Raw genomic sequence first — 57,671 nt, forward strand, 5'->3', positions numbered from 1 at the left:
TCATCAATTTTTCTTTGACACATCTTCTCAAATCCCCTTGACAACTGCCATACAAGCTTAACTTGTTACCAATGATCGCACCTGTTGGGAAAACGGTGGCAAATACCGAGATCCCACCTGTAAATCTTCCTTCAGGTACACCTGTAGAAAACCCCGACCCCACGCGCGATTGCCCGAGTCCGGCTATGTCTCGGTTGCGCCGCCACACTGCGGCCCAGGGCGAAACAATAGAAAGCATCGCGCGACAGTACAATGTGATTCCTGCGGCGCTGATCGGGATAAATCCGATGTTGCGGGGAGGTCGAGTGTCTGCCGGAAGTGCGATCGTCATTCCTCCGTACAGTGCCATCGAGGTAGAAGTACCTGCGGGCTGGAATTGGCAAAAACTGGCAGAAGCTTACAAAGTGCGCGCAGATTTGTTATTTGAGGCGAATGGGTGCAGACCTTTGGGACAAACCGTGTTTGTGCCTGCGGTGAATAGGTCGATCTGGTCTTCTGCAAATCCCGATGCAACGCCATCGGTGCAAGGATTTCCCCTACCCACCGCAGCGGTTGAAGCTTTGCGTTACGGGCGGCAATTGCATCCGGTGCGCCGCGAATTTTTTTTCCACAGCGGCGTAGATTTTTTGGCGTCGGAAGGTACGCAGGTTTTGGCGGCGGGCGAGGGGACTGTCGCCTTTGCCGGGCCGCAGGGAGATTACGGGAATTTGGTGGTGGTAAACCATCAAGCGGGGAAGCAAACGCGCTACGCTCATTTGAAAGATATTGCCGTAAAAGTCGGTCAAAAAGTGCAGTCTGGAGAAGTTTTGGGAACAGTCGGGATGACGGGAAAACGGGACATTCCGCCATCTCATTTGCATTTTGAAGTTCGCTACAATTCGGGTTTGGGTTGGGTTGCTGAAGACCCGCTGCTTTATTTGCAAGCGACTGTTAAAAAATAGGATGGGCGGTTGAAGAAGCTATTCAACCGCCAATATCTTTTTGTATGGCATAATTTAGCAAAAGCCCGTGACGAGATTTGAACTCGTGACTTCCTCCTTACCAAGGAGGTACTCTACCACTGAGTTACACGGGCATAAAAAATTAATAATGTTAAATAAAAGTTTTCAACTTTTTATTTTTAACTTTTTATTTTTATTTAAATTGTGGTGGGCCGGGCTGGATTTGAACCAGCGTAGGCGTAGCCAGCGGATTTACAGTCCGCCCCCATTAACCGCTCGGGCACCGACCCATTTGTACCCACAGTTAAACATCCTAGCAGATTCTTCTTTTTTTGCAACAATACATCAGAAACTCTAATCCAAAGTAGTGAATATATAAGTTAAAACTGGGTCGGGCATCGGGAATAGGGCATCGGGAATTGGTAATTGGTAATTGGTAACTCATGACAACAGTCAACAGTCAACAGTCAACAGACAACTGACTAATTCACTAATTCCCCGGTTTCTTGCAGGGAGTGCAGGCGACGGTAAATGCCTTGTTGACTCAAGAGTTCGTCGTGACTGCCAACTTCGACGATTCTACCGCCGTCGAGCACGACGATCGCATCGGCTTCGCGAATTGTACTCAGTCTGTGGGCAATAATTATGGTGGTGCGCGTACCGAGAATATTCTGCATGGCTACCTGGATCGATCGCTCGCTTTCATAATCCAAACTAGAAGTAGCTTCGTCAAAGATTAACACATCCGGCTCCACCAGCAAGGCCCTGGCAATACCCAACCGCTGCCGCTGACCGCCGGACAAACGCATTCCTCGCTCCCCCACAACGGTATAGTAACCTTGGGGCAACATCCGCACAAAATCGTCTACTTTGGCGATGCGACAAGCATCCTCAACTTGCTCGAAAGTTGCATTTCTATTTCCGTAAGTCAAATTTTCCAGCAGAGTACCGTTAAAAACGTCTACTTCTTGGTGGACAATCGCTAAACGCTGCCGGTAGCGAGTCACGTCTAAGCTGCGAATGTCTTCGCCGTCGATCAGAATCCGGCCTCCGTTGGGTTCAAAGTAGCGAAACAGGAGTTTAACTAAAGTCGATTTCCCGGAACCCGATCGCCCGACTAATGCTATGGTTTGACGGGGATGAATCAATAAATTCACATCCTGCAAAACTGGTTTTTGACTGTCGTACCCGAAGGTCAAACCGCTGAGTTCAACTTTGCCGGTAAATTTATAAGCTGGCTGTGCCGATCGAGCATTTTCTGCTAAATTAACCGCATCAACACCGTCGGGCGTTTGCATAAACTCGTGGAACCGGATCATTGAAGAATAACGGCGCGCCAATAATTCGGCGATCGTGCTAATTGGACGCAGTTGGGAATATGCCATGCTTGCCAACGTGTAGACGGTAACAAAATATCCGAGGGAAATTTTGCCTGCAACCGTGGCTGCTAGGCTAAAACCGAGAACTGAAAACAAACACAACTGGACGATCGTCTGCTGGTATGTCCCCATAGTGACGTATCCTTTGTGAATGCGCTGCATCACGACTTTTAATTCGCGATCGAGTCTGGTTGTTTGCCTTTTGAGTTCATCGCTTTCTGTCGCAAAAGCTTTGACTGTTTTGATGTTGGTGATAATTTCCGAGTTGCGGCTTTCGGTATCTTCGATGTATTCATCGAGAATTTCTTCCCGCGCAGTCAACCGTTGCAGACTTTTGAGGGTGAAACTGAGGATAAATAGGAATGAAACCAAAATTAATAAGCCAATCCGCCACTCAATTAAGCAGATAACGGCAAAAATGCCGATTAAGCGGACGACTTCGGGGATGAATTCGCCGGCAATTTCTGGGTAAGTCCAAGTATGATTGGCGATGCCTTTGGCGATACGGCTGGCAATCCGTCCGGCGTTGTTTTCTTCGTAAAATTCTAGGGGTAAGGTGAGGATTTTGCCGATCGCGCCTCTCATTCGATCGCGCCTTGCCCTCAATGGTATCGCCCAGTGGAACCAATTGGCTACCCAAGGCTGTACCGGTGCTTTGGCGACTGTCACCAGAAAAATTATGCCCAGCAAGACGGATAGCGATAATATTTTGTTGGGTGACTGCTGGGTAACAGAGGCGATCTCTGTTATCAGTTTTTGCGTTACTGGATCTGTAGGTTGACCCGACAATACGTTTAATATTTGACCGATCGCGTAAGGAACAAGCAAATCGGCTAGTGCCAAAACGCTAGATGCACCTATGCTGTAAACTGAGATTTTCCAGTAGCGGCTGTAGTATTTGAAGATGTCCTGAAAGCTTGCCATAAATTTTGGTTGAGATACAACCCTTGCAAACACTTGCATTTAAAACTGCGCTCTCGGCGCGCCTTGTTTACAAGTGTACTACAAAAGTAGTTGTTCGGGGAGTCATCTAGGATCATGCTAGCGACTCGCCCGATCGGGTGATTTATGGCAATCCTTTGATGGTCATCCTTTAACCGTCAGGCATCTATCCGCATTCCTGGGCAAAAAGCTCACGACTAAGGGCAAAAAATGCAAAAGACAGAATTTTTCTTAAATTCTGCCTTCTGAGCAATGCCTTATAAGTTTTACGTTTGAGTAGTCTGTTAGCTGAAAGTGTAGGCTGATTGGAGCGCCCACCAGATCAAGAAGCCGATTCCGCCCGTAATGACGATCGCCGAAATGGCGATCGCAATTGGGCTGTCAGCTCCCTTGAACTTCATGATTCCGCGATTTAAGTCTGACATGACAGTGTTCTCCCACAATTCCAGCTTGATTGTAGCTTTACCGTCGGCGGATGGCGGTCACTCTTCACGGCAATTACTGATTTGGTTAAGAATCTGGCTGCTGAAATTTCAGGTGGGGATAGGCTTTGGGGGTTTTTACTGGGTTTCTGAAAAAAATTTACTAAAAAGACTTGACAAATTCCGAGAATTGAGACAGTATTGTTAATACCGCAGGAAATGCGGGTGTAGCTCAGTGGTAGAGCGTCACCTTGCCAAGGTGAATGTCGCGCGTTCGAATCGCGTCACCCGCTTTAAAAAATAAAAAAATAAAAAGCCGGAAAGTAGAGCAAGAAAGTCTTGGGTATAGTCCTAATGATGGTTGAAAATACCTAAGTTAGTGGTAGAGTGGAGGAGAAAGCTTGCAAGTCACAATTGCCACTGGGGCGATATCTGGGAACAGGCAGTTGAAAGCCTCGCTAGGGCAGAATTGACAAGTTTGATTAAGTGAATATGTTAACGATTATTTTTGCAAAAACGCTTTTTTTATCCGATCGCTCGTGCCATCTCAAAAAGCTCCAAAGATTGACTTAAACGATGAGTACCCCTGCCCTTGCAGGCGCCGGGGTCGTCTTGTGTCCATAACGCTGACAGAAGCCTTTGGCTGCAATCGCTGTCAACAAATATTTGTATTGGACGAAAGTGGAGACGTCATCGAGCAACTATCAACGAACTATCCTTACAAGCAGGCTTGGCGGTGGACGGGTCACCAGTGGAACAGAGCGCATCCGGGTTTGAAGGCGCATTACTTGCCACTGGCTTTGGGTATGATATTGGTGCCGCTAGTGATTTGGTTGCCCTTGGCGCTGCACTCCCCGGGCCCGAATATTATTCTGTGGGCAATGGTCGCCGTGCTGCTAGCAATGCTGCCGGCGCTGATGGTATGGCTGGCTTACAGGCGTTAGCTAGATGATAATAGAGGATTTTACCCATTCATCAGATGGAGCAAATGTCGCCCGCCGGGCTTATCAAGCTTCTTTGGAGTTGGCTGCGGCAAAGAGTACGGCTCGCGCTGCCGCTTTGCAGGCGATGGCGCGCTCGCTCAAAGGTCGGCAAAATGAAATTTTAGAAGCAAATACTCTGGATCTAGAAGCGAGTCGGGACATGGCGATTCCCGACTTGATTGTGGATTGGCTGAAGCTGACGCCAGAACGGATCAAGACAACTGTGCAAATTCTGGAACGGTTGGGGGAAATGCCAGATCCGATCGGCAGGGTGATCAATGCTTCTTATCAGGTCGATCGGTGTCAGGTTTACTGTCAGTCGCTGCCACTGGGGGCGATCGCTCTAATTTACGAGGCGTTTCCCGAGTTGGGGGCGATCGCAGCCGGTTTGTGTCTCAAAAGCGCTAACAGTTTGATTCTCAAAGGCGGTAGCGAAAGCTGGCAAACTAATGCTGTAATTGGAGAAGCTTTGATGTCGGCGATTGATGAGGTCGGTTTGCCGTCAGGATGTTTGCAGGTACTGCCGCCGGATCGGGGGGCTTCGATCCGAGAATTGGTCACTCAAGACCAATATCTCAATTTAATTATTCCCTACGGCAGGCCGAGTTTGGTGCAGCAGGTGGTAAGGTTGTGCACGGCACCCGTTTTGAGGTCGGCAATGGGCAATTGTTACCTTTATTGGTCGCCGACTGGCAGTTTGGAGATGGCAAGGTGGATGATTTTGGACAGCCATCAAAGCGTGCCCGATCCTGTTAACGCGATCGAGAAAGTGCTGATCGATCGCAACCAAAAGCCTTCTTCCTTAGTCAGGCTGTGGAACACTTTAAAAGAAAAAGGCTTTCAAATTAGCGCCGATTCGGATCTCGTCGCAGATTTCCCCGACTTAAAGCTGGCGGAACCATACGAGTGGACTCAACCTTATTTAAACAAAACCATAGCGTTTAAAGTTGTCGATAGTTTAGAAATTGCGATCGGCTGGATCAACCGCTACAGCAGCGGCCACGCTGACTGCATCGCCACTGAATCTTACTTAGAAAGTCGCCAATTTGCTCTGGATGTTAACAGTGCCTCAACTTTTATTAATGCCTCACCTCGGTTTTGGCGTTATCAAAATCGGGGAGATGCGATATTTTTGGGAATGTCCAACCAAAAAGGTTATCGTCGGGGATTGATCGGGTTAGATACGCTGACGACAATTAAAGAAATAGTTCAGGGTAACGGACAATTTTAAGGTGAGTTGGCACTTGGCACTTGGCACTTATCTGAGATTGCTTGGCAACGCTAGCAATGACAGAATATATATAGCCTTTCTCAGGTAGATGAGGTATGAGTATTAATTGGTAATGGAAGTTGATGGCGGTGCTTACCTCACTTAACTACATAAGCACAATTAAGAGGGCTAAAGCCCAACTACGTACCTCACTTACTTGAGAACCGCTATAGTAAGCCTTAATACTTTTTACAAAAAGTATTTTTTGGTATATAATTAAATATTTGTACAACAATGTTTATACTTTTTCATGAAAATTGCCAACAGAAAACAGCCAACTGACAACTCACCTTAAGACGCATTCAGCGAAAATATGAACTCAGCAAAAAGCATCAATACTGTAGACGAGACTGCAAGCGAACAAACGCTAATTCACCACTCGGTCTACGTTAAGAAATTGCGTCCGCTTCTGCCGTCAGATGCCTTTGAACCAGATCCTAACAAGTTAGCAATACTATTCATCAACGCTGCTATTTTATTGCTGGGATGGGGAATTGCGGCTAATCTAGATCGCTGGCCTGTCTATCTTTTATGGCTTTACTTACCTCTAGCCGTCATCATGGGCAATAGTATCATAGTTTTGCTATTTAGCTCCCACGATTTGATGCACGGTAGCGTTCAGAAAAAGTCGCGCCTGACTTATCCGATCGCCTTTTTGGGACTAAGTATGCTGTTCATGCCGCCTACTCAGTGGAAAAATCTGCACAACCTCGTACATCACAATAACACGAATTCTTTTGCAGATCCCGATCGCAATTACCTTTACCAGCAGCCGGATACTTGGGGAAAATGGATTCAAAATCTGTTTGTACCGTCGGTGGAAGTCAATCCGCTGTGGTTAATGGTAGGGATGGCCGGTTCGTGGTTAGTGCATAATTTCCGCAATCTCACCTCGGTACTATTCTTTAACGATAAATCTGTCGATTACGTACCGGCTGCCTTTACAGTTAGTCCTAAAGATAGATTGACGATCGCCTTTGAATGTGTGGGAATCTTAGGAATTCATGCGAGTATTTTGTTCTACCTAAATTTTCATCCGCTCAAAATAGCCCTCGCCTACTTTTTGCCGATCGCAATTGGTCATGCAGGCGCAATGTTTTACATCTATACCAACCACATGGGTTGCCGGATGACCGACATTAATGACCCGCTGATTAACAGTATGTCAGTGCGGGTTCCTAAAATATTTGACTTGCTGCACTTAAATTTTTCTTACCACACAGAGCATCATATTTTCCCCAGCATCAACTCAGACTATTATCCGATGGTGCAAGAGTTGTTGCAAATTCACTATCCCGGTCGCCTAAATTTAATCGATGCCGGTCAAGCTTGGCGGTTGCTGATGTCAACACCGCGGCATTATCAAGATAAACTCACCTTCACGGATTCCTCTGGAACAATGTCTGTAAATTGCTCGATTGTTGAAGAATACAAAAGCTGAGAATGTGCATTGGACTCATATCAAATCCGGTAGCATCGGAATTAATATTAACCACAGCGAGGACACGGCAGTGCCGTGTCCCTACCCGGATTAATTGTAGGGACACGGCACTGCCGTGTCCTCGCTTATCATTCCGATGCTACCGGAAACGATATCACATCTTGCACCATGCAGAAGAACAGGCTTTTCGGCCTGTTCCACAAAGAATGAATTTTATTGTGGGGTGGGCGTCTCGCCCGCCCCAAAAATACACTCCTACATACTGATGCTATTTAGCACCAACGAAGGTTTGAGAGAAAAGTAAGGGATTACTCGTTTTTGATTGTTGGCATCAATCTTCTGTTCAGCCATATTCAAATTTTGTTGGAACTGGCTGGCTAAAAATTCGATCGGCGTTCCCGCAAAAACTTCGTTGAAACTCATCCGGTAGAGTTCTCGGAAAGATTTATCGTAATAACCCAAACGGTCATATCGATAAGCTGACAAAATAAACAGAATTTGCAGTTGGTCAGCCGCGCGTTTGTACGGAGGAAGCAACCGTAAAATGTCCTTTTCCGTAATCACTTCTAGATTACCAGAAGCAGTAATTCTAGGAATGTCCCGGTAGGCTGCTAAGGGCATATTGGCAGCAAAACTCATGTATTCATACTGGGGAAAATTGACGGCTGAATGCTGCGGGCCGCAGGTGAAAATTATAGTTGTGACAATTTTAATTAATTGTTCAACTGTGTTGATTTTGCTTGGCATTCCTTTGACTTTACCGCCCTTAGCCGAAGCTAATTCTTTGGCCCAGGTTTGCAATTCCACATCTTGGGCGATCGCCGCCGGAGTCGGGTAAAAGAAGTTGAGATAGCCCGATACAAAGGTTTCAATTGCATTCCACAGCAGCAATCCATCATCTCGGTAAGGATAGTGAGGCAGTTGATTGGGGTCATCCATTCCCCGATTTTTCAGTTCTGCGGGTAAGGCAAATTCATCAAGACTCCACGTACTGCACGCCTCTCTACTTATTTCTATTGTCTCTGCCAAGGTGCCGCCTAGCAATTCATCGACGGGCCCGCCGGGAGCGATCAAGTGAGAACGCGCCAGATCGTTGTTGGTCAACATAAAGCGAAAGTGCGGTTTCAGCAGCAGGCTCAGCGGGTGATTTTGGGCTAACTGTCGGGCGGTGACGATCGCGATTGGTTCCATCACCAAATGAGTTCGACCTAAATGCGAGCTCATTTCGTGGTGATTGGCATCTGCTACTTGCACGCAGAGTTTCGCAAACAGCCAATCGACAGGAGGATCGAATGGGGTATAGACATGGCTATCTGGCGTCGGATCTAGTTGAATGGCAATAGGTGTCATTTCACCGCGATCGCGGATTCCCGTCCACCGCCAAGCGAAAAAAGCCCGCGGTTTCGGCAAGTATTTTCTGCCTTTTTCATAGGTTCCGCCTCCTATTTTCGCAGGCGCGCGATAGTGTTCGTCAGTACCTGTGTAATCGGCAATGTAAATGTTTTTTTGCTGCAACTCTTGACCCAGATCGAATAATGGGTGCAAACTGGAAAGACCCGCCAGTGTTTGTGCCCGAGGATCGCTCGCATCTAAGAGGCGAAGCACCATCGGATTTGCTCCAGACAGGCGCTGTTCTGCAAAAGAGCGATCGGTTTGGTAGATTTTGGCAACAGCAGGTAGCGGCAGCAGAGTAAAGAAATCTTCATAGTCTTGGAGCTCGTCGAGAGGATCGAGAAAAGTTCTCGCATCGGCTGCCAGCATATTTGCTGGAAGTTCCGATGTTGCTAATATCCGTTCTGCAATATACTTGCTCGAAAAATTCTCGACTGGTGGCACATCTTTCAATAATGCCAAAGGTGATAAACTCTCATAGTCAAACTGATAAGCTTGTTGCTGACGATTCAAGGAATCTTTGCGCTGTTCTTGGTTCGGGTCGTCTTGAGGAAGAGAAGGTTTCATATTGTCTACCATTGTATAAATCAACCCTTTTTCTGTAGTAAAAAGCCGGATAGCATCACTACCGATCGGGGATGGAATTTAAAAAGTATTGTGCAGGCTCACGCTTGATATAGGTCTTATTCACCGAGCAATAATCTTATTCCGGATTTTTTTAAACTCAGAAAAATTCCTCAAAAGAAGTCAACACTTCTCGATCGCCCTAAATCTAGGTTGAAAGGTTTCATTCTCCCGATAAGTAGCTCGCACTCAAGAACCCCGACTTCTTTGAGATGTCGGGGCTCGTGGTGTTAGGTTTTTTGAGCTTGGCCTACTGATTAGCGGTTAGGCACGAACCATTAAATATTGGCCGTTCCCGTTGTATTCGCCGTCGCAACTCGCGAAATTAGCCACAAACCAAATCAAGTAAAACCGCCAGATGCGGCGAAATTTGGCATAGTCGATGCCGTAGTCCAAATCTTTGACTATTGCCTGAGAATCGTCAAAGTTTTTCAGCCAGTTAGCAAAGGTTGTGGAGTAATTGTATCCGTTGAGATACCATCTTTGAATGGTCTTGAGGTCTTTATTGTGGCTGGGAACGGCATCGTATTTCCAGTAACGGCCGTGGGGGAAAATGTATTTGTGGGTGAAAACGCTGGATATATTGTTGGGAGTGCGAACTGTGATGATATGAATGAAAACTTTGCCGTTATCCTTCAGGAAAGAGGCGAGCTTTTGGAAAGCCTTCGTTAAATTACCTACATGACAAAAAACTCCGATGGAGAGAATTTTGTCAAATTTTGTCTCGAAGTTGGCGTCGTTTAAATCGCCTTCATATAGGGTAAATCGACCGGAACTGAGGTAGCTTTCGGGGTCTTGCATCTTCTGACGCATATAGTCGCATTGGTGGTGGCTGAGGTTAATGCCAGTAAAGGTGACATTGGGGAATTTGGAAAGAATGTAATTGGGAACGCAACCCCAACCGCAGCCAAAGTCTAAAATATTGTCGCCATCTTGAATCTCTAGCTTCTCAATCACATCATCAATCATCTGCATTTGCGATTGTTCAAGGTTGGCGGCTCCTTTTTCCCACAATCCCATGCTGTATTTAGGATAAATGAGTTTTCCGTCGCCTAACATCGGATTCAGCATGGCTTGAGGCAAGTCGTACTGAATCTTCATTAAATCCCGCGGCCCTTCGGCTGTATGGTCTGTTTCTGTTAGTACCCATTCGTAGGGTGCAAGCAGGGACGGGAAATGCTTAAAAAAGACCGGCATACAGGTATCAAAAAGCGATCGCAATACTGAATCTGGGACTTCTAATCCGTTGATGTAAGACTCTGCTACTGCCATTTGGACCGTGTTAACTGCACTGACTGCAAGGCGGGTTGCTCCGTAGGCGATCGGACTTTTGGTATGGATATTTCCCACGAGGGGAATGTGGTTTTCGATGTTTTGTAGGGCTGTTGATGAAGTCATAGTTATACTGCTTTTAAAGATGCTGCTATTCTATCTCACGAAAATTGGCTGGTTGTTAGAGAGCAAAAAAGCTGAAACCATTACCAAGTAAGGTTTGCACAGACAAACTCCCCAAAATCCTAAAAATATATGGCGGTTGAAGGGGATTTGATAACGGATTTATAGGGCTTTGGGCGATCTTAATTTTATTAAGAATTATGTCAGTCCATTTTAGATTTTAGATTTTAGATTTTAGATTAACTCCACAGCTTGAATAGGGGTATTTTCACGGTGAGATGAAAATTTTAGTGTTCAGTTATACCATTTTAGATTTTAGAATTGAGAATGAATGATGAGCTAAGAGTTGGACTATTGCCTAGAGTTGCATTCTTTTTTTGAACTGGTGTCAGTTGGGCGGTTGAGCTGACGAAACTAGAAGCAAATGCCGATCGCGCTTTATAGTTAAGGAATCAGGGGATACAGAAAAAATGCCTAGAAACCGGGTTTGCATACAGGTTCGCTGCAATAACAGATGTCCGCGAGATTCCTCGCTAATTAGCTAGACGCGCCACATATGCCACAGATTCACTATCTGCCGGACGATCGCACGATCGAGGTAGACGACGACAATATAATTCTCGAAGCTTCCCTGCGTGCGGGCATTCCGCACACCCACATCTGCGGCGGTAGCGGCCGGTGTTCGACTTGCCGGGTATTGATTGTCGAAGGTTTGGAATTTTGCTCTCCGCGCACTTCGCCGGAAGAGGAACTTGCCAAAAAATTGCGTTTAGAACCGGAAATTAGGCTGGCTTGTCAGACGCACATTGCTGGCGGCAAGGTGATTTTGCGCCGATTGGCGATCGATTCTGAAGACTTGGAATCATTTACCGACCAAATGGCAGGAAAGTCAATTTTTCCTCCTGTGGGGCAAGAGAAAAAAATTGCGATTTTGTTTGCGGATATTCGAGGATTTACGCCGTTTGCAGAATCGCTGCTGCCTTACGACGTAATCTATGTTTTAAATCGCTATTTCCAAAAAATGGGTTTTGCGATCAATCGGAATGGCGGGATGATTAATAATTATATGGGTGACGGTTTAATGGCGCTGTTTGGGTTGGAAAATCCCGACAAAGCTGCGGAACAAGCAGTGAGGGCTGGGGTGGAGATGCTAGAGGAACTAGAGAAACTCAATCCCTATTTTGAAAATTTGTACCGTCACCGATTGCGGATTGGGATTGGCATTCACTGCGGCTGGGTGGTTGTGGGGAATTTGGGAGCGTCTAAAAATCAGACAGTGACGGCGATCGGAGATGCGGTGAATTTGGCCAGCCGGATCGAAGCTGCTAATAAGCAAGTGGGAACAAGTTTACTGATTTCCGAGGAGACTTATCAGGAAGTTAAGGAATTGGCGATCGTCGATCGGTGCATATTAGTTGAAATTCCGGGAAAAAGCGGCGAATATCCGCTCTATGAAGTAGTCGGGATGCCGCCGCTGCCCCTGGAAATCGAGGAGATTTCCGAGGTCAAAGAAAAATCTATTTGGAAAAGTTTTGTCAATAATTTGCTGGCTTTGTATGCTGCGGTGTACAATTGGATTAAGAAAATTTGGATTCAAATTAGAAAAATCTAGAGCAACTTTTTTGAGTTTTGTTATTGCCTCGATAAGATGGATATTCCTCAGTCAATAGTTCGCATTTTTCTCATGCTCCCCAACGGTCAGATAGGGGCACAACTGCGAGATAATATTCCAGGTATTGCTAGTCAAGGAATGCTTTCAACTTTTGGTGGTGGCGTGGACATTGGAGAAATGCCACAGCAAGCAGCAGTGCGTGAATTGGAGGAAGAAACTAGCCTCACAATCAATGATTACACAATGGAATTTATCGCAACTTTTACTCACCAAAAGACACAAAACGATATAAAAGTTTTACAAAATAACCACCTTTTTTTGGCGATAGTTAGCGATTGTGATAAAATAGAAATCAAAGAAGGTGTCGGTTTGGTAGTTTTGAGAAAAGATGTAGACTTTGAAAAAGTCAACGCAGGTGAGGGTACTCAAATGGCTTGGAAATTGTTGCAGGAATATTTAAAATCAAAAACCACACACGACCTTTTCGCCGCCAGGGGACTGAAAGTTTAATAGAGAACTTCTGTACTATGTTGTCAAATACGAATTCAGAGTACGAATTATTACTACAACGAGCGATCGCGATCGCAGCCAAAGCTCATGAGGGGCAGGTTGATAAGGCAGGCAATCCCTATCTCGATCATCCGCTATTTGTGATGGAAAATGTAAATTCTCTAGAGCAAAAAATCGTAGCGGTTCTACACGATGCGGTCGAAGATTCTGAACTTACACTCGAGCAACTTAGAAGCGAAGGTTTTCCAGAAGTTCTAGTCTCGGCGATCGCGGCGATTACCAAAATAGAAGGAGAAGCGTATGCAACTTATTTAGAACGTGTGATTGCCAACCCGATCGCATTGCCAGTCAAAATCGCTGATGTTACTCATAACCTCGATATTCGTCGCATTGCCCATCCGACAGAGGCCGATTTTCAACGCATTGCCAAATACAAAAAAGTCCTCAGTCAGTTGCGTGCCGCCCTACAATAATTATTAACCGCAGATATCCGCGTTAATCCGCGTGCATCTGCGGTCAAAAAAATCTCCAAATCCTAAGCCATCACCATCCCCCCATCCACATTAAAAACCTGCCCCGTAATATAAGCCGCCGCCGCATCCGCCGCCAAAAACTTCACCATCCCCGCAACTTCCTCAACTTCCCCATATCTCCCCAAGGGAATATACTTCAAAATCTCATCAGACTTGACATCCTTAGTCATATCTGTAGTGATAAAACCCGGTGCAACTGCATTCACAGTAATCCCGCGACTCGCCAACTCTTTCGCCACAGTTTTAGTAAACCCAATTACCCCAGCTTTCGCCGCACTGTAATTAGCTTGTCCGGGATTGCCCATTTGCCCAGCAACCGAAGCAATATTAATAATTCGGCCGCTTCGCTGCTTCAGCATGATTTTACTCGCAGCTTTCGCACACAAAAACACGCCAGTTAAATTCAAATCAATTACCGCTTGCCAATCTTCCAACTTCATCCGCAATAGCAAAGTATCGCGAGTAATGCCTGCATTGTTCACCAAAATGTCAATCCGTCCCCATTTTTCCATGACTTTACTGGTGAGTAAATCTACTTGCTCAGTTTTCGAGACATCTGCTGCAAGCGCCACAGCTTCTCCTCCAGCAGCGACTATTTCTGCTACCACCTCATCAGCAGCAGCACTCGAACTCGCATAGTTGACGGCGACTTTAGCGCCCTCTGCGGCTAATGTTAAAGCAACGGCGCGGCCGATTCCCCGCGACGCACCGGTCACGACAGCAACTTGACCCCGCAATCTCTGAAAAGTCTCTGGCAATAATTCCATAATTGTATCCTCGCAATCTACCAGAGAATTTTGCACTAAAATCGAGCCAGAACCCAAAAAATTATTTTGTCTTATGGCAGTTCAAAAACAGTTCAGCAGTTTTGAGGAGTTACTATCGGGCTCTGACTTGCCGGTGTTGGTAGATTTTTACGCTACTTGGTGCGGGCCTTGTCAGATGATGGCACCGATTTTGGAGCAAGTGAGCGGTCAGATGAAAGACAAGCTGATGGTTGTCAAAATTGACACGGATAAGTACGAACAGTTGGCGTCGCAGCATCACATTTATGCTTTGCCGACTTTGGTGTTGTTCAAAAATGGCGCTGAGGTCGATCGAATTGAGGGAGTGATGCAAGCGGCGCAGTTGATCGATCGAGTGCAACCTTTCTTGTAGCACGAGCCCATTATCTCACACGTAGGGTGCGTCAGCCAATATCTGATTAATTATGAATAAGATAATCCTAGTTGACGCACCCTACTGATGAAGACTCCCAGCCACGCTATTATCAATCTCGCAATTCTCGGCAAACCGCAACTGCCGCAAGCTAATCTAATTATTGCGATCGGCGGAATTTTGCCGGATATTCCGATATTTTTATTTTACTTTTGGGCGAAATACATTGCTCGCTTACCCGCAGCTACAATTTGGTCAAAAGCATATTATGAGCCTTTTGTGCAAAATATTGTGGCTCTGTCTCATTCAATTCCCCTTGCGGTTATTGGTTTGCTAATTGCTTATTACTTGGGCTGGCAAAGTGTGCAAATTCTGTTTATCAGCATGATACTACACTCTCTGGGAGATTTGCCTGTCCACAATGACGACGCTCACCGACACTTTTTTCCGTTCAGCAATTACCGTTTTATCAGTCCGTTTTCTTATTGGGATAGGAAGCACTACGGGTCAATTGTTTCTATGGTTGAAATGTTGTTAGTGCTGCTGTCAACTTACCGCGTTTTTGGTTTTGTTAATTCTTATGCTGGTAAAGTATTGTTGATTTTGGTGAATGCTTTTTACATAATTGGAGCGGTGTCTTTTTACGTCCGTTCTTTAGTTTCTCGTTCTTAATTATGCTGCTGCAATTGCTCTCTCATATCAAATCCGTTGGTATGGGAATTATTCATTTCTCTCTTCTCTAACTCTGTGTCCTCTGCGCTCTCTGCGGTTAAATCATTCCGATTTTGCGACGCCAAAGGTAGCCAATTCAGCGATTTAGTGGTAAAATTTTATGTTGGCGGCAAAACTTACGAAGGCACAATATTAACCAACCTCAGCCGCGAATTAGCAGACAATCAATTTGAAGTAGCCGTCAGAGTTCCCGACACCGTACCCTTGGGCGATTCCAGAATTGTCCTCAGTCGCAAACAGAACGAAAAAGTCAGTTCAAATCCGGCAGAACCAGCAAAAGAAGTTCTCTACAACAGCAATTCCTACCGGATTGAAAACGATACAGAATATGTTTTTGGGGCCCAGTGGACAGCGGATAGAATCGCCGTACTCAACGGTTCCGACCCCGAATCTGTTGTGGCAACAACTAACAGCAGCGACTTGCTAATTGGTAACATTGCTGTAGGTACGGACGATCGACTAGATAGAGCCAGAGATTTGACTGTAACTAGCGACGGTTCTCGCGTGTACGTACCTCTAGAAGCTTCCGGTAGAGTGGCTTTGGTCGATCCGATAACTCGGCAGCAGGTAGATACCAAAGCGGATGTAGCGGGCATAAACCCGATCGATTTACCTAGCGGTGCATCGCCTCGTTCAATTGTACTTGATTCCCGCGACCAATACGCTTACATTGCTGACGGGAAAACTGGCGGCAATTCCATCTACGTTCTCGATATCAACCCGTTCTCCTCCAAGTATCACCAAGTTACCCAAACTATCACAGTTGGTGCAGCACCTAGCGGTTTGCGACAGATGGCAATTAGCAGCGACGGAAAGAAGCTATTTGTTACCGCACCGAACGGTTTGAACAGCCAGATTTACGTTGTGAATATTGACCCCAAAGACCGACCCAGCGACCCCAGTCAGAACCCTCAAAAGTGGAATCAATTAATCGGAACTGTAGCAGCCGATGAAGGGGTAGAAGGATTAGCTTCTACGGTCGATCCGCTGAAAATGACGTTCACAAACAGCGGGAAAGATAGCAAAGGATTTGGGGTACTGGATATTACTAATAATGACCCGGTAAGTTTTGCTGCTACTACTCGCTATGCAAGTTTAGGGCTGGGTTCAACTTTTGATTACTTCGATGTGAATGAGGGAGTTTCGGTAACGGTTTTACCGGATGCTAGCTATGCGTTTGTTGTGGGTCGCAATGCGGACACGAAATTTTTCGGTCAGGAATTGCCCAGCGTGGATGGAGACCCGCGGGCCGGTAGCAATATCGGCATTATCAAAGACCCGCTGACAAATCCGCAATTAGTAGCAGCAACTCGACCAATTCCCGACGGATTTGCTACTGATTTAGCGCTTTCAGGTGATAGCAAGTACCTCTATGCTTCCTATCCCAATTTGAGCGGTGCTAATGGCAAGGTGTATGTCTTTGACACTGAAGAATTCGTGAAAACAGTGACAAACCCCGGTCAATTTCAAATTGATGCTAAAGGTCGGGGTGTCGGGCTGCCTTTGTTCGACAGCACTACGGCACGAAATGCTACGGTTGCTGACCTTTCCACAGTACCCATTGATAATATTAACCCAGCGGTTAGTATTGCTGCTGACTTCCAGATTCTGACTGATGCGAACAGCCAGTATACTTACGGCGTGCCGCCTGGTAGCAAGCGAGCTCCCGTTGCTGCGACTAACTCTCGCGGTTTGGCGGCGACACCGCTGGATTGGTTGGATTTAACGGGGCCAGAGGATAGTTCAAATGACTTGACTCCTACTTTTGAATGGGCATTTGACGAATTGCCTAGTGAAAATGTAGAAGAAGTTAACCTGTTCCTCAGCGTATTCGATGAAGGTGAAGGACTGCTACCGTGGGATGAAGTTGTCGATTTACCAGACCCGAATGGCAACGAATTTCTGTTCAATCAAGGATTGAGCAAACCAGAACAGTTGGATTTACTGACAAAACCTTGGAATACTTCTTTTTACCACAGCCAAGAGAACGACTTCAACCCCAACCGAATTCTGACGGCAACTTGGCAAAGAGATGATGACGGCATTGGCAAGTGGACTTTGGATGGCGGTCAAACATTTATTGAAGGTACAAATACCAGCTTCACGCTGCCTGACAATCTCACTTTGACAGCGGGTCAGGAGTACAATTGGGCAGTTGAAGCTTGGAATAAAAATGGCAGCCGAAACATAGAGTTTGGGGATTTTTGGACGACATTAACCGCTCCCAATGATGACGATACCTTCCCCAGCGTAACTGTGCTGACTCATGGCTTCAAGCCTCCCTTTAGTGTTCCCTTTGTTGATAGCCCTGGAATTCCTTCGGAGTTTTACCAACTGGGCAATAGTATTGCCAATGCAGGTGCTGAGGACAACGGTTTGATGATGAGGTACGACCTCGCTACTGGTTATTGGGTTCCTGTTACCAAATATGGAGCTGTTGCCGGAGACTTCCCAGCAGGTTTGAGTCCAAAAGACGACCCAGGTTATCTCACCAAGTTGAAGAGTTACATAGCTCCCTACCTTGATAAAAATCAACCGTTAGTGTTGCTGAATGACTGGTCGAAAAATGCTGAATCGTCAGCTCCTGATTCAGGTTTTAGCGAAGGAGTGGCAGATGCTTTTTTTACTTCGCTCGTGCAGTTAGATCAACTGTTTATCGATGAAAATAGCCCCGCAAAACAAGGAGCAATTTTCAACTCACCGCTGCATTTTGTTGGTTTCAGTCGGGGAACAATTGTTAACAGCGAAATTATTCAGCGTTTGGGGACTTATTTTCCTGAAGCGGGTGGCAAAGAAAACTCTGATATTCGCGACCTTCAGATGACAACTTTAGACCCCCACGATTTCGACCAACCGGGGCTAAATGTGGTGACAGATAATTTCGGCGATTTCCGCGAACCGAAGGTTCAGGTGTGGAAAAATGTCACTTTTGCGGATAATTACTATCAGACAGTACCGGATTTATCAGGAGGTACGGTTTCGCCTGCGGGTCGGGATATTCCGAATCTTCCGTCTACTGAGGATAACAAAACAGCTCCCGGACTTAAGTTGCCGCGAGAAGGTTGGAGGTCAGAAAATCCCGAGGCTACTGCTCCGCTGTTGGGAGAACCGGATTTGTCGGTTTTTCTGGGAACTAATAAAGATAACCCAGATTACAATAGCAGCCGTGCTGGGTTTACGAAAGAAACAGATCCTATTCTTGGTATTTCTGCTGGAGCGGGAGCTGTACACGGACGTGTTTTGGGCTGGTATGGGGGAACATCAGACCTCTTTCCAACTAACTTCCCGTTCGATGAAAACTTAGATGCTAATCCTATTTTCCGCCGACGAGGCGACGGGTATCGCGAACCTTTGTTCGATAAGGACTTTTCATTTGGCGATATTGCGAACAATTCTGCTCGGGTTACACCTTGGTATACGCCGGAAGAGCGTTTTGAGCATGGTGTTGATGCTGCTCCTTGGGAAGGAATTGGTACGGGGTGGTTTTATTCGGTTTTGGGCGGCGGTTCGGAGTTGCGTCCCCAAACGAATGTAGAGCGTATCCCGGTAGATTTTGACAATACTTATGATGCCAGGATGCGGGGAGATGCGGCGGTTCCCACTCTGTTTAACGGCAATTTTGATGCAGTTTTTAATCCGCAGGGTGGTAATCGGACTATTTTTTCTGATGCGATTCCTGGCTGGTCTTTTCATAATGGTGAAACGTCAGCGAGTGTAACTACAAACAATCTTGTTGATGTGAATCAGCTATCTGCAACAGAGGCTCCGGCTTTGCACGCAGAGCTTGATAGAATTGGAGTATATCGAACTCAACCAAATTATGCTCTGAAGCTAGAATCAGGTAAAAGTATTACGCACAACCGTTTTGTCGTACCTGATTGGGGGAATTTACGGTTTGACCTCCATGTTCCCGAAACAGAACTGAAACGAGGCAGAAGTGTTTTAGTTACTTTATCAGCAGCAGATGGAAGTCCTTTAGGTGTTTCATCATCCATCAACTTGACGCGAGCAAATCGTACACCAGGTGCTTATTTAGCAGACACCCAAAAGATTGATTATGGAATTAAAGGGTTTGAGACTTTCCAATTTGAAGTGCCTGACAATTTGCGCGGTAAAGTAGCAACCCTCAAGTTTGAAGTTGTTGGCGGGGGTAAAGTTTATTTAGACAAGGCCTTCTTCAAAAGCCAACATTTGTTGTTTGGCAACCCTTCGGATGCCAGGAATACAACCGACCTTGATGTTGCAGATAAAAACAACTATCTGCTAGAGAAAGCACAGTTTGCCACTGCTTATGATGACAGCAGTAAAACTCCTAAATGGGTAAGTTGGCAAATGAATCAAAAGTGGCTGGATGCAACTCCTCGTTCGGGGGGCGAATTTATTGAAGATGAAAGTATTCCTGAAAGCTGGGGTCGGATTGTAAATAGGGACTATCGTAGCAGTGATTACTCAAAGGGGCATCTGCTACCTTCGTCTCACCGAACCAATAGCGAAAAAGACAACATAGCCACTTTTCTGTTGACAAATGTAGTTCCACAACATTTTGATAATAACGATGATTTCCGAGGAGACATCCCAGATAGTCCAGCATGGACAAGTTTCGACGGTTTTCTTAAAGAGATTACTCAGACCGATCCAATTACTGGGACTCCAAAAGAGCTTTATGTTGTTGCTGGAGGTTATGGCAGCAATCCGACTCCACAGCGTTACAGTCATTACTCGAGACCTAACAGATTAACAGATCCCCAAATCCTTATAAGTAAAGGAATCAATATTCCTGGTTGGACTTGGAAGGTTGTGCTGGACTTAGAGCAACCAGGACTGACTCCTGCTAATGTCACAATTGCTAACGCTGCAACTTACGGCATTTTGACACCCAACGAGGTTGAACCCGATCATGCACCAACTAATCGAAATGGCACAGTGGATAATAATGCAGATTTTGCGTTACCAGCTCCTCACCCATTCAATACTTTATTGGGGTTAAATCTTCCAGACATACAAAACAAAGCAGCTTGGAGAAATTGGCAAACATGGAAGCTGACTGTTAACGAAATCGAGGAGTTGACTGACCTTGACTTTTTCTCAAATATTCCCGACGAGATAGAGGAAATAATCGAATCTCAAGGGTGATGGTCTAGACATAAAACAAAGTAGCCTGGTAAGCTGACTTGGCTTACTAGGCTCTTGACTTTTAATAAAATTTAGAACCAGCAAAAAGGACTAATTCTAGTTTAGATTCTAACCGCGTTGGCGGGTGCTATACTTATTTATTGATGGATAATTTTCATTATTAATAGTGCCATCCGGCATGATAGTATCGCAAAAAATTAAACCATCTTCTTCTGTATGGACTTGAAATGTTGCTCCCATCAAGTTAGCTCTAGTTAGGTCAGTACCAACTAATCGCGTACAAAATATACTAGCTTCTCTCAAGTCAACATCAATTAGATCGCATACCAGTTCGGCATAATCTAAAATGGCTTTCCTCAAATTGGCACCAGTTAATATCGTACATTCAAGGGTGGCAGAGTCTAGGTTCGCACTACTTAGGTTAGCACCGCTGAGATTAACACAACTCAAATCGGCTCTAGTCAAGTTCGCATCGCTGAGATTGATACCGCTTAAATCATTTTGGCCTGGTTGGAGGTATTCGATGTATATCACTTTAGCAATGTTTAAATCAGCATGACTCAAATCAACTCCAGAGAAATTCCTCTCTCCCGCAGCGTAACGCCTATATAGTTCTTCAACGTCCATAGCTTTCTTGTTCAAGGTGTTTATACTTTTATAATAGCACTGTCACTTTTACTTTTTATCAATACAAAGCTGCTTGGAGAAATTGGCAGACATGGAAGTTGACGGTTAACCAAATCGAGGATATGAAATAGGTTGGGGAGATACATAATGTTCAACGCATTATAACAGTTTCCTCAAGGCTCTGCGTAATTCCTGTTTTTTGAAATAGATGTAAACCTTGCTACTACTTCTTCAAATTTAAAATTCACCCTCCCTAATCTCACCATGCCAGTGTTCAGTAGCATTGATTGGACCAGGGATAAATTCTCCATTTATCCAAGTAGTCTCGTAAAAGAATATATCTCCTTGTATACCACCGCATACTCGTGCTTCCAGTAAGTTGCTTCCTATGAATTTAGAATAACTCATGTCAACTCCTGATAAATTAGCCTCTCTCAAATCGCAATAAAAAAAATAGACACCCAACCAATCTTCATCCCGACTAAATCGAACATTTCTGAAATCAGAAAATATAGCCATTCCCAAGCCAACATTTTCCAAACAAGCACAACTAAAGTTGACATAGCTTAAGCGAGAACGACTCAGGTCAATATCACGCAATTCAGCACCGCTCAAATCTACACGATGCAATATTTTATCCTGAAAATTTCGCTCGCCCTCGCCATAGCGCCGGAGCAATTCTTCAGCAGACAACACTCTGTTTAAATTGTTTTGAATCCTGCCGTCAGGCATAGTCACTTGATGAAAAATAGTCCGCTCTGTTGTTTTAATATCGGTCAAATTGGCATCAGTCAAAATAGTGTCAATCAGCACAGCACCCGTCAAGTCGGCACCCGTCAGGTCTGCACCTGTTAAGTCGGCACCAGTCAAGTCAACATTAACCAATGTAGTATTCCTGAGATTGGCATTGCTCAATTTTGCCTTAATCAGTAAGGATTGATCCAGCCATACTCTTTCTAAGTTAGCATGACTCAAGTTAGAATTAATTAAATTAGCCCCCCCCAAACTAGCGTCTTCCAGATTAGCACCGCTCAAGTTGATATCAACCAGGAAAAACTCGGAGAGATGAAAATTTTTAAGATCGAAACCCGAAAAATTTCTCTCTCCAGCTATATACCGTCTCCGTAATTCTCGCAGGTCGTAGATTATCGTTGACTCTTTTTCGTCCACCACTTTTTTTGCTAGCAAATATTAGTTAATTTTAGCAGAACTATTATGAAATAGGCTGGGACATATCTAAATATTCAACACATTACAGTTCCTTTAACAGTAAGGTCGTCAGCTTATAGCGATTCAATGGGCATCCAAAATCATCTAAGCTGACGCACCCTACTACTCCACAGCGTTACTGACTTGGCTTACTAGGCTCTTGACTTTGAATAAAATTTACAACCAGCAAAAAGGACTACTTCTAGTTGAGATTCTAACCGCGTTGGCGGTTGCTATACCTATTTCTTTCGGGCCAATTTTTACTATTAATAGTGCCATCCGGCATGATAGTATCGCAAAAAATTAAACCATCTTCTTCTGTATGGACTTGAAATGTTGCCCCCATCAAGTTGGCTCCGGTCAGGTCAGTACCAATCAATCCCGTGCAAAATAGACTGGCTTCTCTCAAGTCAACATCAATTAGATCGCATACCAGTTCAGCATAATCTAGGATAGCATCGCTCAAATTAGCACCAGTCAATATCGTGCATTCTAGGGTAGCAGACTCTAGGTTCGCACTGCTCAAGTTAGCACCGCTGAGATTCACACAACTCAGATTGGCTCTAGTCAAGTTAGCACCGCTGAGATTGATACCACTCAACTCATTTTGACCTGCTTCGAGTTCTTCGAGGTCTTCCACGTTAGCAACGTTTAAGTTAGCACTACTTAAATCAAGTCCAGGGAAATCCCTCTCTCCCGCAGCGTAACGTTTATATAGTTCTTCAACGTCCATAGCTTTCTTGTTCAAGCTGTTTATAATTTCATAGTAGCGCGATTACTTCTACTTTTTATCAATAAATATATCAAGCTGTGCGAGAGGTTGAACCCGATCGCATAGCAAGTAATCCAGATGGCTCAGAATGAATACAACAGTCCTAAAATCTCAACTCTCAAATCTAAAAACGTTAACTGCGCCGAATATTAAAACAGCACCAATCTTGGCGCTTCCATAGAGTAGCCACAATCCAGCCGTGCTGTTCGAGAGTGTCGGCAATTGGCTTAGCTTGTTCGAGCAAAATGCCGCTGAGCACGGCCCAAGTAGTGGGTTTGCTAATTGCAGTGAACTGCGGGATTAAATCAATGATTACTTCTGCTAAAATGTTGCAGATCAAACCGTCGATCGGCTCATCGATCATTTCTTTCAAGCGATCGATACTGCCGAGCTCTGCAACTAACTGCTGAGAATTAACGCGGTTGAGTAGTCTGTTGCTAATGGTCGATCGCACTGCCAAAGGATCTGTATCCAAAGCATAAACTTTTGTAGCGCCCAACAACACCGCGCCGATCGACAAAATACCCGATCCGCAGCCGATATCGGCAACGATGCACTCTTTGTCATCAAAACCGAGACGCATTTCCAGCGACTCCAGACAAAGTTGAGTAGTAGCGTGAGCACCGGTACCGAAAGCCACACCCGGATCTAAACGCAAAATAACGCGATCGGTATCAGTTGGTAAGGGCAACCAGGCCGGATTAATTAAAAAGCGATCGCCCACTTCTTGAGGCTGCCAGTGCTCCTTCCAAGTGCTGCCCCAGTCTTCGTCTTCAATCAAATCCCACTGCATCGCAGGTAGGGGCAAACCTGCACACAGAGCATCTTGGCGCAGCCACAGAGACAGAGCGGCCAAATCCAGCAATCCTGCCTGTTCTTCGGGCAAATAAGCCGACATCAGGCAGGAATTGCTTTTTATCTCAGTAGCAGTTCCCCGACAGCTAAACCGTTCTAGACGCCAAAAGATGATATCTTCCAGCGCCTGATCGCAAAGAATTCTAATTTCCCACCAGCTATGTGCCATAACGATTTTAGATTTTAGATTTTAGATTTTAGATTGGCCCAGGGGAACTGGAGACTGGGAACTGGGGAGTGAGGAATGAGGATTGGCTAATAGAAAAATTCCCGCTTTCTTGCCAATTACCAACGATCAATTACCCATTACCAATTATCAGTCCTGGCATCCAAAATCTAAACTCCTAAATCCGTCAAAGATTTACCGTGTAAGCATCCCGAATTCCCGGAACTTTTAGGATCTCGGCCAGTATCCCTTCTGGTAGAGGGTCATCAAGGCTCAAAACCATCACCGCATCGCCTCGCACGATTTTACGGCCTACTTGCATACTGGCAATATTGACATTAAAACTGCCCAATTGGGAACCAATTTTGCCAATAATCCCCGGCATATCGCGGTGCAGGGTAAACAGCATGTGGTGAGTGGGGGAAACGTTGACCGGGAAATCGTCAACGCTGGTAATCCGAATTTCGCTTTCGCCGAGCACTGCACCTGTCACGGTGTGTTCGCCGAGGGTTCCCTTGGCCGAGAGGTGCAGGGAACCGGTATAGTCGCGAATCGAGGCGTCTCTGGTTTCGACGACGCGAATTCCGCGTTCTTTTGCTTCAATGCTGGCGTTGACGTAGTTAACGCGCTCTCGCAGGGCTTGGGAGAGCAGGCCTTTGAGGGCGGCAACGACTACGGGCTGGCTTTGGTTGTTGGCCAATTCGCCTTGCAGTTGGACGTTGAGGTAATCGACTCGGCCTCCGGCTAGCTGGCTGACGAGGTTGCCGAGGGTTTCGGCGAGTTGCAGGTAGGGTTTGAGTTTTTCGATCGAGTCTGGGAAAATGCCGGGTATGTTGACAGCCGATCGGGCGGGCAATCCCAACAGCACGTCGCGAATTTGTTCGGCAACGTCGATCGCCACATTCACCTGAGCTTCCGCTGTGGATGCTCCCAAGTGGGGCGTCAGCACGATGTTCTGGCCGACACTCCGCAGCGGGGAATCGGCTTCGAGGGGTTCGTGTTCGTAAACGTCCAAAGCTGCGCCGGCGATCTTGCCTTCTTTGATGGCTTCTGCGAGGGCTGCTTCGTCGATGATGCCGCCTCTGGCGCAGTTTATGATGCGGGCCGTAGGCTTCATTTTCGACAGCACTTCAGCGTTAATTAAATGCAGGGTTTCCGGCGTTTTGGGGATGTGCAGGGTGATGTAGTCAGATTCGCGCATCAGCAGTTCGAGTTCTACCAAGCGGCAGCCCAACTGGTCGGCTCTTTCGGTCGAAATGAAGGGATCGTAAGCCAGCAGTTTCATGCCCATTGCTTTGGCTGCGGCCGCGAGGTGAGAGCCGATTTTGCCCAAACCGACGATGCCGAGGGTTTTTTTGTAAACTTCTACGCCGATAAAGCGGTTGCGTTCCCATTTACCACCTTTGACGGATGCGTTGGCTTCCGGGATGTGGCGGGACATCGAGAGCATCATGGCGATCGCGTGTTCGGCGGCGGCGATCGTGTTGCCTTCGGGGGAATTGACGACTACAATTCCTTTGCGGGTAGCGGCGGGTACATCGACATTATCTACGCCGACGCCGGCTCTGCCGATGATTTTGAGTAGATTGCCAGCTTCGATGATTTCTTTGGTAACTTGGGTGCCAGAACGGATCATCAAAGCGTCGTAATCTGGAATAATTCTTACCAGTTCTTCGGCTGAGAGCCCTGTGTTTACGTCAACTTGCGCGACTTGGGAGAGGATGTCAATTCCGGCTTGGTCGATCGGATCGGATACTAGAACTTTAGGCATAGCAAGCAATTGAGTGCAATAGTAAAAATAGACCGAGCGTTGGCGAGCTCAAAGTGAGACTTATGACTTAGAGCAGTATCTAACAGCTCAGCTCAAGCTTGCCTTTGTGCAGTTTGAATTGTATCTGTATTCGGTCAAGGTCGGCCGTTTTTTGCGTGAAATATTTTAGCTTTGCGGGCGATCGGACTCTCTGACCGTCTGAAAATCCCGCAAGTGCTTAGCTAGTATGTCTTTTCTGGCTATAATAGACTTTGGCTATTCCAGCCTAACTATCAGGAATTATTGTCAATGAATTATCTTATCGCCGTACTGCCCGATCGAATTCAAGCCGAAGCTGCCTACTGTGCTCTGGAAAAAGAAGGCTTGCCTATGAAGCAAGTGAGCATTTTGGGCCGCGGCTACAAAACTGCTGATGAATTTGGCTTGATCGACCCCAACCAGCAAGCGAAGAAACAAGCTAAACTCATGGCTATTTGGCTGATTCCCTTTGGCTTTATTGCTGGCGTTACTTTCAGTCTCATGACTGAATTGAAGACTTTCGCCTGGGCGGGCGAAATTGGCGATCACGCGATCGGTGGCTTACTCGGTGCGATCGCCGCTGCGATGGGCAGTGTTTTTGTAGGAGGCGCGGGCGGTATGGCTTTTGGTAGCGGCGATGCTTTGCCCTACCGCAACCGTTTGAATGCGGGTAAATTTTTGATTGCGGTTAAGGGTACTGATGATTTGACTGGGAAAGCTGCGAATATTTTGCAGCAGTTTGAACCGGAAAATATGCAAGGTTATACAGAGACTTAGTTATTTGTTGACGGTTAACTGTTGACGGTTAACTGTTAATAGTTAACTGTTGACATTTGAATCGTGCAATATTTGGAGGCAGTTATGGAATCACAAACTATCGCCCTAAATTCTCCCCTAGAATTAACACTCGAATTAACTGACGAGCAGTTTTTTCAGTTGTGTATTGACAACCGGGATTTAAGATTTGAACGGACTGCTAGTGGAGGATTAATTATTATGCCACCTACGGGTAGCGAGACTGGTAATTTCAACATTGACTTATCGTATCAACTTCAATCTTGGAGCAGACAAAATAAGCATTTGGGAATTGCTTTTGATTCTTCAACTGGATTTAAACTGCCCGACGGTACAGATATTTCTCCCGATGCTGCTTGGGTGCGCCGCGACAGATGGGATGCTTTAACTGCTGAAGAAAAAAAGAAATTTGCGCCGATTTGTCCCGATTTTGTGGTGGAATTGCGATCGACCACTGACTCCCTAGAAAAATTGCGGGCTAAAATGAAAGTGTATGTGAAAAATGGAGCAAGGTTGGGATGGTTGCTCGATCGCAAAAATAGAAAAGTAGAAATCTCCCGTCAAGGTAGAGAAGTAGAAATTTTAGATGAACCTGCAACTCTGTCAGGTGAAGATGTACTACCCGATTTTGTGTTGGATTTAACTGATATTTTCTAAATCTGTAATAAGACTCGGCGGTTGAAACCGCATCTACACAAGCAAAACCTGCCGACGCCGGTTAAAGAGGACGGGCGCGGTTGAAACCGCGTCTAAACAAGCAAAAACCGCCGACGCGGGTTAAAGATAGCGCGGTAAAATTACGTTATTCTCTTTAGTCGGCATCCAGCAGACATGGTTTGTATAAACCTGCTTTCAACCGCCTTCTTATCTTTTCCCACTCATTCATGATATGATAGGCTGCCAAAGGTTGCGTTTGGTATGACCTATGAAAATCCTCCACGGGACTTGGATTCCTCAAACAGAAGAGAGTTTTGTTCAAGGTGGAACTTTTTGTCTTTGGGTTGAAACCACTGAAAAGAAAAAACAGCCTGCTAAGGTTCATCCCCGACAATTGGAGACGGCACAGTTAAGAGAGTTTCTAACGAAAGAAGCCGGGATTCAACTGTCAGCAGTCAGCAATACAAGTGCGATGGGGCGAGAATACGCGATCGTCCCTCGGTATTTTTTACTGCCCACTGCCGACAACCAGCCGTTGCCCTCTTTAGAACTAGCGCGATATTTAGAGACAGAGTTACCCGAAACATTTGAGTTGGAGTATTGGCAAGTTGACTGTGTGTCCATCGCCACCCACACTTTGACTAAAGTATTGAACGACCTGCATTTTTTTGCCCTCTACGATTTAGCAGAAGTTCAGTTTGGGTCAGACTTGCTATTTTGGTATCACTACACCCAAAATTTTAAGCAAATTGTTCTGAAAGATCATTATATTCCGGCGTTGCGCTATCGAGAAACAGCTCCGATCGCGATCGCACCCATCGAAACATCCGAACCCGCTGAGAAAGCCACGCGCGGGCGTAAGAAAGCGGGCGAGACAAAAATCAAAACAACTGCAAAAACTCCAAAAACACCTGCCAAAATTGCACCCAGCTTTGAGATTTATCCGGGATGGGAAATTGTTTCAACACAGTACGAAACTGATTTACAACGGTATGTTGAATGGATGCCTTTAGTTTGTGTGTCCGGTTTTCGGAAGATCCAGCTACAAGATACACCAAAGTTCTACGATCGCGAACGGTTGCTGCGGCATTTTTCCGAGTGTGCGATCGCGGAAATTGTCACTCAAACCCCCATCCCAGCATCGTTTGAAAATAAGATTGCGGATTCTTTACTCCAAATCTGCCTCAACCAAACACGAAAAATCGCGCTAGTAAGCCTCGAGCAATACCGGCAATGGCAAACCTGGCGCGATCGCATTACGCGCAATCAATCTGCTGACTCATTCTCCCTCTGCTTTCAACTACAATCCCCCGAAAACCCCGAACAACCTTGGGTTTTAGAGTTTCAGGCGGCTGCGAAAAAAGACCCATCTCTGCGGATGCCGTTGCAGGATTATTGGCGATCGCGATCGACTCAACAAAAACAGTTGCAAACACAATTCGGAGACAACTTTGAGCAACATTTGCTGACAAATCTCGGCTACGCTGCCCGCATTTATCCCCAACTTTGGCAAGGGCTAGAAACCGACAAACCCGTTAACATTACCCTCAGCTTAGATGATGCTTTCACCTTCCTCAGCGAGTCCGCTTGGGTATTAGAAGATGCCGGATACAAAGTGATTGTCCCCGCTTGGTGGACGCCGAAGGGACGACAGCGGGCGAAGATTCGCCTGCAAGTCAAAGGGAAGGGCAGCAAGAGCGCTGCAATCAAGGGCAAAGGATTGTTTTCGGCGGATTCCTTGGTGGAATATCAATATGAATTGGCGATCGGGGGTGAACGGGTTAGCGAACAAGAATGGCAGGCGTTAGTAAATAGCAAAACACCGCTGGTGCAGTTCCGAGGACAATGGATGGAACTGGACAAAGACAAGATGCAGGAGATGCTGAATTTTTGGCAAAAACATCGCGAAGAGAATCCCGATGTCAGCTTGATTGACTTTATGAAGTTGACGGCAGAAGGAGAAGCTAGTGAAGAGTTAGAGGTGGAGCGCGATCGGGCTTTATCGGATATGTTGGAGAAGCTGAACGATAAGAGTCGGTTAGAGTTAATTGCAGATCCAGCAAAGTTTCAAGGCAAGCTACGGGATTACCAAAAGCGGGGCGTTTCTTGGTTGAGTTATTTGGAAAGTTTGGGATTAAATGGCTGTCTTGCCGATGATATGGGTTTGGGTAAATCGGCGCAGGTAATTGCTCGATTATTGCAAGAGCGGGAAGTTTTATCTACTACAAAAGAGACCGAAAAAAAGACAGAAAAAGCGATCGCACCTTCGGTTCTACCCACGCTGCTAATTGCGCCCACATCCGTAGTTGGTAACTGGCAAAAGGAAATGGAAAAATTTGCTCCAGAATTGCGATCGCTCATACACCACGGCCCTCAACGTTTGCAAGATGCCAAAGCATTTAAAGCCGCCGTCCAAGGTTGCGATATGTTGATTACTTCCTTTACCTTGGTGCGAAAAGACGAGAAACTGTTGAGCAGCGTAGCGTGGCATCGCGTGGTAATTGATGAAGCCCAGAATATTAAAAATCCGAAAGCGGCGCAAACAAAGGCGATTTTAAAGTTACCCGCTACCCATCGACTAGCATTGACTGGAACACCCGTGGAAAATAGATTGCTGGATTTATGGTCAATTTTTAATTTCCTCAATCCGGGCTATCTGGGTAAAGAGGCGCAGTTTCGGAAGTTGTTTGAGATCCCGATTCAAAAAAATGGGAGTCGCACGCAATCGGCAGCGCTCAAAAAATTAGTGGAACCCTTTATTCTCCGACGCCTGAAAACCGATAAGTCGATTATTCAGGATCTCCCCGACAAAGTTGAGCAAAAGCTCTACTGCAATCTCACCCGCGAGCAAGCTTCCCTTTATGAAGCGATCGTCAAAGAGGTAGAACAAGAAATTGATGCGACGGAAGGGATGAAGCGCAAGGGGATGATTTTGGCGACACTGCTGAAGCTGAAGCAAATTTGTAACCATCCGCGCCAGTTTTTGCAAGATGAAAGTGAGTTTACACCAGAGCGATCGCACAAACTGGAACGGCTGATCGAGATGATTGAGGAAGTCAAAGCAGAAGGCGAAAGTTTATTGGTATTTACGCAGTTTACAGAACTGGGAAGCGCGTTGGAAAAATATATTAAACAAACGCTACATTACAACACTTACTACCTCCACGGGGGAACCAGTCGCGAAAAACGGGAACGGATGATTTCAGAGTTTCAAGATCCAGAGTCTGAACCTTCGGTATTTATTCTGTCACTGAAGGCGGGCGGCGTGGGAATTACGCTGACAAAAGCCAATCACGTGTTCCATTTCGATCGCTGGTGGAATCCGGCGGTGGAAGATCAGGCGACGGATCGGGCGTTTCGGATCGGACAGCAAAAAAATGTGTTTGTGCATAAGTTTGTAGCGATCGGCACTTTGGAAGAAAAGATTGACCAAATGATTGAAGACAAAAAGAAATTGGCAGGGTCAATTATTGGTGCGGATGAGTCGTGGTTGACTGAGTTGGATAATGAGGCATTTAAGAAATTAATTAGGCTCAATAAAAATGCGGTTCTAGATTAGGAGAAATCAAAGATGTCACAATTTACTCGGACTTGGTGGGGTAATGAATTTATCAGCGCGCTGGAAAGATTTACAGATTCTGGACGACTCGGAAGGGGACGTGCCTATGCACGAAACGGCAAGGTAAAAAGCTTTGGCATGAATGATGGGTTAGTGATGGCACAGGTGAGAGGCTCGGTTAATCCTTATTTTGGGGTTTATAAGGAGCCTCTGTACACAACTCAAATTGAGTTTGAGCCAATTAGTCAGGCAAAGTGGAAAGTGGCGATCGCCCAAATGGCATCAAAAGCCAGCTTCATTTCTCGGCTGCTGCTCAACGAAATGCCCGACAATATTGAAAAGGCTTTTGCACCCCTCGGATTGCACCTTTTACCCAGCAGCCGCGAGGACTTTAAGACTACTTGCTCTTGCCCAGACTATAGCAATCCCTGCAAACATATTGCCGGAGTTTATTATTTGGTGGCGGCCGAATTGGACAAAGATCCCTTTTTACTGTTTGAATTACGGGGGCTTTCTAAGGAAGTGCTGCACCGCGAATTAGCAAAAACGCCTTTGGGGTTGGCACTTTCTGCCGAGTTGACGGCTGATGCAGCGGCCCCTGTGGCGGTGGATTCCTATTACACGCAGGCGATCGCCAGTGAGGCGCAAACGGTCAGCCTGAAAGAGTTTTGGCATGGTGCGAAGCGATTGCCGCAGACGATTGAGGTGGCAGCGCCAAGTGGGGTAAGTGCGATCGTGGTGAAGAAACAGGGAGATTTTCCACAGTTTTGGCACAAGGATGGTTCGTTTATTGAGGCGATGGAAGAACTGTATTTGCGGGTGAAGAAGAATAAGTAGTTGGGTGGACAATTTTGCTGCCATACTCGATCGAGCTCTTGCAAAAACTTTAACTCGAAGACTTCATAGATTTGGTACAATAATCGTGCTCATCATATCAGCTTTACCAGCAACTAAAATCATAGGATCGTTATTTGATGATTTTAGACTATAATTAAATTAGTGCGACTGTTAAAAAAGTAGACTTTTTAGTTACAGCAAGCTTTGGCAATTTCAAATTAGAATCTAAAATTGACTGATGTTACAAAGAGAAGAACTGTTAAAAGGCATCGAAAACCGCGAATGTGTCGCGCGGGCGATCGACCAAGCGGAACAAGCAATTAAAACTTGGGAAATTACTCTGACTGATTTTCTGTCGCCGCCGGAATTGGCGGACACTCTAACGGTATTTAAGCGCTTAACAGACGTGGAATTAGTGGCTTGGGGCGGCTACCCGCAAGCTGAAAGACAAAGAATTGCGATCGCGCGATCGGATATCCCGATCGACTCTGGTAGCGTTAACGTTGCTGCGGTGGAGATTGCTGGCAATTTCTTGTTCGATACAGCTTCTCACCGCGACTTTTTGGGGGCGATGTTGGGTACGGGAATTGTCCGCGAGAAAACTGGTGATGTGATTGTTTTGGGAGAACGCGGCGCGCAAGCCATTGTCATGCCGGAGATGGTAGAGTATTTGGAGATGAGTTTGCAGCAAGTGCGATCGGTTCCCGTGCAAACGCGGCGCATTGAGTTGAGCGAACTCAAAATTAGAGAACCCAAAAAGAAAGAAATGACAACCGTTGAAGCATCCATGAGATTGGATGCTGTCGCCTCGGCTGGATTCGCAATGTCTCGCAGCAAAATGGCCGATTTAATTGACAGCGGTGACGTGCGAGTTAACTGGAAAGACATTACTCAAGCTAGTTATAATGTCAAGTCTGGAGATTTAATTGCTGTTACCGGCAAGGGAAGATTGGAAATTGGGGAAGTTGCTGTTACTAAGAAGGAACGCTATCGAGTCCAGTTAACTCGGTATTTGTAATTCTCGGAAGTAGTAATTGGGAATTGGGAATTGGGAATTCTTTTCCCTGTTCCTTTTTCCTGATCTCCGCTAAATGGGTTAAATCTCGTCCACAATCTGTTGCCGAACTTTCCTAGAACCCACCTCGTTTAAATCCGTTAAATCCCGTATACTACTGCCTTCCCCAACTTCCTTCGTAATTACTCTTTCGCCCGAAACACCTTTTCTACCGACTTCACCAAAAGTTCTCGCGGCATCAATCGAGGCATATTGGCGATGATTTGATTGGGAATTCCCCCTGTCACAACATTAGACTCATTTTTGTCTAAAGCTTTCAAAGCATCTCGCACTACTTCCGCTGCTGGAACGAGTTTTTGCCCGCTGCTGGATGCCATAGCTTTCGGGAATTCAGCTACTGCAAAAAAGTCCGATTCTGTCGGCCCTGGACAAAGGCACAAAACGCCAATTCCTAAATCTTTGTTCTCAGCCCAAAGTGCCTCGCTGAAACTTAAAACAAAAGCTTTAGTCGCTGCATACATTGACAAGTACGGCATCGGTTGAAAAGCTGCGATGGAGGCAACATTGATGATACTTCCCGATTTTCTTTCGCGCATTCCCTGCAAAAATAAGTGCGAAAGTTCAACTAAGGCTACAATATTTAGTTGCACCATTGTTAGTTGTTTGCCAAGCGGGCGATCGGCAAAAACACCGTAATCGCCAAAACCCGCATTATTCACCAACAAATCAACCGTCCAACCTTTTTTAACAACCGTATCAAATACAGCAGTTGTGGCTCCTGGTGCGGTCAAATCTTGAACGATAATTTCGACCAAAATATTGAATTCCTGTTGCAGTTGAGCAGCTAGCTGTTGCAATTTGTCTTCGGAACGAGCTACCAAGATTAGATTGTGCTGGCGTTTGGCTAATTCGGCGGCAAAGGCTGCACCAATTCCGCCAGAAGCACCGGTGATTAAAGCAGTCGGCATGAAATTAATTCGGATATTTGATGTGGGCTTTATATATTTTAACAATTATTTTGACGGGAACCTGTAAAATAACTAAAAGGGCATAGGTGAGTTTTATGGCGCGTCTTACCGATCGAGCTTTTGAAATTTTGCGGGCAGAAGTTGAAAAGTGCGCGGCGGCTAATAGTCTAGCGGGTGAAGTATACCGACGGATGGTAATCAAGCGGTTGGAAAAGTTACGATCGCAAAACGGCACTTTCGCCTCAAGAGAAGAAATCCGCGATACCTTCAAAGACGAATTTCCCAACTTCAGCGAACAAGCTCTCAAAGCTGCCGTCAAAGCCAACCGCCCGCCCGGATTGTTCGGTAAAATTATCTTTGCTGGGAGTTTGTTGGGAAGTGCTGCGGGGATAATTTGGCTGATTAACCTACCTTTTCCCATGATTCGCTGGCCCGTGGCGAAAACAATGCCTATATTGTTGCTGCCGAGTTTTATGAGTATGGATCACAATTACCGGCAGGCGATCGCCCTTGTGGAACAATCCGATCAACTGGTGAATAAAGCCACGGCTGTCGCTGATTTTGACTTGGGCGAAATTAAAGCAAAAGAGGCTCAAAAACACCTCGACGCCTTGCCAGTGTGGTTCCTCGGCTATTACCCAAAGAGGTACTGCTCTTTTTTTAGCTGCAGTTGGCAGTTTACACTCGATGAATTTCAAGCCGCCCGCAAAAATGTCGGGCGGATGGAGGCTCAGATTTTCCAGCAAAAAAATGCTTTTACTCAGTTAAATCAAGTCGAACAAACGCTAAAGGCGGCGAAACAGCAGTATCAGGAAGCCAAAACCGCTGCGGATAGACAAAAAGCAACGGTAAATTGGCAAAGTGCGATCGACCAACTCAATCAAATTCCCGCCGAAACCCTCGCTGGAGAAACGGCTAAGAAAACACTCAAAGCAGCAGAAAGAGACTTTCAAGCAATGGGCGGTATCGCCACCGGTTCTGTGCAGGCTGACAACTTAATTGAAGCTGCCAAAGAATTTGCTCTCTCCGCCGCCGTCGCCTCCCAAAAACCTCCCCATCCCGCCGCACAGTGGGAACAAATAGCAGAATTGTGGCAAGAAGGTATTAACCGACTGAAATTAATTTCAGTCGATAACCCGGGCTATCTCGATGCTCAAACCAAACTCGCGGAATATCAAAAAAATTTAGGAATTACCCAGATTAGACTGGAAGCAGAAAAAGATTCTGCAACAGCTTTGCAAGAAGCTAAAAGCTTGTTTGCTAACTTGCAAAATGATGTGAATTCTCCGAGGCAAAATCCCGGTTACTCCCTTAGCCAGTTACAACAAATTATCAATCAATTAGAATCCGTAAAACCCGGAACAACTGTTTATCCCGAATCCCAAAAATGGCTGCAATCTGCTCGCAAGAAACAGCAAGAATGGCAAAAAAATTAGTCAGTTGTCAGTTGTCAGTTGTCAGTTGTCAGTCAACCGTTAACAGTCAACCGTCAACCGTCAACCGTCAACTAACAAATTACCAAGTCGGGTCAACATAGAGATTAATTGTCACTTGCTTTTTCCCGGAAGGGACGCCGGAAATACAAGCACAAATCGTATCCCCGCCATCAATTTCTACTTCGCAAGCGTGACAAGAACCCATGAGACAGCCAGTAGGAATAGAAACCCCTGCACGTTTGGCTACATCTAGCAAATGCTCTCCTGGTTCAGCTTCAACTGTAACATTATCTGGTAAAAAACAAACTTTTGTCATTGAATTTTAACCTCAACTCTAACAAACAATAGTTAACAGTTAACAGTTAACAGTCAACAGTCAACTGTTAACTAATTAACCTAAAATATGCTTTATATCTAAGTGCTTTTCCACTGTATCTGCTAGAGTGTCTAACAGAGCTTCTCGGTGTTCCCGGTAATTAGGAATACCTGTAGGCAATGCGCGGAGTCCCCGCTGCTGCCGCAAGTGATTTAACCAAGCTCGCCGCCAAGCTCCGTTGTCAAAAATGCCGTGCAGGTATGTACCCCAAATTGATTGAGAAGTATTGACAATTCCTAAACTCGCATCGTCAAATAGCGGTTGAGTCAAATCTGACTCTAGGATCTGCGTTTTTCCTTGATGAATTTCGTAACCGGAAACAGGCAAACCCGGTTGAGGATAGTTAGATGTTACGATTCGTTGGCGGGCAATTTTGTTCGGTGCCATCGCAGTTTTCAAAGGCAGCAATCCCAATCCTGGAAATTCTCCCTTTTCTCCCTCAACCCCTTCTTTATCGGTGATACTTTGTCCCAGCATCTGAAAGCCGCCGCAAACTCCCATGACAGTACCGCCAGCTACTAAATAATTTTGAATAGCTTTGGCCATACCTGTTTGGCGCAGCACGTGCAAATCGGAAATTGTAGTTTTAGAACCTGGTAAAATCACGGCGTCTGGATGGCCTAAATGGTCTTTTGGGCTGACATATTTGACGGTGACGGAAGTTTCCGATTCTAAGGGGTCAAAGTCGGTAAAATTAGAAATTCGGGGCAGGCGGATGACCGAAATATTTATGTCCGTTTGAGAATTGGGAGAACGCCGATCGAGCAAATCGAGAGAATCTTCTGAGGGAAACACTTCGTCTATCCAAGGAATCACCCCAACTACCGGAATTCCCGTCCTTTCTTCTAGCCAAGTCAGGCCCGGATCTAAGATCGATTTTTGTCCTCGGAACTTATTAATAATGAATCCTTTAATTAAAGCCCGTTCGTCTGGATCGAGCAATTCCAAAGTACCGATAATGTGAGCAAAAGCGCCGCCGCGATCGATATCAACTACTAGCAAAGTCCGAGCTTTTAAATGTTTAGCTACCCGCATATTTGTTAAATCGCGGTGTTTGAGATTAATTTCAGCAGGGCTGCCGGCTCCCTCACAGACAATCATGTCAAATTCTTGACCGAGAAATTCTAAAGATTCCCGAATAGCTTGCCAGCCGATATCGAAATACTGCTCGTAATATTGAGATGCTCGCACATTTGCGATCGCCCGGCCCTTGACAATTAATTGAGAAGTCATGTCTCCTTGCGGCTTGAGCAAAATCGGATTCATTTCTACCCAAGGTGCGACGCCTGCAGCCCAAGCTTGCACTGCTTGAGCGTAACCAATCTCTCCGCCGGCCGCTGTGACATAGGAATTCAGTGCCATATTCTGACCTTTAAACGGAGTTACCCGCCAGCCTCGCCGAGAAAAGATTCGACACAAAGCTGCAACAAGTAAAGATTTCCCTGCGTGAGATGTTGTTCCCACGACCATAATTGCTTTCATAATATTAACGAAGAAGGAAGAGGGAACAAGGCAGAAGGAAGAGGGAAGAAGGCAAAAGTAAAAATTAAGAAGTAAAAAGTAAAAAGTAAGAAGGCAGAAGGCAGAAGGCAGAATCAAAAAAATTCTGGTTTCTACCTTTTGCTTTCTGCCTCAAGATGAAGGTTTATCTTCGCCGGATACATTCTCAGACTTGGATTCAGCGACCGGTTTAGCAGTTTCGACTAGATCCGGATCGGGGGGATTCGGGCGAATCAATTCCGGTTGTTCTCCCTCAGAAGAGAGTTCTTCACCTGTGGATTCGATCGAGATAACTGTTACTGACACTGTTTCCACCTGTGCGATTAACTCGGGTTCTCCCGATGCTTCCATCTCCACAGGCGCTACTGAAACCATTTCCACCACAGTCATTTCTATAGATGCTGCTGGGGCTTGTGCTTCCGGTAAGTCTGCTGCTGCTGCTTCCGGTTCACCAGCCGCAGCCGGCGGTGTTTGTTGAGCGAACTGCGTTGTCTGGGTGTCAGTGGACGATCGCTCGTCGATCGGACTTTCCCCTATTTTGTCAAAACTCGCGATTTCTGCCGCCATCAACTCGGCCATTGCTTCAACATCCCTGGGAAACGGCACTGCTTGGCTGGTTTCAACAGCAGTGTTGCTGCTTTCGGCTGCCACTTCCGCGGCCACCTCGGCTAATTCGGATTCGAGAATCTGGTCGATACCCGGTGCAGGAGTTGCCGTTATTTTAGATTCAGGTGCGATCGAGTCTGGAGTCGCTGAAGGTTTTGGCGTCTGGGGAGTTGCATCAGACTTATTTTTACCGGCACCCCGTCCCAACATACCGCCGAGACTATTTTTGATATTGCCGAACAGACTTGCGAAACCGCCGGATTTTTTAGCTGGTTTGGCAGGAGTTGGGGCCGCGGCCGCTGCGGCTTGCGACTCTTTAACGGCTGTCCTCCATTCTGTTTCCATCTCGTCAAAATCATCGGCTTCTGGCTGCTGTTGACGCTCTGGCGGAGCCTCTGCTGGCTCCACACTTGCTGCAGCGGGAATTTCAGAAATTTCTAGAGGTAGAGGTAGAGGAGTGAAGTTGCTGGCTAATTCTGCTGGGGTTGGTGAAGTCTCAGCAGCAGGAGTTTCGACTGAAAAGACGGGTATTTCTGCAATTGCAGGTGCGCTCCTGTCGGGAATTTTCAAGTCAGGGCCGATCGTACTTTCGGCTGTCGAATCGATCGAATTTTCGGCAATAATTTCAGCTATTGGGGGAATCGCGGGCTGTTCATCTAGCTTTACCTCGCCCTTATCCACAGCGGGTGCTGGAACCACATCAGTTTTCGGTTTGGGCGATCGAACAAACTTAGGTTTTTTCGCTGCCGGCTCTTGTTTCTTGGTAAACAAGCCCGCCAACAGTCCACCTGCCGCCCCCGGCAAACTCACCGACTGAGGAATCGGCGTTTGCTCAGCAACGGGCGTCACCAGCCTGCGCAAAGTCAGAGTTTCCCAAGCAAACCAACCCAACATAGCCACGCCCGCCATTTGACCAAGCAGGAGAGCACCAGTAATTCGTCCCGCACAAGCCCATAAAATTAACGCATAAAAAAGCCCTACCCCGCTCCAGGTAAAATCACTTTTGCGGTGAACTTCTGGAAAAAAGAAGGCAGCCATGTAAATACTGAAGCTGCCTAGACCGACCGCCAACGCCAGAAAGTATGCAAGCATATTGTCGGTACCTCCGCTGTGTCAAATAACTTCTACGCGCTAATTCTACCTTTCAGAGAGACTCAACGGCTTCTTTCTCTCGGACAATTCTCGATTTGTAGGGAAGTTCGGTAATGAAGCAGTGTAGGGGATTTAACGGATTTAAGGGATGTTGACGCAAGAAGTCAAGCGTAAAGATTTTCCCACTCTCTCCGACTCCCCTTATCCCTTTCCCCCTACCCCCATCACCCCCTATCCCCATCACCCCCTCCTCCGTCGTGATATGTGTCACTTAACTATGCCCGTGCGATCGCACCAAGGGACTGAGGATGTTTATATGTTGTAGGTGTAAGAGGAATTATGCCCTAAGGCATATGTATTGGAGACAGTGCCATGTTAGAAAAAATTTTATTAGCGGCCGCCTTAACCTTATCGCTTCAAGTCTTTCCCGGACTAAGCACTTCCGCGAAATTACCGAAAAATTTAGTATTGCGATCGAGCGATCGTCCGGCTCAACCCCTGAAACTTCCTCTCGTTGCAGTACCTGCGGGCATCAAGCCGAACGTCCAATCGTAATGATACGTGCAAGATACGTGCAAGTGCGATCGAACTTAGGCAGAGTCTCTCTAATATTTTTTTCGAGTAGTTCTCTTTGCTATGTGACTGTTCACAACTCATCAGTTTGTAGTCAGGGCTTTAGTCCTCATTAATATCAGCTAATAAGGACTAAAGCCCTTACTACAAACCGTAGCTCAATAATGAGTAGCATATCGGACATTAATTCCCATAACATACTAAACAAATCTCAACATCAGGTTGTCAAGTAGAGACATTACACCTTAAAAAACTTATGTAACCTTGAGTAAACGATCAAAATAGATATATGATGTCTGATTGAGTTGAAAGCTAATAAGCACATTGACTATTAAATCAAGGAAAGTGAAAATGGGACTTGGCGATATTCTCTTGGATGAAAACAACAGAAAAACTTTTGTTGATGACTGTGTAAAGTTGATAGACAAACAAGTTGCTGCAGCGCCGGGATTGGGTGGTCTGGCTCTTAAAGCTGCCTACTCTACTGTCAATGGCATACGGGCTGACTATTGCGCCCAAGTCGTCGATCAACTTCTGCCAGAAATCTCGATCGCACTCGATCCGATGTGGACTGAAGCGGTAAACAATGGCAACCCAGTCGAATATCTTGCTGAAAGAAAAGCTCTAGTGGCAGACGAATTGCTCCAGATCAGCGACAAAAGGGTAGAGAACAGCACAAGAGGGGTTGTTAAAGGCGCCTATGCCAAACTCCGCCCCTCAGCTAAGACTTACGTGGAAAAGGGAGTACCGGATTTAGCCGAAATTATTAATAAACATAGTGCGATCTGATCTTGAATTGGTGGGGACTTCCCGCCAATTCAAACCCTTGTCGAGGCGGGGACTTCCCGCCTGCTAAGCTGTTGAGCATTTAAATTGCATATTTCGGGCGTTGCTGCGAGCAACAGCCCACTCATGGTTTGATTATTTCTGTCGATGCAATTTAAATGCTGATTAGCTTAGTTAAATTTTGGGACACAAAAGCTATCAAGAATCCCCAGTTAGAGAAAATGTCTAAACACGATTTAGGCGTAAGTGCTGGTTGATTTCGGTGACGCTACTTATCCATTGCGAATTACTCACTGATTCGCCCCCAATATTTTAAACATAGCCTGTCCGGTAATCCCCAACCCTAAAAACATTACAAACATCGCGCTAATCGCCGGCAAAAATTTGACTGCGGTTATCTGCTTTGGCAGTTTATCAAAATTACGTTTGGCATAAACTAAGATTAACCCGATCGCACTCAGCACTAAAGCCAATCCCAAACTAAATGCTACCACTAGCGTCATTCCCAAACCAACATTGCCCAAAGCTGACGCGCTCAACAGCATCACCAAAGCGGAAGGACAAGGCAACAAACCGCCGGAAATCCCCAACGCTAATAAGCTTTTCCAAGTAATAGGAGAACCGTCAGCACCGGGAGGCAAATGTGAGTGAATTCGGCCGTCTCCGTGATCGTGGTAGTGGTGAGATATCTCTGGTTTTACAGGTTTAAATTCTCTCTCCCAACTTCCTCTATTTAAAAGATTTACTGGTTCTTCATGGTTGGTAGTAAAGACTTTAGCCCTTAGAAAGAAGTTGGTATTAAAAATTTTATTCTTAATTTTTTTGATAACTTCAGTTTTCACTACTAACCTAGTCTTGATTTTTGATAATAGTAAGTTAAGCCCGATGAATGCTACTAATAAACCTGAGATTAAACTCAGCCAAGGATCTAATTTTTCGGGGTCAATTAAGTTAGAAGCAAACAAAGTAATTCCGCCCACAGCAAACACGCCGGCAGTGTGAGTAATTGTAGTCGTCGCTGCTAGAAATAAAGCGTGTACCGGAGTAGCCCGCGAACCCACTAAATAAGCGCCGACTATTGTTTTTCCGTGTCCGGGCGACATCGCGTGCACGCATCCCCAAGCAAATGCTCCCGCTATTGCTAGCAGCAAACTCCAACCTGAATCCCAGATAGATTCATTTCCGGCTAACAAAAAATCCCGGTTTTGCGGCGTAAACACAAAGCTTTTTACAGCACCCGCTTGCACGATCGTAGCTTGACAGCTAGCTGTCACCACTCCGGGAAAAAACAGATTGTAATTAATCCGCAATTTCTCGGGTTTGGAGATGGAAATTGCATCAGGTAAACCGGGGGTTGTATTTTGAGAAGATGCGGGCCAGGTGTAGTCTAAAATTAAGGTACTGTGGGTATTCCGCTGCTGGATTAAGCTGGCGGTTTTAGCTGCTATTTCTAGCGGGTTTACTGCTACAGAGCCTTGAATGTTGCTACTGTTGGTGATGCGAATTTGTTGACTAAAAAACTTTTCTAGCTGTGTTTGATGGCTGCGAACTTCAGCAGGTTGTAGCTGGCTGTCTCGATTGTCGTCGGCGAAGTTTGTTAAGCCGGTTGGGAAAGTTAATGTTACTTCGGTTTGCAAATCGTTGACTACTATTTCTGCTACAGATAAGTCTGACCAGTGCGAGTAAACAGGTCTGGTTGAGGTTGTGAAAAATAGTAATATTGTCAGAAAAAAAAGAATCAGATATTTGTACGATCGCACAAATTTTGTGTGCATAAATTTCTCCTGCTTCAAGAGACTGTTCCTCTGGCTCATTTCAAAATTCATAACTTCCCAAACCCAATGCTTGGCGGGATCGATCGTCAAAACTCGGGTCAATTTCCTTGGACTTTTGAAAATAAGCGCGAGATTCAGCATCCTTACCTAAAGTCCGGGCGATCGCACCAGCCCGGTAAAACATCCCCGCATCCCGAATCCCCGATCGCACTATTTCGGCCATCACTCGATCGGCCTTTTGCCACTCACCAGCACTCGAAAGCCCCCAAGCCAAAGTATCCAACGTCACAGCATCCCTGCGAATTTTCACCTCATCTTGCATTAACGCCAGCGCTTCGGTGACATCCTGCGATCGACCTTTTTCCAGCAGCAAACTCGCCAAATCCCTGCGGTGGCCAAAACCGCCAGATCCAGAAACCTGTTCCTGTCGCAACCCAGCTTCTGCTTTGTCGCGAAGTCGCCGGGATTCGATCGCATCTCCCTGCAAATCCTTCACCCTCGCCATACCGCGATCGACAATGCGATCGAACACAGTCGCAACCCCGCCAGAATAGGCAGAAACCTTGCTGTAATAGCCTTCCGCCTCCCGATAATTGCCCTGGCGCGTCTCCAAATCCGCCAAATAAATCAGCGCCAGCGGGTATCGCGGCACCAACCGCAGCGCCTCCAAAAACAGGGCTTTCGCCTGCACAAACTGCCCGCGACGCGCGTAAAATCGACCCAAGAGCGATCGGGCCCGCGCCGAACCCGCAACCTCTCCCGGTTCCTCCGCCGCCATTGCTTGCCGGTAATCCTGCAAAACCTCAGCATCTCGGCCCTGAGACTCTCTCACTAAAGCTCTCAAAGTGAGAGAACCTAAGTTGGGAATCCGGTTAACTAAGGCTTCTGCGGCAGCATTTGCCTCGGTCACTTTTCCCATTGCTAAGTGAGATGTAACTGAAAGGGCGATCGCATCTTCATTGTCAGAACCCACCTGTTTAGCAAAGCGCAAAGCAGTAGCAAAATCGTGTCTGGCCTCGGCAATTCGAGCTAAAACTAACAGCGCACCTTTGTTGTCAAAAGGCAAATCGGCGATCGACCTTTGAGCCGCTTGTTCTGCCAATAAAAACCAACCTCCCTCCCCAGTAGCGCGAGCCATTTTCAAATAAGATCCCCCCAGCGCCGCCCGGTTCAAACCGCTGCGGGAATCAACAGCCAATCGCTGCTGGTAAAAAGCTATTTCTTGCTGAATTGCTTCCTTTTGATTGGGATTATTTCTCAAACTTTCCGAGAAATGATAGCGGTAATTAGCATCGAGATTTTCGGGAGTTTTGTTAGAAAAGTTATCTGAAATAAAACGCAAATTAGGAGGTAAATTCACGACTACCATCCCAACTAAAGGAACCACTATCAGCAGCCCCCATGATAAAATATCCGATTTTATTTCCTGTTTTGTTTTAGCTTTCATACATCCGCGTTAATCAGCGTTTATCTACGGTTAAACAAAGTATTTTATATCTGTCATTAGCCAATAATTCATAACTAATGACTAATGACTAATGACTAATGACTAATGACTAATGACTAATGACTAATGACTAATTAGGCAAAGCCAAATAAGGAAAATTCGGTTCTAAAGGTTTGTGTCCCTGAGCCGGATTTCCGGGAGTTCCGTTATAAGAAACGTTATCGCCAACCGGAGAACCCACCAAAGCTCCCAGAGTGATATCAATAACGTCGTCCATAAGCAAACGACCTCCGATCAAGCTTCCTTGAGTATTTGTAGCACTAGCGTAGCCGCTGGTTTTTGTGGTATCGATCCGCATGACATCGGGTAAGAAAGCTCCGGCGATCGCATTTGGATCGACGTTATCCTTGCCGTCCAAAATATCGACAGCATTCAGAGTAGCAACAGCTTCCTGCCGCACCGGAGCAGCAGCACCGCTCAAATCCAATTTCGGAGCAATATTATTAAATGCCTCCAGATAAGCGGGAGTAACTATCAAACCTTCATTAATTGCAGGTCTAGCCAATCGCTCGAATTGTTTGAAACCGCCAACTCCATCGCGAATCGAAACTGTTGACCAAACATCAAAAGTATTCGCCCCAGTTCCTGCTTGCAAAAACGCTTTCGGAACGCGCACGGCAATTGTATTGACGTTGTAACCTTTAGTAAAGTCGATCGCTTGATTGGGTTGCTTGAAACCTACTTTCGGCCCCGTTCCCAAAGCCCCAGCGCGGACTCGGAAAAATTGTTCTACATCGAAGAAAAACGGGTCTTCGCGTAAACCGGCAAATACAGTTAAGTTAGAACCGCCCACAGGTACTGTATTCAAAACAGCATTAGAATTCAGCGGAGTTGTGGCAATTAGCCCGCCGTTAACTGTAGTCTTAGTAGTTGTCTCCGAGCCGCCGCGAACAACAGTTACAGCTACTGCTTGCATACCTGTATTGTTAGGCGGACTGAAGGCAAACCGCAAGATAATATCCGAGCGTCCAGTAGGTGTAGAATTCACGTCACCTACCTGCGTGATGTGAAATTGGTAGAGGGCTGTAGTGCTGAAATAATATTGATAACGGGCTACAGACCTGGGATTTGAATTCATGGTAAATACTAAATCCCCGTCCGCAGCACCGGAGTTTTGGTCTTTTTCGCGATATACATACAGGTCAGTTAAATTGACCGCGCGACCTTTGATATCTACTTCGCCGTCGTCGTGGTCGGAAGCGACAATTATCCCTGGAGTTAATAGAGCAATTAAAGCTACTTCAATAGCTAGTATGGTTCGGCGAATTTTTTTTGTGAGCTTCACAGTTAGCACCTTTATTTCAATGAAATTTTTGCACAAATCAATGGTAAATAACCCGCATTCGCGGGTTTTACTTTTGCAGCAACAGGTTGAAATCTGTCAACCTGTCGGGCTTTTGCGCTATTGCTGAGCCTTCTCCTATTGGTGGTATACGAAGGTTTGGCAATTTTGGATCTGTGCTTCAAGATTAATTTATGTGAAAAAGGGTGTTATTCAGGATTTACTCGTGCCCGAACTATGCTTGGGAATTCCTCCTAGGAGACAGATCCTCCCTCGATCCAGTGGAGCCAGAGCATCGCTTATATGGGTTCTCAGGCTCTTCTTGGGAGCTAGCGAACAGAGCTTAGGAACGAGTGAAGGGCGCTGTTTTGACCGAAAGCATCCAGGATACAAGCCCCCGGATTCATCCGTCCAGAAATAAAAAACGTGTATCCGATAAAGGAGCCCCCGAATTTATCCGTGGGGTCAATGCTTCAATTCTTTAATCTAAAATCTAAAATCTAAAATCGATTGACTGTTCAGGCTCAGCGCTTTTCTTCGTTCTGCGTAAAGCGGATTGTTAAGTGTCAAAAAAATTACTAATCAGGTGGTAAAATTCAAGATGACTTGGGATTTTTACAATTCAAAGCACGACAAAATTAGCCTGAAAAGGCATACTCCAGCTTGTACCCCCAACTTCAAACTTATAATTATGTTCTGTAGTGATATACGCCGAATTGTTAATTTTGGATCTGTGCCGTCAAAACAAAAATTTTGGGTACACTGAAATGACAGGCCAGAAGTCAGGCGATGAATCGCTGCTTTTAGTGCAGATTGCCCGGAAAGACCAAACGGCATTAGCTAAACTTTACGATCGCTACGGTCGTCCCAGTTACGCTCTCGCTTACAAAATTCTGGGTTCGGTAGAAGAAGCTGAAGAAGTGGTAATCGATGTTTTTTCCCAAATTTGGCAAAAAGCAGCAACTTACGATCCTTCTCGCAGTCGAGCAGATACCTGGTTGTTCATGCTTACCCGCAGCCGTTCCCTCGATCGGCTCCGAGCGATGCAGCGAACAGTCCGGGCGGCTGAAGCTTGTCTGGAAGATGCTAAAATACCCATCTCTAGCGTTGCAGAACCGATGGAAGATGCAATGTTTAAAGAACGCAGCGAACAAGTCAAAGCGGCCTTAGAAAAACTGCCAAAGGAACAGCAAGAGGCGATCGAACTCGCCTACTACCAAGGGCTGACTTGCGCGGCGATCGCAGCTAAAACTGGTATCCCGACAGGTACAATCAAAACCAGAATTCGGTTGGGTATTTCCAAATTGCGTCAAGCTTTGAGCGAACATTTTTTTTAGAGTGTCAAAAAACAAAATTTAAGTTTTTTAACATCAATCTAAAATTCTGGCATCTCCAATCATCCATCTTGAGTGCGAGGGCAGCAGACCAATCTCAAAATTAAAATCAACTTAGGCTGAATTACAATTAATGGCGGAAAACAGATGGAAATGATGCCAGACGAGGAGTATAAAATCCTTGCAGCCCTTCAAGCTCTCGAGACCCTCGACGAGTCAGAACGCGGCGCATTTGCAGAAAAATTGAAAGAGTCCGCAGAACTTACAAGTGAATTAGCGGCTTTTGAAGCAACAATTGCCGCGATCGCCTACACAGCCCCCCCAGTTCCCGTCGCCCCCGACCTCAAAAACCGCCTGTTCCAGCGCATAGCCGAACTGCCACAAACTCAGCTAGCATCAGTCAATATCAAGCCAATTGTTACCTCCCCAACAGAGAACAATACTCCATCTTTAATCGTGCGATCGAATGATGTAAAATGGAAATCTTATGGAGTTCCGGGAGTCTCGTTGGGCAAGCTTTATATTGACAAAAAAAAGCGCGAAATTACCTGCTTGATGCGACTAGAACCTGGAGTAACATTTCCCCTGCACCGACACGCTGCATCGGAGGAAGTATTTGTATTAGAAGGAGACTTAATTGTAGAAGGGGAAATTTGCCATCCAGGCGACTACATTCGCTCTCTTCCCGGTTCCATACATTCCTCGCTAACACAAGGGGGATGTATGCTGTTAATGAAAACTTCCATAGACAACGAAATGCTCGTCTGATATTATGTCGGTTAAATTTCCTGCAATGATTGCTTTTCGCTTAGTTAGGGCTGGTTTATGTCGGTTTTGAATCGTAATTATAGAGTGTTGGTGAAACCAGCCTTTACAAGTATTTCGGTGAATTTTCCGGACACGCTCTGACTCCCTAACACCCTACGGCTCCGCATTCTGCGGTTAAAATCCCAAATATATCACGTAATTCCAATGCTAAAATACTCGCGTTTAACTGCTGTTTTTTCCGCCCTTATTATACAATTGGTTCCCAGCGACAAAAGCGCGATCGCCCAAGAACGCGAAGGATGTTTTCTGGTCAATTCAGTGGGAGAAGTAATTAACTTAAATTTGTTGTGTTCGCCTCAAGAATCAGACATTAAGCTGACAGGAAACGATGGGAAATTTCTCGAAGACTACAAACGCTTAGCAAAAAGCTACTCTCCAGAAGCAACGGACAATTTACTGCAAGCAATCCAAAGGGCCCCTGGTCAAAAAATTGCGGCAGCTAAAAGAATGTGTGCGGAAGCAAAATCGGGAGTTTCTATGCCGGAGTTTAAATTAAGAGCGATCGGGCAAGCTGCGAGTATCGAAAATCCAACTGCCAAAGAAAGTTTTCTTGCCGATGCGGATATTATTACCACCCTTGCCGCCAACCATTATTGCCCGGAATTAGCCAGTAAGTAATATCATGAAATCTGTAGAGACACGGTAAGGAAGCATCTCAGTTTGGATTTTACAGGAGTGCAAGGGGGACGTTCGCACTCCTAAAAAACGCTTTTTACAAAACTGAGATTCTCCCACGGTAATGCCGCGTCTCTACTTGCAGTTACAATATTAATTGTCCTCTTGTCGCGCAACGATCGATGAAATTACCAGACATGAGATGAAACATTTAAAATCAAGTTCCGCCGACTTGCGGGATTTATTCAAAGACAGCATTACAGTTAAATATCTCGCGGAACCGCTGAAAGCTGTCCCAGCTTGCGAAGATGCAGCCAAATTGCGATCGTGGATGGAGGCCCGCGATTTTGACGTGCTCGGTATCGAAGAAAACGGCACGGTTTGCGGCTATGTAGAACGATCGCGTTTAGGTAAAGGCAAGTGCAGCGACTACCAGCAAATTTTTCACCCCTCACAATTAATCGCCGCGGCCACTCCTTTAATGGAATTGCTGCCGCTGCTGCGAGAAAAACCGAGATTATTTGTATTGGAAAGCAACAGGATCAACGGAATTGTTACCTGCGGCGATTTGCAAAAAGCACCGGTGCGGATGCTGCTGTTTGGGTTGGTGACGCTTTTGGAAATGAATTTATTGCGAATCGTGCGCATCTACTTTCCCCAAGATTCTTGGCAGAAATTGCTTAAGGGCGATCGCATCGTAGCGGCAAAACACCTTTGGGAATTGGGGCGATCGCGAAATGAAGCAATTGACTTAATCGATTACCTGCAATTCTGCGACAAGCGAGATTTAATCCTGACTTCTGCTGAAATAGTCGATCGGCTGGGGCTCAAATCCAAACGATACGGAGAGCGTTTTTTAAAATCAGCAGAAGCCTTGAGAAACAAATTAGCTCACGCTCAAGATTTAATTAACGGTTCTTCTTGGCCGGAAGTAATTTTTTTAGCTCAGGAAATAGAAGCGCTTTTGCAGCGCTGCGAAGAAATTGAAATTGCCGCACCCGCTGAATTAGATAGCATTTAATGGGTAATATCAATTCCGTTAGCATCGGAATGATATAAACGGAGGACACGGCACTGCCGTGTCCCTACCGCGATCAATTGTAGGGACACGGCACTGCCGTGTCCTCTATATCATTTAGTTTTTAATTTTGAGTTTCCTGTTAGTATACTGAGGAACCCACCCTTGAGCAGTGGTGTAATACTGCACGGCTTTCAAGTACAGCGACGGAGTGAGATAAAACCAATGTTCGGTATTGGCAGGCACTTTAATGTATTCTTCTGTTTGCAACATTAATTGTACCTGAGAGCCGTTAGAATACACGAATCCAAAAACACATTCCCCAGCTAAAATGTGAAGAACTTCTGGATCTGTGTGGGTGTGAGTGCGATTGCTTTGAGTCATCAGCGCGTAAATCTGCGGCGAACCCGGTTGCAGCACTTTTAAGTCGCACCACTGACATCCGTCTGCACGTTTGAACAGTTCAAACTCGCTATTAAATGCGGCGAGGATCTGCTGTTTTTCTGTTACATTGAGGATGTCTTGGACTAGCAGTTCTCGAACCGCAGGACTTTCGTTCGTTGGCAGACGATCGATCTCAATATTTAAAATAGCCAGTTGGCTCGCGATCGCCCGGATATCGCTGTATGTCGTACCGTCTTCTAGTTGCAGAACAGCCATCGTACCCTACCTACTTATTTATATTGGAGGATAATTTAGTTTCCTGTTTCCATATATGGTTACAGACTAAACTCCTGCTTATTTTCAATAATAGCCGATCGCTAAAATCCGATATCTACCTTCACAATCATCAAAGAATTACCAGACATGAGATGATTTGTGAGGTTTTTTAAGTTTTATTTCTAGTTCTCAGAATCTGGCGGGTAATGCAGATCCATAGGCTCTGCTTATTTTTTATGGTTGGATATTCAAAGGGGCGATCGGCAGAACACCGCCTGCAGTACGAGAATACAGAAACACAGGCTGAATCTATAAAATTATCGTCAGATTAGCTTACAATAGAAGGCTAAACCTCAAAATTACGGCGCAGCCTAATTGCTGCTACTTTTATGCCTCTACCTATAGTTGCTATTATTGGACGCCCCAATGTAGGCAAATCGACGATCGTCAACCGTTTAGCCAACACCCAAGACGCGATCGTCCACGACGAACCGGGAATCACGCGCGATCGCACTTACAGACCAGCATACTGGGGCGATCGGGAATATCAAGTCGTAGACACCGGCGGGCTAGTATTCGACGACGAAACAGAATTTCTGCCTTTAATTCGCGAACAAGCAATGGCAGCCCTCGCAGAAGCCAGCGCAGCCATTTTCGTAGTAGACGGACAAACCGGCCTCACCGGCGGCGACGAATCGATCGCATCTTGGCTGCGGCTGCAAAAAGTTCCCGTCATTCTCGCCGTCAACAAGTGCGAATCGGAAAATACAGGACTCACCCAAGCAGCAGACTTTTGGCAATTGGGACTCGGAGAACCTTACCCTATTTCAGGCATTCACGGCAACGGCACCGGCGAATTGCTCGACAAATTAATTACTCACCTTCCCACGGAAGCACTCCCGGAAGTAGAGGAAATTAAAGTAGCAATTATCGGTCGTCCCAACGTCGGCAAATCGAGTTTGTTAAACGCATTTCTCGGAGAAAACCGCGCCATAGTCAGCCCGATTTCCGGCACTACCCGCGACGCGATCGACACCTTAGTAGAACGCAACGGTAAAACCTACCGCCTGATCGACACAGCCGGAATTCGCAAAAAGAAAAACGTCGAATACGGCGCAGAATTTTTCGGGATCAACCGCGCTTTCAAAGCCATCCGCCGCGCCAACGTCATACTGTTAGTAATTGACGCAATTGACGGCGTTACGGATCAAGACCAAAAATTAGCCGATCGCATCAGCCAAGAAGGTCGAGCCTGCATCATAGTCGTCAACAAATGGGACGCCGTAGAAAAAGACTCCGACACCATCTACGAGTACGAAAGAGAAGTAAGAACCCGACTTTATTTCCTAGACTGGGCAGAAATGATTTTTGTTAGCGCCATGAGTGGGCAGCGAGTTGAAAAAATCATTGAATTAGTAGACAAAGCCTCCGACGAACACAAACGCCGCGTCACTACCGCCGTCATTAACGAAGTCATAGAAGAAGCCACAAGCTGGCACTCAGCCCCAGTTACCCGCCAAGGGAAACAAGGCAAAATCTATTACGGTACTCAAGTGCGATCGCAGCCACCGACAATTGCGCTGTTTGTCAACGATCCCAAACGCTTTACCGAAAATTACCGCCGTTACATGGAAAGCCAATTTCGCAAACACCTCGGCTTTACCGGTACACCAATGCGGCTGCTTTGGAGAGGCAAAAAAGTTCGTGCCACAGAAATCAGCACAACAAACAGAGCACTGCGGGTCAAGTAATTTTAGATTTTAGATTTTAGATTTTAGATTGAATAAAAAAGGCGGTTAGATGATATAATTCCTTGCCAATTACCGCAATTTTTTTCATCTAAAATCTAAATATCGGATGAACGAACAAGAGTTTAAACAAAGAACGAAGGCTCTAGCATTAAGAGTTATTAAGCTAGTAAGTTCACTGCCAAAAAATACCGTTTCTGAGGTAATTGGCAAGCAGTTAATTCGTTCAGGAACTTCTGTAGGGGCTAACTATCGAGCAGCTTGTCGCGCTAGATCGACAGCAGACTTAATTGCCAAACTTAGAATAGTTGAAGAAGAAGCGGATGAATGTTTGTACTGGATGGAGTTGATAGTTGAAGCTAAATTAGTAGATGTCGAGAATTTGAGGAGTATCATGTCAGAAACAAATGAAATTTTAGCGATGACACTTGCCTCTATCAAAACTTTAATTGCTAAAAACCCAACAGCAAATCGCAAATAAAAAAAGTCTCAAATCCCACAAAAATTGCCAAGCTAAATCAAACAATCCCAACCATAAATCAAACAATCTAAAAATCCCCGATCGAGCAATCCCCAATCAAACAATCTAAAAATCCCCGATCGAGCAATCCCCAATCAAACAATCTAAAAATCCCCAATCAAACAATCTAAAAATCAAACAATCTAAAATCTAAAATCTAAAATCTAAAATCCCAAGATGGACTTACTTCGATCGCTCCCCATCGGACTCTACCTAGAACAACCAATAACCTGGCTTCACCGGCTAGACTCCCGCGTAAAACTAGCTTGGTTGATGACATTTCTGATCGCGCCAATACTCGCCAATCCGATCTGGCGGTTGATGCTAGTAGGAATGTTAATCGTACTGACACTAACAGCAGCAATCCCCTTGCGGGTGTGGAAACAGCAAATGGGACTGCTGCTGCTATTCTGCATTTTAGTATTTTGCCTGAGCGCGATCGCCCCCGACGCACTCCCATCAGAACACCAGCCCCGCATCCCCGCCGACGAATTCACCTTTTCCCAACAGCCCGCAACTCTTCCACCCCCGCCCCAGCCAAAACCCTGGTACAAAACTTTTAATTTAGGCTCAAACCCCCCAATCCCAAATCCGAAATCCCAAATCTCAAATCAACTCCCCCAACCCACAAACTACCGTTACGTTTTATTCAAACAAGGCCCGATTAAAATCACCCGCAAATCCCTAGATTTAGCTATCAACGTCAGCACCCTATTTTTCACAGTAATTTACAGCACCAACCTCTACCTCCTCACCACAGCCAGCGAAGAAATCACCGCCGCCATTGAAAACTTAATGCAGCCCCTGCGCCGCTTGCACTGGCCGGTCACCGAAATAGCGCTAACATTAACCCTATCTTTGCGGTTCATTCCCCTAGTATTGGAAGAAATACAAAATTTAGTGCGATCGGTCAGAACCCGAGCGATAAACTGGAAAAAACTCGGATTTCGCCGCGCCGCTCAAGTGTGGTTGATGATAGCCGAGCGGCTGTTAGAAAACTTGCTCCTGCGAGCCGAACAAATTGCCAGCGCCATGAAAGTTCGCGGCTTCACCAGTCCCGATCGACACCGTGTAGAATGGCATCAGTTGCAATTGAAAATCCGAGACTGGATCGCCCTCGGGTGCTTGATCGTCCTTTGGAGCGCCCGCTTCGTTTGGGGTTGGGACAGTTGAGATTTTAGATTTTAGATTTTAGATTTTAGATTGATTGATTAAATTTGAGATTGAAGAAGTGGGAATGACTGATGAAGCTCGTGGTTTGGAGCACGGGCCTACATTTGAGTAAATTTTGTCTGGTACGTGACAGTCCTGCTAAAGTAATGGAGACAAATATTTAGAGATCCAAGACCTTGAACATCTATCTTGGGACAGATATCGTATATGTTCCGCGCATTCAAGCTGCATTAGACCGCTTTGGCGATCGCTTTCTCGAAAAAGTTTACACGCCCGCCGAACAAAGGGACTGCGGGCAAGTAAATTCTCAACACAGCAGCATTAAAGGTAAAATGAATCGAGTTTCCTGCAACCAACTAGCGGGGCGCTGGGCAGCAAAAGAAGCTGTTGTCAAAGCTCTAGGCACGGGATGGCGGGGAATACGGTATGCAGATGTGGAAATTCGGCGCTCCGAAAACGGTGCTCCCAATGTGCAACTGCACGGAAACGCAGCAGCACGAGCCTCTGTTTGGGGAAATTGCCAGTGGCAATTGAGCCTCAGCCATGACGGAGACTATTCTATGGCTACGGCGATCGCCCTTTGTACCCCGCCCTCAAACAACGCCGTCGAGCGATCGAGCGAAACTAAAATCTAAAATCTAAATCTTTAATCTAAAATTGATCGATTGTGAGCGTGAATGACTACCGAAACTTACCTGAATCATCCAAACTTTGGCCTCCTCTTCAGGGTATCCCAGGTTGAAGACAGCCAAGAATTATTTACCACCCTATACGCCCAGCGCCTGTTTTTTTTGGTGACAAACGGCCCTGGTGGGCTGAGATTTGAACCAATCAGTCGCTCCGACGCTCGCCTCATGGTCGAAATTCGCCTGCGAACCCTGCGTCGCAGCGGTCAATATCAGGAGTACGACCAATTGCAGATTATTCACCAGCGCACTTTTCAATAACGAAAATCAGTAATTTGGTAATTGGTAACTCTCTTAATTTTCCTTCCCTCCAGTTCCCAGCGTTGAGCAACCATGACCATTGCCTCTCGAATTAACAGCATTCGCCAACACTTGCCCGCATCAGTGCGGTTAATTGCCGTTACCAAACAGGTACCGACTGATGCTATCCGCGAAGCATACGACGCCGGTATCCGGGATTTTGGCGAGAGTAAGGTTCAAGAGACTGCCGAAAAACAAAGCCAACTGCAAGATTTACCTGATATCAACTGGCACTTGATCGGCCACTTGCAAGCCAACAAAGCCGCCAAAGCCCTAGAGCATTTCCAGTGGATTCACTCTCTCGACAATTTAAAACTCGCTCAGCGACTTTCGCGCTTGGCGGGCGAACAGTCCTGCTCTCCCCAAGTCTGCCTGCAAGTCAAAATGTTGCCCGACCCGGACAAATACGGCTGGAGCGTTGCAGAACTGCTTGCCGACCTTCCAGAACTTAACAACTGTCAGCATATCAAAATTCAAGGTTTGATGACAATACCCCCACAGGGGTTAAATGAGTCGCAAATCCTAGAATTATTTAACAGCACCCGCGAACTTGCTGACAAAATCCAGCAGCAAAATTTGCCCTGCATAAAAATGCAGCAGCTCTCGATGGGGATGTCGGGAGATTATCATTTGGCAATTCAAGCAGGTGCTACTATGGTACGGCTAGGACAAACCTTATTTGGCTCTAGGAGGGGATAAATAATTGAAATCTTCTGATAAAGACAATTTAGGTTAAATATAGAGTAGTCAGCCACCCGCGACTAACGCGCAACGCGAGTATAGTCGGGGCAGCAAAGTCGTGAAGGAGCGTGAATCATGAATATTTTTTCTAAACTGCGAGATTTTGTAGGCATCAACAATGAGCCTGAGTACGATGACGTGTACGACGAAACGGAAGGAGAGCGCTATCAGAACTTCTACCAAGCGCCTGAACCGAACCCCGCTGCCGTCGCAGCAGCAGAAGAAGAACGTCGTCAAAATCGTAGAATGCGGGAGCGGTCAGTAGTAGGATCGACAGGTATGGATGTCGTTGCACCAACCGGGGGAGTAGGGTCAGTAATGAATAACGTGATTGGAATGCCTGGAGCTATGAACGGGATTTCTGAAGTAGTAGTCATGGAGCCGCGCACTTTTGAAGAGATGCCTGCGGCAATTCGAGCCCTTAAGGAACGGAAGTCTGTGGTTTTGAACCTGACGGTGATGGACCCAGACCAAGCGCAAAGAGCTGTGGACTTTGTGGCGGGCGGTACTTATGCCCTTGACGGTCATCAAGAGCGCATTGGCGAAAGTATTTTCTTGTTTACGCCTAGCTGCGTGCAGGTGAGAACTCAGTCTGGTGTGGTTCACGAAGTGCCTCCAGCCCAAGGACGGCCCCGCCCTGCTGCTCCTGCACCTACAGTCTGGCCGGCAGAACAAGCTCCAATGGCTCAGTAGTTATTAGTTAGTAGTCAGTTGGCAGTGGTCAGTAGTCAGTAGTTAGTAGTCAGTAGTTAGTAGTCAGTAGTCAATAGTTAACAACTAATAACTGTGGAATAAACACTGCGGATTAATAACATTAGCTAACAACTAAGTAACCAATGACAACTGACAACTGACAACTGACAACTGATAACTCAAAAGTGACAAGTGACAAGTGACAACTGACTAATGACTAACATAAAATTTGGTACTATCGGCGGCGGGGTAATGGGAGAAGCTCTCTTATCCCGCTTAATTGCACAAAAAGTTTATTTGCCTTCTGAAATATTGGTGAGCGAGCCACAACTTCAACGGCGCCAATTTTTGACGGAAACCTACGGGATTGGAACAACAGCCAGCAATCTAGAAGTTGCTGCCGCTACAGAAGTGCTGTTTTTGGCGATTAAACCGCAAGTTTTTGATACCGTAGCTTTGGAGTTAGCGGTGGCGGCCGATCGCAAACAGGGAAATAATGGAGAAACGGCTAATTCGCAGCCTGAAGCGGTGGTAGTGTCGATTTTGGCAGGAGTGCCGCTCAGCAAGCTAGAACCAGCTTTTCCCGGGCGGGGAGTGCTGCGGGTGATGCCGAATACTCCGGCCACGGTAGGAGCAGGAATGAGCGCGATCGCTCCGGGGAAACTTGTTCAACCGGCTGAGTTAGAATTGGTAAAGCGCATCTTTCAGGCCGTGGGAGAAGTGGTAGAAGTACCTGAGAGTATGCTGGATGCGGTGACGGGGCTTTCGGGTTCCGGGCCCGGTTATGTCGCAATTTTGATTGAGGCCTTGACAGATGGCGGAGTTTGTGCAGGACTGCCAAGGGCGATCGCCTCTCAATTAGCTTTGCAAACAGTATTCGGTACGGCGAAGCTATTGCAAGAAACGGGAATGCACCCGGCAGAATTGAAAGATCGAGTTACGAGTCCCGGCGGCACAACTATTGCAGGTATTGCTAAATTAGAGAGTAGCGGCTTTCGTTCTGCGCTGATCGAAGCAGTGAAAGCGGCTTATTTGCGTTCTCAAGAATTGGGTAAATAGGTGTTAGTGCCATGCTGACTTGAAAATTAGATTTAAGTCCGTGGGTCGAGTTGACCGACGATCAGTTTTACGAACTGTGCCAACATCACCCCGATTATAAATTTGAACGGAATGCCAAAGGAGAACTGCTGATGGTTCCACCAACGGGAGGAGAAACTGGAAACCGCAATATGGATTTATCCTATCAATTGCAAGCTTGGAGTCGCCAACATCCGAATCTAGGAATTGCTTTTGACTCTTCCACCTGTTTTAGACTCCCAAACGCTGCTAGTCGTTCTCCCGATGCTTCTTGGGTAAAACGCGAAAGATGGGAAGCTTTTACTCCCGAACAAAAAAGGAAATTTCCGCCACTGTGCCCTGATTTTGTAGTGGAATTGCGTGAAGCGAAGCTATCCCGAAGGGAATCGCCCACTGATTCTATCAGAGAAACGCGAGATAAAATGCAGGAGTATCGGGAAAATGGTGTTTGTTTGGCGTGGTTGATTGACCCGCAAACGCGGAGTGTGGAGATTTATAGGATCGATCGAGAAATAGAAAGCAGTCCCCTGTTACGCTGTCAGGGGAAGATGTTTTGCCCGGATTTGTGTTGGAACTAGGACCCGTTATGGGAACTAATTGAAAAGGTGTCAGGCAGTTTCAGATCGATCGCTAGTTGCTGTTTCCAATTTCTCTCCAATCCTCGGTTCCGTACCATTCAACAAACGCTGAATATTGCTCCGGTGCCGCACAATTACAAACACACCGCCCGCAATTCCAAACAATACATAAGCTAGCGGCTGATGTAAAACAAACATCAATCCAGCAACGCTAATTGCTCCGATAATCGAGCTTAAAGAAACAATTCGCGACACCGCAAACACTATTCCAAAAATTCCGAAAGTTGCCAAACCAACTGGCCAGTACAAACCGAGTAAAACTCCCAAACTCGTAGCCACAGATTTACCGCCGGTAAACCCCAGCCAGATTGATTTGCTGTGACCTAAAACAGCAAACAAACCTGCTAATGTTGTCATCCAAGGGATGACTGTTGCAGTATTTTCTAAACCTGCGGCGGTTGCTAGCTGGTGGGTAAAATCGAGCGCGTAAATGTAGCGGATTAGGACGATCGCACTTACCCCCTTCAACACGTCCACCAACAAAACCCCCAACCCCGGCCACTTCCCCAAAGTCCTCAGTACGTTAGTCGCACCCGTCGAACCCGAACCAACCTCTCGAATATCAATTCCCAGCATCCATTTCCCCAAGGCGTACCCAGTCGGAATCGATCCCAGCAGATAAGCTGCTATTAACAGTGCGCCATTTAAAATTATCCAGCTAGCCATTTTTTTATTTGAGATTTCGTGTACTTATGAACTACCCCACCCTATAGAGGGATGGGGTTTCCAACTTCACAGGGAACTGCATCTAACAAAACCGAAGTCTTGCCCGGTTGTCTTACATTCCCTCCATTGGCTGTAGACCTAGTTCCTAAGTCCAATATCCGCAAGGCTTCATTTCTGATGTTGATAGCTGCATTGACATCGCGATCGTGATGTGTATTGCACTGACTGCAAGTCCAATCTCTAATATCTAATGACAAGCTATCAACTCGATTGAGGCAAACGCTACAAGTTTTAGAAGAAGCAAAAAACCTATCTACTTCAATAT

At 46.0% G+C, this 57,671-nt stretch carries 51 protein-coding genes, 3 tRNA genes and 1 pseudogene (1 of these 55 running past the window's edge); 33 read left to right on the forward strand and 22 right to left on the reverse strand.

The window, feature by feature from the left end:
* Nucleotides 1-71 precede the first annotated feature (71 nt).
* Nucleotides 72-941 carry a M23 family metallopeptidase gene (locus tag QUA78_RS02455; protein WP_333304737.1) on the forward strand — a complete coding sequence of 290 codons (870 nt, stop codon included), beginning with the start codon at nt 72-74 and terminating at the stop codon, nt 939-941.
* A gap of 62 nt (nt 942-1,003) precedes the next feature.
* Here the strand turns inward: QUA78_RS02455 and QUA78_RS02460 are convergent.
* From QUA78_RS02460 to QUA78_RS02475, 4 genes are all read right to left on the reverse strand, one after another.
* Nucleotides 1,004-1,075 (reverse strand) — tRNA-Thr (locus tag QUA78_RS02460).
* Nucleotides 1,076-1,146: 71 nt separating this feature from the next.
* Nucleotides 1,147-1,231 (reverse strand) — tRNA-Tyr (locus QUA78_RS02465).
* Between the two features lie 192 nt (nt 1,232-1,423).
* Nucleotides 1,424-3,244 (reverse strand): ABC transporter ATP-binding protein, encoded by a 1,821-nt coding sequence (locus tag QUA78_RS02470; RefSeq protein ID WP_333304736.1) that lies wholly within the window; start codon nt 3,242-3,244, stop codon nt 1,424-1,426.
* Nucleotides 3,245-3,546: 302 nt separating this feature from the next.
* Nucleotides 3,547-3,687: a hypothetical protein gene (locus tag QUA78_RS02475; RefSeq protein WP_333241062.1), complete on the reverse strand. Its 141-nt coding sequence runs from the start codon at nt 3,685-3,687 to the stop codon at nt 3,547-3,549.
* Nucleotides 3,688-3,905: 218 nt separating this feature from the next.
* On the opposite strand from QUA78_RS02475, the gene QUA78_RS02480 reads away from it, so the two are divergent.
* The 4 genes from QUA78_RS02480 (at nt 3,906) to QUA78_RS02495 (ending at nt 7,378) form a co-directional block, all read left to right on the forward strand.
* A tRNA-Gly gene (locus QUA78_RS02480) sits at nt 3,906-3,977 on the forward strand.
* A gap of 246 nt (nt 3,978-4,223) precedes the next feature.
* Entirely contained in the window at nt 4,224-4,628 is a 405-nt protein-coding gene (locus tag QUA78_RS02485) for a hypothetical protein (RefSeq protein ID WP_333304735.1), read from the forward strand.
* Nucleotides 4,629-4,632: 4 nt separating this feature from the next.
* Nucleotides 4,633-5,898 carry a glutamate-5-semialdehyde dehydrogenase gene (locus QUA78_RS02490; protein WP_333304734.1) on the forward strand — a complete coding sequence of 422 codons (1,266 nt, stop codon included), beginning with the start codon at nt 4,633-4,635 and terminating at the stop codon, nt 5,896-5,898.
* Between the two features lie 352 nt (nt 5,899-6,250).
* Entirely contained in the window at nt 6,251-7,378 is a 1,128-nt protein-coding gene (locus tag QUA78_RS02495) for a fatty acid desaturase (protein ID WP_333304733.1), read from the forward strand.
* Nucleotides 7,379-7,633: 255 nt separating this feature from the next.
* Here the strand turns inward: QUA78_RS02495 and QUA78_RS02500 are convergent, their stop codons facing one another.
* The gene (locus QUA78_RS02500; RefSeq protein WP_333304732.1) at nt 7,634-9,337 is read right to left on the reverse strand and encodes a lipoxygenase family protein; all 1,704 of its coding nucleotides are present in this window, start codon (nt 9,335-9,337) and stop codon (nt 7,634-7,636) included.
* A gap of 321 nt (nt 9,338-9,658) precedes the next feature.
* Nucleotides 9,659-10,792 carry a class I SAM-dependent methyltransferase gene (locus tag QUA78_RS02505; protein ID WP_333304731.1) on the reverse strand — a complete coding sequence of 378 codons (1,134 nt, stop codon included), beginning with the start codon at nt 10,790-10,792 and terminating at the stop codon, nt 9,659-9,661.
* 553 nt (nt 10,793-11,345) lie between these two features.
* Here QUA78_RS02505 and QUA78_RS02510 point away from each other — a divergent pair.
* Genes QUA78_RS02510 through QUA78_RS02520 form a run of 3 tightly spaced genes read left to right on the forward strand, consistent with a single transcriptional unit; the run spans nt 11,346 to nt 13,384 of the window.
* A complete protein-coding gene (locus QUA78_RS02510; protein WP_333304730.1) occupies nt 11,346-12,401 on the forward strand; it encodes an adenylate/guanylate cyclase domain-containing protein in 1,056 nt (351 codons plus the stop codon).
* 36 nt (nt 12,402-12,437) lie between these two features.
* On the forward strand, nt 12,438-12,911 hold the full coding sequence (locus QUA78_RS02515) for an NUDIX domain-containing protein (protein WP_333304729.1): 474 nt from the start codon (nt 12,438-12,440) through the stop codon (nt 12,909-12,911).
* Nucleotides 12,912-12,928: 17 nt separating this feature from the next.
* Nucleotides 12,929-13,384, forward strand: coding sequence for an HD domain-containing protein (locus QUA78_RS02520; RefSeq protein WP_333304728.1), 456 nt, complete (start codon nt 12,929-12,931; stop codon nt 13,382-13,384).
* Nucleotides 13,385-13,446: 62 nt separating this feature from the next.
* Here the strand turns inward: QUA78_RS02520 and fabG are convergent, their stop codons facing one another.
* Nucleotides 13,447-14,211 carry a 3-oxoacyl-[acyl-carrier-protein] reductase gene (gene fabG / locus QUA78_RS02525; protein WP_333304727.1) on the reverse strand — a complete coding sequence of 255 codons (765 nt, stop codon included), beginning with the start codon at nt 14,209-14,211 and terminating at the stop codon, nt 13,447-13,449.
* 73 nt (nt 14,212-14,284) lie between these two features.
* Here fabG and trxA point away from each other — a divergent pair, with 73 nt between their 5' ends.
* The 3 genes from trxA (at nt 14,285) to QUA78_RS02540 (ending at nt 20,467) form a co-directional block, all read left to right on the forward strand.
* Nucleotides 14,285-14,602 (forward strand): thioredoxin, encoded by a 318-nt coding sequence (gene trxA / locus QUA78_RS02530; protein ID WP_333056552.1) that lies wholly within the window; start codon nt 14,285-14,287, stop codon nt 14,600-14,602.
* An 87-nt stretch (nt 14,603-14,689) separates the two neighbouring features.
* Nucleotides 14,690-15,274 (forward strand): hypothetical protein, encoded by a 585-nt coding sequence (locus QUA78_RS02535; RefSeq protein WP_333398554.1) that lies wholly within the window; start codon nt 14,690-14,692, stop codon nt 15,272-15,274.
* 147 nt (nt 15,275-15,421) lie between these two features.
* Nucleotides 15,422-20,467 carry a DNA/RNA non-specific endonuclease gene (locus QUA78_RS02540; RefSeq protein ID WP_333398556.1) on the forward strand — a complete coding sequence of 1,682 codons (5,046 nt, stop codon included), beginning with the start codon at nt 15,422-15,424 and terminating at the stop codon, nt 20,465-20,467.
* A gap of 108 nt (nt 20,468-20,575) precedes the next feature.
* On the opposite strand, the gene QUA78_RS02545 is transcribed toward QUA78_RS02540, so the two are convergent.
* The 5 genes from QUA78_RS02545 to serA form a co-directional block, all read right to left on the reverse strand.
* Nucleotides 20,576-21,094, reverse strand: a complete 519-nt coding sequence (locus tag QUA78_RS02545) for a pentapeptide repeat-containing protein (protein WP_333398557.1) — start codon at nt 21,092-21,094, stop codon at nt 20,576-20,578.
* A gap of 237 nt (nt 21,095-21,331) precedes the next feature.
* On the reverse strand, nt 21,332-22,282 hold the full coding sequence (locus QUA78_RS02550; RefSeq protein WP_333306508.1) for a pentapeptide repeat-containing protein: 951 nt from the start codon (nt 22,280-22,282) through the stop codon (nt 21,332-21,334).
* A 235-nt stretch (nt 22,283-22,517) separates the two neighbouring features.
* Nucleotides 22,518-23,036, reverse strand: coding sequence for a pentapeptide repeat-containing protein (locus tag QUA78_RS02555; protein WP_333306510.1), 519 nt, complete (start codon nt 23,034-23,036; stop codon nt 22,518-22,520).
* 172 nt (nt 23,037-23,208) lie between these two features.
* Nucleotides 23,209-24,099, reverse strand: coding sequence for a 50S ribosomal protein L11 methyltransferase (gene prmA / locus QUA78_RS02560; RefSeq protein WP_333398559.1), 891 nt, complete (start codon nt 24,097-24,099; stop codon nt 23,209-23,211).
* 184 nt (nt 24,100-24,283) lie between these two features.
* On the reverse strand, nt 24,284-25,867 hold the full coding sequence (serA, locus tag QUA78_RS02565; RefSeq protein WP_333398560.1) for a phosphoglycerate dehydrogenase: 1,584 nt from the start codon (nt 25,865-25,867) through the stop codon (nt 24,284-24,286).
* Nucleotides 25,868-26,155: 288 nt separating this feature from the next.
* On the opposite strand from serA, the gene QUA78_RS02570 reads away from it, so the two are divergent.
* The 5 genes from QUA78_RS02570 to QUA78_RS02590 all read left to right on the forward strand — a co-directional run bounded on the left by QUA78_RS02570 (nt 26,156) and on the right by QUA78_RS02590 (nt 32,751).
* Nucleotides 26,156-26,662 (forward strand): hypothetical protein, encoded by a 507-nt coding sequence (locus QUA78_RS02570; protein WP_333307080.1) that lies wholly within the window; start codon nt 26,156-26,158, stop codon nt 26,660-26,662.
* A gap of 84 nt (nt 26,663-26,746) precedes the next feature.
* Nucleotides 26,747-27,337, forward strand: a complete 591-nt coding sequence (locus tag QUA78_RS02575) for a Uma2 family endonuclease (protein ID WP_333307078.1) — start codon at nt 26,747-26,749, stop codon at nt 27,335-27,337.
* 268 nt (nt 27,338-27,605) lie between these two features.
* Nucleotides 27,606-30,896: a DEAD/DEAH box helicase gene (locus QUA78_RS02580; protein ID WP_333398561.1), complete on the forward strand. Its 3,291-nt coding sequence runs from the start codon at nt 27,606-27,608 to the stop codon at nt 30,894-30,896.
* Between the two features lie 12 nt (nt 30,897-30,908).
* Complete coding sequence (locus QUA78_RS02585) at nt 30,909-31,733, forward strand: SWIM zinc finger family protein (protein ID WP_333398562.1); 825 nt, start codon at nt 30,909-30,911, stop codon at nt 31,731-31,733.
* Nucleotides 31,734-31,971: 238 nt separating this feature from the next.
* Nucleotides 31,972-32,751: a photosystem II S4 domain protein gene (locus QUA78_RS02590; RefSeq protein WP_333398564.1), complete on the forward strand. Its 780-nt coding sequence runs from the start codon at nt 31,972-31,974 to the stop codon at nt 32,749-32,751.
* A gap of 179 nt (nt 32,752-32,930) precedes the next feature.
* On the opposite strand, the gene QUA78_RS02595 is transcribed toward QUA78_RS02590, so the two are convergent.
* Nucleotides 32,931-33,716 carry an SDR family oxidoreductase gene (locus QUA78_RS02595; protein WP_333300563.1) on the reverse strand — a complete coding sequence of 262 codons (786 nt, stop codon included), beginning with the start codon at nt 33,714-33,716 and terminating at the stop codon, nt 32,931-32,933.
* A 95-nt stretch (nt 33,717-33,811) separates the two neighbouring features.
* Between QUA78_RS02595 and QUA78_RS02600 the strand changes: the two genes are divergently transcribed.
* On the forward strand, nt 33,812-35,152 hold the full coding sequence (locus tag QUA78_RS02600) for a hypothetical protein (RefSeq protein ID WP_333300562.1): 1,341 nt from the start codon (nt 33,812-33,814) through the stop codon (nt 35,150-35,152).
* A 79-nt stretch (nt 35,153-35,231) separates the two neighbouring features.
* Here QUA78_RS02600 and QUA78_RS02605 read toward each other — a convergent pair whose 3' ends face one another.
* The 3 genes from QUA78_RS02605 to QUA78_RS02615 all read right to left on the reverse strand — a co-directional run bounded on the left by QUA78_RS02605 (nt 35,232) and on the right by QUA78_RS02615 (nt 38,726).
* Nucleotides 35,232-35,468 carry a 2Fe-2S iron-sulfur cluster binding domain-containing protein gene (locus tag QUA78_RS02605; RefSeq protein ID WP_333300560.1) on the reverse strand — a complete coding sequence of 79 codons (237 nt, stop codon included), beginning with the start codon at nt 35,466-35,468 and terminating at the stop codon, nt 35,232-35,234.
* Nucleotides 35,469-35,543: 75 nt separating this feature from the next.
* On the reverse strand, nt 35,544-37,010 hold the full coding sequence (gene cobQ, locus QUA78_RS02610; RefSeq protein ID WP_333300559.1) for a cobyric acid synthase CobQ: 1,467 nt from the start codon (nt 37,008-37,010) through the stop codon (nt 35,544-35,546).
* A 150-nt stretch (nt 37,011-37,160) separates the two neighbouring features.
* Nucleotides 37,161-38,726, reverse strand: coding sequence for a Ycf66 family protein (locus QUA78_RS02615; protein ID WP_333300557.1), 1,566 nt, complete (start codon nt 38,724-38,726; stop codon nt 37,161-37,163).
* Between the two features lie 148 nt (nt 38,727-38,874).
* Here QUA78_RS02615 and QUA78_RS02620 point away from each other — a divergent pair, with 148 nt between their 5' ends.
* From QUA78_RS02620 to QUA78_RS02630, 3 genes are all read left to right on the forward strand, one after another.
* Nucleotides 38,875-39,051, forward strand: coding sequence for a hypothetical protein (locus QUA78_RS02620; protein ID WP_333300555.1), 177 nt, complete (start codon nt 38,875-38,877; stop codon nt 39,049-39,051).
* Between the two features lie 47 nt (nt 39,052-39,098).
* On the forward strand, nt 39,099-39,281 hold the full coding sequence (locus QUA78_RS02625) for a hypothetical protein (RefSeq protein WP_333300554.1): 183 nt from the start codon (nt 39,099-39,101) through the stop codon (nt 39,279-39,281).
* 369 nt (nt 39,282-39,650) lie between these two features.
* Entirely contained in the window at nt 39,651-40,088 is a 438-nt protein-coding gene (locus QUA78_RS02630; protein ID WP_333300552.1) for a DUF6918 family protein, read from the forward strand.
* Between the two features lie 287 nt (nt 40,089-40,375).
* Here QUA78_RS02630 and QUA78_RS02635 read toward each other — a convergent pair whose 3' ends face one another.
* The 3 genes from QUA78_RS02635 to QUA78_RS02645 all read right to left on the reverse strand — a co-directional run bounded on the left by QUA78_RS02635 (nt 40,376) and on the right by QUA78_RS02645 (nt 44,652).
* Nucleotides 40,376-41,860: a HoxN/HupN/NixA family nickel/cobalt transporter gene (locus QUA78_RS02635; protein WP_333300550.1), complete on the reverse strand. Its 1,485-nt coding sequence runs from the start codon at nt 41,858-41,860 to the stop codon at nt 40,376-40,378.
* 40 nt (nt 41,861-41,900) lie between these two features.
* Nucleotides 41,901-43,307: a tetratricopeptide repeat protein gene (locus tag QUA78_RS02640; protein WP_333300548.1), complete on the reverse strand. Its 1,407-nt coding sequence runs from the start codon at nt 43,305-43,307 to the stop codon at nt 41,901-41,903.
* Nucleotides 43,308-43,437: 130 nt separating this feature from the next.
* Nucleotides 43,438-44,652, reverse strand: coding sequence for a DUF4331 domain-containing protein (locus QUA78_RS02645; protein WP_333300546.1), 1,215 nt, complete (start codon nt 44,650-44,652; stop codon nt 43,438-43,440).
* A gap of 764 nt (nt 44,653-45,416) precedes the next feature.
* Between QUA78_RS02645 and QUA78_RS02650 the strand changes: the two genes are divergently transcribed.
* From QUA78_RS02650 to QUA78_RS02665, 4 genes are all read left to right on the forward strand, one after another.
* Complete coding sequence (locus tag QUA78_RS02650) at nt 45,417-45,986, forward strand: sigma-70 family RNA polymerase sigma factor (protein ID WP_333300545.1); 570 nt, start codon at nt 45,417-45,419, stop codon at nt 45,984-45,986.
* 150 nt (nt 45,987-46,136) lie between these two features.
* Nucleotides 46,137-46,751, forward strand: a complete 615-nt coding sequence (locus tag QUA78_RS02655; RefSeq protein ID WP_333398566.1) for a cupin domain-containing protein — start codon at nt 46,137-46,139, stop codon at nt 46,749-46,751.
* A gap of 204 nt (nt 46,752-46,955) precedes the next feature.
* Nucleotides 46,956-47,429, forward strand: coding sequence for a DUF732 domain-containing protein (locus QUA78_RS02660; protein WP_333300542.1), 474 nt, complete (start codon nt 46,956-46,958; stop codon nt 47,427-47,429).
* 199 nt (nt 47,430-47,628) lie between these two features.
* Nucleotides 47,629-48,447, forward strand: a complete 819-nt coding sequence (locus QUA78_RS02665) for a hypothetical protein (protein ID WP_333300540.1) — start codon at nt 47,629-47,631, stop codon at nt 48,445-48,447.
* A gap of 114 nt (nt 48,448-48,561) precedes the next feature.
* Here QUA78_RS02665 and QUA78_RS02670 read toward each other — a convergent pair whose 3' ends face one another.
* Nucleotides 48,562-49,104: an acireductone dioxygenase gene (locus QUA78_RS02670; RefSeq protein ID WP_333300538.1), complete on the reverse strand. Its 543-nt coding sequence runs from the start codon at nt 49,102-49,104 to the stop codon at nt 48,562-48,564.
* Nucleotides 49,105-49,493: 389 nt separating this feature from the next.
* Here QUA78_RS02670 and der point away from each other — a divergent pair, with 389 nt between their 5' ends.
* From der to QUA78_RS02715, 9 genes and pseudogenes are all read left to right on the forward strand, one after another.
* On the forward strand, nt 49,494-50,855 hold the full coding sequence (der, locus tag QUA78_RS02675) for a ribosome biogenesis GTPase Der (RefSeq protein WP_333300537.1): 1,362 nt from the start codon (nt 49,494-49,496) through the stop codon (nt 50,853-50,855).
* A gap of 106 nt (nt 50,856-50,961) precedes the next feature.
* A complete protein-coding gene (locus QUA78_RS02680) occupies nt 50,962-51,333 on the forward strand; it encodes a four helix bundle protein (RefSeq protein ID WP_333300535.1) in 372 nt (123 codons plus the stop codon).
* A gap of 216 nt (nt 51,334-51,549) precedes the next feature.
* Nucleotides 51,550-52,545: an energy-coupling factor transporter transmembrane protein EcfT gene (locus tag QUA78_RS02685; protein WP_333300534.1), complete on the forward strand. Its 996-nt coding sequence runs from the start codon at nt 51,550-51,552 to the stop codon at nt 52,543-52,545.
* A gap of 176 nt (nt 52,546-52,721) precedes the next feature.
* A complete protein-coding gene (gene acpS / locus QUA78_RS02690; protein WP_333300532.1) occupies nt 52,722-53,180 on the forward strand; it encodes a holo-ACP synthase in 459 nt (152 codons plus the stop codon).
* Nucleotides 53,181-53,222: 42 nt separating this feature from the next.
* The gene (gene pipX / locus QUA78_RS02695; protein WP_333103883.1) at nt 53,223-53,492 is read left to right on the forward strand and encodes a transcriptional coactivator PipX; all 270 of its coding nucleotides are present in this window, start codon (nt 53,223-53,225) and stop codon (nt 53,490-53,492) included.
* Between the two features lie 72 nt (nt 53,493-53,564).
* Nucleotides 53,565-54,230, forward strand: coding sequence for a YggS family pyridoxal phosphate-dependent enzyme (locus tag QUA78_RS02700; protein ID WP_333300530.1), 666 nt, complete (start codon nt 53,565-53,567; stop codon nt 54,228-54,230).
* A 117-nt stretch (nt 54,231-54,347) separates the two neighbouring features.
* Nucleotides 54,348-54,965 (forward strand): cell division protein SepF, encoded by a 618-nt coding sequence (locus tag QUA78_RS02705; protein WP_333191520.1) that lies wholly within the window; start codon nt 54,348-54,350, stop codon nt 54,963-54,965.
* Between the two features lie 213 nt (nt 54,966-55,178).
* The gene (proC, locus tag QUA78_RS02710) at nt 55,179-56,024 is read left to right on the forward strand and encodes a pyrroline-5-carboxylate reductase (RefSeq protein ID WP_333300528.1); all 846 of its coding nucleotides are present in this window, start codon (nt 55,179-55,181) and stop codon (nt 56,022-56,024) included.
* Between the two features lie 50 nt (nt 56,025-56,074).
* A pseudogene (locus tag QUA78_RS02715) lies at nt 56,075-56,643 on the forward strand (Uma2 family endonuclease).
* 7 nt (nt 56,644-56,650) lie between these two features.
* On the opposite strand, the gene plsY reads toward QUA78_RS02715, so the two are convergent.
* Together plsY and QUA78_RS02725 are read right to left on the reverse strand one after the other, a co-directional pair.
* The gene (plsY, locus tag QUA78_RS02720) at nt 56,651-57,346 is read right to left on the reverse strand and encodes a glycerol-3-phosphate 1-O-acyltransferase PlsY (RefSeq protein WP_333300527.1); all 696 of its coding nucleotides are present in this window, start codon (nt 57,344-57,346) and stop codon (nt 56,651-56,653) included.
* Between the two features lie 41 nt (nt 57,347-57,387).
* On the reverse strand, nt 57,388-57,671 hold the end of the coding sequence (locus tag QUA78_RS02725) for an RNA-guided endonuclease TnpB family protein (protein ID WP_333300525.1). The gene runs 910 nt beyond the window's last position; the window shows 284 of its 1,194 coding nt (coding positions 911-1,194); its start codon lies off the right edge, out of view — the gene reads right to left on this strand; its stop codon occupies nt 57,388-57,390.

Origin of the sequence: Microcoleus sp. K4-B3 (assembly GCF_036704615.1) — a bacterium.
Lineage (GTDB): Bacteria > Cyanobacteriota > Cyanobacteriia > Cyanobacteriales > Microcoleaceae > Microcoleus.

Bases quoted from the DNA above. Each gene is read 5' to 3' on its own strand.
- QUA78_RS02520 (WP_333304728.1), top strand. From the start codon at position 12,929: ATGTTGTCAAATACGAATTCAGAGTACGAATTATTACTACAACGAGCG.
- QUA78_RS02615 (WP_333300557.1), bottom strand. From the start codon at position 38,726: ATGCTTGCATACTTTCTGGCGTTGGCGGTCGGTCTAGGCAGCTTCAGT.
- QUA78_RS02500 (WP_333304732.1), bottom strand. From the start codon at position 9,337: ATGAAACCTTCTCTTCCTCAAGACGACCCGAACCAAGAACAGCGCAAA.
- QUA78_RS02660 (WP_333300542.1), top strand. From the start codon at position 46,956: ATGCTAAAATACTCGCGTTTAACTGCTGTTTTTTCCGCCCTTATTATA.
- der (WP_333300537.1), top strand. From the start codon at position 49,494: ATGCCTCTACCTATAGTTGCTATTATTGGACGCCCCAATGTAGGCAAA.
- fabG (WP_333304727.1), bottom strand. From the start codon at position 14,211: ATGGAATTATTGCCAGAGACTTTTCAGAGATTGCGGGGTCAAGTTGCT.
- QUA78_RS02700 (WP_333300530.1), top strand. From the start codon at position 53,565: ATGACCATTGCCTCTCGAATTAACAGCATTCGCCAACACTTGCCCGCA.
- QUA78_RS02665 (WP_333300540.1), top strand. From the start codon at position 47,629: ATGAAACATTTAAAATCAAGTTCCGCCGACTTGCGGGATTTATTCAAA.
- QUA78_RS02475 (WP_333241062.1), bottom strand. From the start codon at position 3,687: ATGTCAGACTTAAATCGCGGAATCATGAAGTTCAAGGGAGCTGACAGC.
- QUA78_RS02655 (WP_333398566.1), top strand. From the start codon at position 46,137: ATGATGCCAGACGAGGAGTATAAAATCCTTGCAGCCCTTCAAGCTCTC.
- QUA78_RS02620 (WP_333300555.1), top strand. From the start codon at position 38,875: ATGTTGACGCAAGAAGTCAAGCGTAAAGATTTTCCCACTCTCTCCGAC.
- QUA78_RS02640 (WP_333300548.1), bottom strand. From the start codon at position 43,307: ATGAAAGCTAAAACAAAACAGGAAATAAAATCGGATATTTTATCATGG.
- QUA78_RS02705 (WP_333191520.1), top strand. From the start codon at position 54,348: ATGAATATTTTTTCTAAACTGCGAGATTTTGTAGGCATCAACAATGAG.
- QUA78_RS02630 (WP_333300552.1), top strand. From the start codon at position 39,651: ATGGGACTTGGCGATATTCTCTTGGATGAAAACAACAGAAAAACTTTT.
- prmA (WP_333398559.1), bottom strand. From the start codon at position 24,099: ATGGCACATAGCTGGTGGGAAATTAGAATTCTTTGCGATCAGGCGCTG.
- QUA78_RS02595 (WP_333300563.1), bottom strand. From the start codon at position 33,716: ATGCCGACTGCTTTAATCACCGGTGCTTCTGGCGGAATTGGTGCAGCC.
- QUA78_RS02455 (WP_333304737.1), top strand. From the start codon at position 72: ATGATCGCACCTGTTGGGAAAACGGTGGCAAATACCGAGATCCCACCT.
- cobQ (WP_333300559.1), bottom strand. From the start codon at position 37,010: ATGAAAGCAATTATGGTCGTGGGAACAACATCTCACGCAGGGAAATCT.
- QUA78_RS02535 (WP_333398554.1), top strand. From the start codon at position 14,690: ATGAAGACTCCCAGCCACGCTATTATCAATCTCGCAATTCTCGGCAAA.
- QUA78_RS02680 (WP_333300535.1), top strand. From the start codon at position 50,962: ATGAACGAACAAGAGTTTAAACAAAGAACGAAGGCTCTAGCATTAAGA.
- QUA78_RS02505 (WP_333304731.1), bottom strand. From the start codon at position 10,792: ATGACTTCATCAACAGCCCTACAAAACATCGAAAACCACATTCCCCTC.
- QUA78_RS02470 (WP_333304736.1), bottom strand. From the start codon at position 3,244: ATGGCAAGCTTTCAGGACATCTTCAAATACTACAGCCGCTACTGGAAA.
- QUA78_RS02580 (WP_333398561.1), top strand. From the start codon at position 27,606: ATGAAAATCCTCCACGGGACTTGGATTCCTCAAACAGAAGAGAGTTTT.
- QUA78_RS02555 (WP_333306510.1), bottom strand. From the start codon at position 23,036: ATGGACGTTGAAGAACTATATAAACGTTACGCTGCGGGAGAGAGGGAT.
- QUA78_RS02635 (WP_333300550.1), bottom strand. From the start codon at position 41,860: ATGCACACAAAATTTGTGCGATCGTACAAATATCTGATTCTTTTTTTT.
- QUA78_RS02490 (WP_333304734.1), top strand. From the start codon at position 4,633: ATGATAATAGAGGATTTTACCCATTCATCAGATGGAGCAAATGTCGCC.
- QUA78_RS02600 (WP_333300562.1), top strand. From the start codon at position 33,812: ATGGCGCGTCTTACCGATCGAGCTTTTGAAATTTTGCGGGCAGAAGTT.
- proC (WP_333300528.1), top strand. From the start codon at position 55,179: ATGACTAACATAAAATTTGGTACTATCGGCGGCGGGGTAATGGGAGAA.
- QUA78_RS02515 (WP_333304729.1), top strand. From the start codon at position 12,438: ATGGATATTCCTCAGTCAATAGTTCGCATTTTTCTCATGCTCCCCAAC.
- QUA78_RS02510 (WP_333304730.1), top strand. From the start codon at position 11,346: ATGCCACAGATTCACTATCTGCCGGACGATCGCACGATCGAGGTAGAC.
- QUA78_RS02650 (WP_333300545.1), top strand. From the start codon at position 45,417: ATGACAGGCCAGAAGTCAGGCGATGAATCGCTGCTTTTAGTGCAGATT.
- QUA78_RS02670 (WP_333300538.1), bottom strand. From the start codon at position 49,104: ATGGCTGTTCTGCAACTAGAAGACGGTACGACATACAGCGATATCCGG.
- serA (WP_333398560.1), bottom strand. From the start codon at position 25,867: ATGCCTAAAGTTCTAGTATCCGATCCGATCGACCAAGCCGGAATTGAC.
- plsY (WP_333300527.1), bottom strand. From the start codon at position 57,346: ATGGCTAGCTGGATAATTTTAAATGGCGCACTGTTAATAGCAGCTTAT.
- QUA78_RS02585 (WP_333398562.1), top strand. From the start codon at position 30,909: ATGTCACAATTTACTCGGACTTGGTGGGGTAATGAATTTATCAGCGCG.
- QUA78_RS02495 (WP_333304733.1), top strand. From the start codon at position 6,251: ATGAACTCAGCAAAAAGCATCAATACTGTAGACGAGACTGCAAGCGAA.
- QUA78_RS02685 (WP_333300534.1), top strand. From the start codon at position 51,550: ATGGACTTACTTCGATCGCTCCCCATCGGACTCTACCTAGAACAACCA.
- pipX (WP_333103883.1), top strand. From the start codon at position 53,223: ATGACTACCGAAACTTACCTGAATCATCCAAACTTTGGCCTCCTCTTC.
- QUA78_RS02605 (WP_333300560.1), bottom strand. From the start codon at position 35,468: ATGACAAAAGTTTGTTTTTTACCAGATAATGTTACAGTTGAAGCTGAA.
- QUA78_RS02545 (WP_333398557.1), bottom strand. From the start codon at position 21,094: ATGGACGTTGAAGAACTATATAGGCGTTACGCTGCGGGAGAGAGGAAT.
- QUA78_RS02590 (WP_333398564.1), top strand. From the start codon at position 31,972: ATGTTACAAAGAGAAGAACTGTTAAAAGGCATCGAAAACCGCGAATGT.
- trxA (WP_333056552.1), top strand. From the start codon at position 14,285: ATGGCAGTTCAAAAACAGTTCAGCAGTTTTGAGGAGTTACTATCGGGC.
- QUA78_RS02570 (WP_333307080.1), top strand. From the start codon at position 26,156: ATGAATTATCTTATCGCCGTACTGCCCGATCGAATTCAAGCCGAAGCT.
- QUA78_RS02575 (WP_333307078.1), top strand. From the start codon at position 26,747: ATGGAATCACAAACTATCGCCCTAAATTCTCCCCTAGAATTAACACTC.
- QUA78_RS02625 (WP_333300554.1), top strand. From the start codon at position 39,099: ATGTTAGAAAAAATTTTATTAGCGGCCGCCTTAACCTTATCGCTTCAA.